This is a genomic window from Elusimicrobiota bacterium (assembly GCA_041660925.1).
GTDB lineage: Bacteria > Elusimicrobiota > Elusimicrobia > UBA1565 > UBA1565 > JBAZUV01.
Map to the genome: position 1 here is coordinate 173,015 of JBAZVI010000006.1, position 56,054 is coordinate 229,068.

At 68.9% G+C, this 56,054-nt stretch carries 52 protein-coding genes and 1 tRNA gene (2 of these 53 running past the window's edge); 12 read left to right on the forward strand and 41 right to left on the reverse strand.

What is annotated here, in order from left to right:
- Positions 1–350, forward strand: partial view of a TetR/AcrR family transcriptional regulator gene (locus tag WC969_10005; protein ID MFA6030177.1) — the 3' end only. The gene continues 817 nt to the left of window position 1, outside the view; the window shows 350 of its 1,167 coding nt (coding positions 818–1,167); its start codon lies off the left edge, out of view; it ends in the stop codon at positions 348–350.
- A 16-nt stretch (positions 351–366) separates the two neighbouring features.
- Here WC969_10005 and WC969_10010 read toward each other — a convergent pair whose 3' ends face one another.
- Positions 367–1,173: an alpha/beta hydrolase gene (locus tag WC969_10010; protein ID MFA6030178.1), complete on the reverse strand. Its 807-nt coding sequence runs from the start codon at positions 1,171–1,173 to the stop codon at positions 367–369.
- A gap of 203 nt (positions 1,174–1,376) precedes the next feature.
- Between WC969_10010 and WC969_10015 the strand changes: the two genes are divergently transcribed.
- Positions 1,377–2,966, forward strand: coding sequence for a hypothetical protein (locus tag WC969_10015; GenBank protein MFA6030179.1), 1,590 nt, complete (start codon positions 1,377–1,379; stop codon positions 2,964–2,966).
- A gap of 170 nt (positions 2,967–3,136) precedes the next feature.
- Here the strand turns inward: WC969_10015 and WC969_10020 are convergent, their stop codons facing one another.
- The 5 genes from WC969_10020 to WC969_10040 all read right to left on the reverse strand — a co-directional run bounded on the left by WC969_10020 (position 3,137) and on the right by WC969_10040 (position 7,901).
- The gene (locus tag WC969_10020) at positions 3,137–3,469 is read right to left on the reverse strand and encodes a DUF4404 family protein (protein MFA6030180.1); all 333 of its coding nucleotides are present in this window, start codon (positions 3,467–3,469) and stop codon (positions 3,137–3,139) included.
- 13 nt (positions 3,470–3,482) lie between these two features.
- Positions 3,483–4,829 carry an AAA family ATPase gene (locus tag WC969_10025; GenBank protein MFA6030181.1) on the reverse strand — a complete coding sequence of 449 codons (1,347 nt, stop codon included), beginning with the start codon at positions 4,827–4,829 and terminating at the stop codon, positions 3,483–3,485.
- Between the two features lie 140 nt (positions 4,830–4,969).
- Complete coding sequence (gene rfbC / locus WC969_10030) at positions 4,970–5,521, reverse strand: dTDP-4-dehydrorhamnose 3,5-epimerase (protein MFA6030182.1); 552 nt, start codon at positions 5,519–5,521, stop codon at positions 4,970–4,972.
- Positions 5,518–6,384: a glucose-1-phosphate thymidylyltransferase RfbA gene (rfbA, locus tag WC969_10035; protein MFA6030183.1), complete on the reverse strand. Its 867-nt coding sequence runs from the start codon at positions 6,382–6,384 to the stop codon at positions 5,518–5,520. Before rfbA ends, rfbC begins: the two co-directional genes overlap by 4 nt.
- Complete coding sequence (locus WC969_10040; protein ID MFA6030184.1) at positions 6,381–7,901, reverse strand: DUF4301 family protein; 1,521 nt, start codon at positions 7,899–7,901, stop codon at positions 6,381–6,383. Before WC969_10040 ends, rfbA begins: the two co-directional genes overlap by 4 nt.
- A gap of 86 nt (positions 7,902–7,987) precedes the next feature.
- Between WC969_10040 and WC969_10045 the strand changes: the two genes are divergently transcribed.
- The 3 genes from WC969_10045 (at position 7,988) to WC969_10055 (ending at position 9,349) form a co-directional block, all read left to right on the forward strand.
- Positions 7,988–8,062: transfer RNA gene (locus WC969_10045), tRNA-Phe, on the forward strand.
- Between the two features lie 86 nt (positions 8,063–8,148).
- On the forward strand, positions 8,149–8,667 hold the full coding sequence (locus tag WC969_10050; protein ID MFA6030185.1) for an OmpA family protein: 519 nt from the start codon (positions 8,149–8,151) through the stop codon (positions 8,665–8,667).
- A gap of 70 nt (positions 8,668–8,737) precedes the next feature.
- Positions 8,738–9,349 carry a hypothetical protein gene (locus WC969_10055; GenBank protein ID MFA6030186.1) on the forward strand — a complete coding sequence of 204 codons (612 nt, stop codon included), beginning with the start codon at positions 8,738–8,740 and terminating at the stop codon, positions 9,347–9,349.
- Positions 9,350–9,634: 285 nt separating this feature from the next.
- Here WC969_10055 and WC969_10060 read toward each other — a convergent pair whose 3' ends face one another.
- From WC969_10060 to WC969_10105, 10 genes are all read right to left on the reverse strand, one after another.
- Positions 9,635–10,492, reverse strand: a complete 858-nt coding sequence (locus tag WC969_10060; GenBank protein MFA6030187.1) for a lytic transglycosylase domain-containing protein — start codon at positions 10,490–10,492, stop codon at positions 9,635–9,637.
- A 125-nt stretch (positions 10,493–10,617) separates the two neighbouring features.
- On the reverse strand, positions 10,618–11,310 hold the full coding sequence (locus WC969_10065) for a hypothetical protein (GenBank protein MFA6030188.1): 693 nt from the start codon (positions 11,308–11,310) through the stop codon (positions 10,618–10,620).
- On the reverse strand, positions 11,279–12,178 hold the full coding sequence (locus tag WC969_10070; protein MFA6030189.1) for a U32 family peptidase: 900 nt from the start codon (positions 12,176–12,178) through the stop codon (positions 11,279–11,281). The genes WC969_10065 and WC969_10070 overlap by 32 nt, the downstream gene beginning before the upstream one ends.
- Before the next feature lie 40 nt (positions 12,179–12,218).
- Positions 12,219–15,125, reverse strand: coding sequence for a hypothetical protein (locus WC969_10075; GenBank protein MFA6030190.1), 2,907 nt, complete (start codon positions 15,123–15,125; stop codon positions 12,219–12,221).
- A complete protein-coding gene (locus WC969_10080; GenBank protein MFA6030191.1) occupies positions 15,125–15,559 on the reverse strand; it encodes a thioredoxin family protein in 435 nt (144 codons plus the stop codon). The genes WC969_10075 and WC969_10080 overlap by 1 nt, the downstream gene beginning before the upstream one ends.
- A complete protein-coding gene (locus WC969_10085) occupies positions 15,556–18,021 on the reverse strand; it encodes an AAA family ATPase (GenBank protein ID MFA6030192.1) in 2,466 nt (821 codons plus the stop codon). The genes WC969_10080 and WC969_10085 overlap by 4 nt, the downstream gene beginning before the upstream one ends.
- Positions 18,021–18,680, reverse strand: a complete 660-nt coding sequence (locus WC969_10090; protein ID MFA6030193.1) for a TIGR00153 family protein — start codon at positions 18,678–18,680, stop codon at positions 18,021–18,023. The genes WC969_10085 and WC969_10090 overlap by 1 nt, the downstream gene beginning before the upstream one ends.
- A gap of 78 nt (positions 18,681–18,758) precedes the next feature.
- Positions 18,759–20,567: a phosphatidylserine/phosphatidylglycerophosphate/cardiolipin synthase family protein gene (locus WC969_10095; GenBank protein ID MFA6030194.1), complete on the reverse strand. Its 1,809-nt coding sequence runs from the start codon at positions 20,565–20,567 to the stop codon at positions 18,759–18,761.
- Between the two features lie 90 nt (positions 20,568–20,657).
- Positions 20,658–21,857: a S8 family peptidase gene (locus WC969_10100; GenBank protein ID MFA6030195.1), complete on the reverse strand. Its 1,200-nt coding sequence runs from the start codon at positions 21,855–21,857 to the stop codon at positions 20,658–20,660.
- Between the two features lie 256 nt (positions 21,858–22,113).
- Positions 22,114–22,947, reverse strand: coding sequence for a hypothetical protein (locus WC969_10105; GenBank protein ID MFA6030196.1), 834 nt, complete (start codon positions 22,945–22,947; stop codon positions 22,114–22,116).
- Positions 22,948–23,109: 162 nt separating this feature from the next.
- Between WC969_10105 and WC969_10110 the strand changes: the two genes are divergently transcribed.
- The 3 genes from WC969_10110 to WC969_10120 all read left to right on the forward strand — a co-directional run bounded on the left by WC969_10110 (position 23,110) and on the right by WC969_10120 (position 27,401).
- Entirely contained in the window at positions 23,110–25,770 is a 2,661-nt protein-coding gene (locus tag WC969_10110) for a hypothetical protein (GenBank protein ID MFA6030197.1), read from the forward strand.
- Positions 25,771–25,875: 105 nt separating this feature from the next.
- The gene (locus WC969_10115) at positions 25,876–26,100 is read left to right on the forward strand and encodes a hypothetical protein (protein MFA6030198.1); all 225 of its coding nucleotides are present in this window, start codon (positions 25,876–25,878) and stop codon (positions 26,098–26,100) included.
- Positions 26,101–26,285: 185 nt separating this feature from the next.
- Positions 26,286–27,401, forward strand: coding sequence for a hypothetical protein (locus WC969_10120; protein ID MFA6030199.1), 1,116 nt, complete (start codon positions 26,286–26,288; stop codon positions 27,399–27,401).
- Positions 27,402–27,519: 118 nt separating this feature from the next.
- On the opposite strand, the gene mtgA is transcribed toward WC969_10120, so the two are convergent.
- The 17 genes from mtgA to gcvT form a co-directional block, all read right to left on the reverse strand.
- A complete protein-coding gene (gene mtgA, locus WC969_10125; GenBank protein ID MFA6030200.1) occupies positions 27,520–28,248 on the reverse strand; it encodes a monofunctional biosynthetic peptidoglycan transglycosylase in 729 nt (242 codons plus the stop codon).
- Positions 28,242–28,634 (reverse strand): hypothetical protein, encoded by a 393-nt coding sequence (locus tag WC969_10130; GenBank protein MFA6030201.1) that lies wholly within the window; start codon positions 28,632–28,634, stop codon positions 28,242–28,244. Before WC969_10130 ends, mtgA begins: the two co-directional genes overlap by 7 nt.
- Complete coding sequence (locus WC969_10135; GenBank protein MFA6030202.1) at positions 28,631–30,679, reverse strand: AAA domain-containing protein; 2,049 nt, start codon at positions 30,677–30,679, stop codon at positions 28,631–28,633. Before WC969_10135 ends, WC969_10130 begins: the two co-directional genes overlap by 4 nt.
- On the reverse strand, positions 30,676–31,872 hold the full coding sequence (locus tag WC969_10140; protein ID MFA6030203.1) for a class I SAM-dependent rRNA methyltransferase: 1,197 nt from the start codon (positions 31,870–31,872) through the stop codon (positions 30,676–30,678). Before WC969_10140 ends, WC969_10135 begins: the two co-directional genes overlap by 4 nt.
- 52 nt (positions 31,873–31,924) lie before the next feature.
- Positions 31,925–33,235: an adenylosuccinate lyase gene (gene purB, locus WC969_10145; protein MFA6030204.1), complete on the reverse strand. Its 1,311-nt coding sequence runs from the start codon at positions 33,233–33,235 to the stop codon at positions 31,925–31,927.
- 278 nt (positions 33,236–33,513) lie between these two features.
- Positions 33,514–34,746: an MFS transporter gene (locus tag WC969_10150; GenBank protein MFA6030205.1), complete on the reverse strand. Its 1,233-nt coding sequence runs from the start codon at positions 34,744–34,746 to the stop codon at positions 33,514–33,516.
- Complete coding sequence (pyrE, locus tag WC969_10155; protein ID MFA6030206.1) at positions 34,743–35,336, reverse strand: orotate phosphoribosyltransferase; 594 nt, start codon at positions 35,334–35,336, stop codon at positions 34,743–34,745. The genes WC969_10150 and pyrE overlap by 4 nt, the downstream gene beginning before the upstream one ends.
- The gene (locus tag WC969_10160; GenBank protein MFA6030207.1) at positions 35,333–37,570 is read right to left on the reverse strand and encodes a hypothetical protein; all 2,238 of its coding nucleotides are present in this window, start codon (positions 37,568–37,570) and stop codon (positions 35,333–35,335) included. The genes pyrE and WC969_10160 overlap by 4 nt, the downstream gene beginning before the upstream one ends.
- A 21-nt stretch (positions 37,571–37,591) precedes the next feature.
- Positions 37,592–38,191 carry a hypothetical protein gene (locus WC969_10165; GenBank protein MFA6030208.1) on the reverse strand — a complete coding sequence of 200 codons (600 nt, stop codon included), beginning with the start codon at positions 38,189–38,191 and terminating at the stop codon, positions 37,592–37,594.
- Positions 38,188–38,913: a hypothetical protein gene (locus tag WC969_10170; protein ID MFA6030209.1), complete on the reverse strand. Its 726-nt coding sequence runs from the start codon at positions 38,911–38,913 to the stop codon at positions 38,188–38,190. The genes WC969_10165 and WC969_10170 overlap by 4 nt, the downstream gene beginning before the upstream one ends.
- Positions 38,910–39,374, reverse strand: a complete 465-nt coding sequence (locus WC969_10175; protein ID MFA6030210.1) for a hypothetical protein — start codon at positions 39,372–39,374, stop codon at positions 38,910–38,912. The genes WC969_10170 and WC969_10175 overlap by 4 nt, the downstream gene beginning before the upstream one ends.
- Positions 39,375–39,848 (reverse strand): response regulator, encoded by a 474-nt coding sequence (locus WC969_10180; protein MFA6030211.1) that lies wholly within the window; start codon positions 39,846–39,848, stop codon positions 39,375–39,377.
- Between the two features lie 438 nt (positions 39,849–40,286).
- The gene (locus WC969_10185) at positions 40,287–40,517 is read right to left on the reverse strand and encodes an Lrp/AsnC ligand binding domain-containing protein (GenBank protein MFA6030212.1); all 231 of its coding nucleotides are present in this window, start codon (positions 40,515–40,517) and stop codon (positions 40,287–40,289) included.
- Between the two features lie 16 nt (positions 40,518–40,533).
- A complete protein-coding gene (locus WC969_10190; protein ID MFA6030213.1) occupies positions 40,534–41,241 on the reverse strand; it encodes a hypothetical protein in 708 nt (235 codons plus the stop codon).
- Positions 41,242–41,249: 8 nt separating this feature from the next.
- Positions 41,250–41,675, reverse strand: a complete 426-nt coding sequence (locus WC969_10195) for a PH domain-containing protein (protein MFA6030214.1) — start codon at positions 41,673–41,675, stop codon at positions 41,250–41,252.
- A gap of 114 nt (positions 41,676–41,789) precedes the next feature.
- A complete protein-coding gene (gene gcvH / locus WC969_10200; GenBank protein ID MFA6030215.1) occupies positions 41,790–42,179 on the reverse strand; it encodes a glycine cleavage system protein GcvH in 390 nt (129 codons plus the stop codon).
- A gap of 8 nt (positions 42,180–42,187) precedes the next feature.
- Positions 42,188–43,291, reverse strand: coding sequence for a glycine cleavage system aminomethyltransferase GcvT (gene gcvT / locus WC969_10205; GenBank protein MFA6030216.1), 1,104 nt, complete (start codon positions 43,289–43,291; stop codon positions 42,188–42,190).
- A gap of 174 nt (positions 43,292–43,465) precedes the next feature.
- Between gcvT and WC969_10210 the strand changes: the two genes are divergently transcribed.
- Positions 43,466–44,470 carry a ComEC/Rec2 family competence protein gene (locus tag WC969_10210; GenBank protein ID MFA6030217.1) on the forward strand — a complete coding sequence of 335 codons (1,005 nt, stop codon included), beginning with the start codon at positions 43,466–43,468 and terminating at the stop codon, positions 44,468–44,470.
- A 254-nt stretch (positions 44,471–44,724) separates the two neighbouring features.
- Here WC969_10210 and WC969_10215 read toward each other — a convergent pair whose 3' ends face one another.
- From WC969_10215 to WC969_10240, 6 genes are all read right to left on the reverse strand, one after another.
- Positions 44,725–45,813: a DNA topoisomerase IV subunit A gene (locus tag WC969_10215; GenBank protein MFA6030218.1), complete on the reverse strand. Its 1,089-nt coding sequence runs from the start codon at positions 45,811–45,813 to the stop codon at positions 44,725–44,727.
- Positions 45,814–46,129: 316 nt separating this feature from the next.
- Entirely contained in the window at positions 46,130–48,343 is a 2,214-nt protein-coding gene (locus WC969_10220; protein ID MFA6030219.1) for a DNA topoisomerase VI subunit B, read from the reverse strand.
- 117 nt (positions 48,344–48,460) lie between these two features.
- A complete protein-coding gene (locus WC969_10225; protein MFA6030220.1) occupies positions 48,461–49,969 on the reverse strand; it encodes a hypothetical protein in 1,509 nt (502 codons plus the stop codon).
- 54 nt (positions 49,970–50,023) lie between these two features.
- On the reverse strand, positions 50,024–50,188 hold the full coding sequence (locus tag WC969_10230; GenBank protein ID MFA6030221.1) for a hypothetical protein: 165 nt from the start codon (positions 50,186–50,188) through the stop codon (positions 50,024–50,026).
- Between the two features lie 161 nt (positions 50,189–50,349).
- Positions 50,350–51,027 carry a hypothetical protein gene (locus WC969_10235; GenBank protein ID MFA6030222.1) on the reverse strand — a complete coding sequence of 226 codons (678 nt, stop codon included), beginning with the start codon at positions 51,025–51,027 and terminating at the stop codon, positions 50,350–50,352.
- On the reverse strand, positions 51,024–51,746 hold the full coding sequence (locus tag WC969_10240) for a hypothetical protein (protein ID MFA6030223.1): 723 nt from the start codon (positions 51,744–51,746) through the stop codon (positions 51,024–51,026). The genes WC969_10235 and WC969_10240 overlap by 4 nt, the downstream gene beginning before the upstream one ends.
- Positions 51,747–51,889: 143 nt before the next feature.
- Between WC969_10240 and asnS the strand changes: the two genes are divergently transcribed.
- From asnS to WC969_10255, 3 genes are all read left to right on the forward strand, one after another.
- Positions 51,890–53,299: an asparagine--tRNA ligase gene (gene asnS, locus WC969_10245; protein MFA6030224.1), complete on the forward strand. Its 1,410-nt coding sequence runs from the start codon at positions 51,890–51,892 to the stop codon at positions 53,297–53,299.
- 1,163 nt (positions 53,300–54,462) lie between these two features.
- Positions 54,463–54,690: an AbrB/MazE/SpoVT family DNA-binding domain-containing protein gene (locus tag WC969_10250; GenBank protein ID MFA6030225.1), complete on the forward strand. Its 228-nt coding sequence runs from the start codon at positions 54,463–54,465 to the stop codon at positions 54,688–54,690.
- Positions 54,691–55,092: a type II toxin-antitoxin system death-on-curing family toxin gene (locus tag WC969_10255; GenBank protein MFA6030226.1), complete on the forward strand. Its 402-nt coding sequence runs from the start codon at positions 54,691–54,693 to the stop codon at positions 55,090–55,092.
- Between the two features lie 141 nt (positions 55,093–55,233).
- On the opposite strand, the gene WC969_10260 is transcribed toward WC969_10255, so the two are convergent.
- Both WC969_10260 and WC969_10265 read right to left on the reverse strand, forming a co-directional pair.
- Entirely contained in the window at positions 55,234–55,524 is a 291-nt protein-coding gene (locus WC969_10260; GenBank protein MFA6030227.1) for an STAS-like domain-containing protein, read from the reverse strand.
- On the reverse strand, positions 55,521–56,054 hold the 3' portion of the coding sequence (locus tag WC969_10265; GenBank protein MFA6030228.1) for a hypothetical protein. 429 nt of this gene lie beyond the right edge of the window; the window shows 534 of its 963 coding nt (coding positions 430–963); its start codon lies off the right edge, out of view; the stop codon is at positions 55,521–55,523. Before WC969_10265 ends, WC969_10260 begins: the two co-directional genes overlap by 4 nt.

The window sequence follows — 56,054 nt, forward strand, 5'->3', positions numbered from 1 at the left end:
CCGGGGTCACGGACCGGCTCGAGCGCGAGCGCTGCGCCGCGATCTACTTCCTGGACTTCGCGAGGAGCGTCCACGGCCTCTACCGCATCGTGCGCGAGGCGGAGTTCGCGGAGCCCGAGATCGGGCGCGGGCACTACCTCTGGATCGCCAAGGCCAACAGCGTGCGTCTGCGGGAAGCCATGGACAAGGGACAGCTCCGGCGCACCGAGCCCGAGGTGATGGCCTGCTTCCTGATGGGGATCCTCGTCTACGCCGGCATGCGCTGGGCGCTCTGGGGAGAGAACAAGATCCCCGCCGAAACGATCCGCCGGACCCTGCGCTTCGAGATGAACGGGCTCCTGGGCCGCTGAGCCCCGGGCCCCTCGCTCAACCAAGGAAGCCCTTGAGCACCCGCACGAGTTCCGCGGGGTCCTCGACGTTCCCGCAGTGCCCGCAGCCCGCGAGTTCCAGGAAGCGTCCTCCAGGCAGCAGCGACGCCAGCTTGCGGGAGTCGTCCTTCGGAAGCAGGCCGTCGTGCTCGCCGTGCAGGACCAGGACCTGCTGTCGAAGAGAGCGCAGGGGCTCCGTGAGGTCCAGCCCCTCGAGCGACTCGAGCACCCAGGTCCCCAGCGAACGGACGGCCCTGCAGGCGTCCTCGGCCACGACCTCCCGGAAGAACGCGCTCTGCGGGTCGACTCCCCGGATGGTCGAGCCGATGACCGTCGCCGTCAGCGCCCGGTCCGACGCCATGGCGCGGAAAGCGGCCTTCATGTCCTCCCCGAAGCGGATGCCCGCCGCTCCCACGGAATCGAGCAGTGCGGCCTTTCGGACGCGCTCGGGCGCGAGGCACATGAGCGAGAGCGCGATCGCCCCGCCCGTGGAATGGCCCACGACGTCGGCCTGCGCGACCCCGAGGTGATCGAGGAGCCGCAGCTGGTCCCCCGCGAGCGTCTTCATGAGCATCTCTTGGGGCGCACGCGGGTCCGACGACTTCCCGCAGCCGCGCCAATCGGAGAAGATCAGCGAGCCGACCGGCTTCCCTGCCGGGAGGCTCTTGCGCCACTCGCCGAGCAGGGGATGCCACCAGCGGCTCGACGCAAGGTTCCCGTGGAGGAACAGCACGTCGACCGGCGCGAGGCCTTCGTGCACTTCGTAGTGCATCCTGGAGCCGTCGGGAAGGAGGAGTTCGCTCATGATGCCGTGAATCTACCAGATGCCCCGCGCCCGCGCAACCTCCGGGCCCCCGAGAAGCCGGGTCCCCGGGCCCAATCGGAGATAGGCCGTAAAACGACGGCCCGGGCGCCCGGGGACCCATCACCTTCCCGGGCATCCTCATCTATCATCCCCCTTAGATGTGAGAACCGAGTCAGTTTTCACATACTGAGCATGGAGGCGCGATGTTCCTGACGCAGACGATGAGGTCGCTGCTGGTGCTCCTGACGATGCAGACGGCGGCGTGGGCCCAGGGCCGGGCGGTCTCGGCTCCCGTGAGCGCGCCCGCGGCCGCCGCCCCGGTCGCCCCGCCGGTCGTGCCGGACCTCACGCTCTTCTTCGGCCTCTCAGGCCTGCGGCTCTCCCCCGGGCCCTTCGGCATCCCCCTGACGCCCGCGCCTCAGAGCGTCCCGCCGGCTCCGCTCGCGGCGCCGAAGCCCGCCGCCGCCGCCGCGAAGGCCGCCCCCGCGGTCCGAGCCGCCCGTACGAAGGCCGCCAAGACCGCGCCGGCGGCCGCTAAAGAGGAAGGGGCCGGGACGCTCTCCTCGCTGGGCGCTCTCGAAGAGACCGGGCGCAAGCAGGGGGAGGACGACTCCCGGGACCGTTCGGGCGAGAGTCTCAGCGCCGAGGCTTCCCGGCGCTTCGACGGTACCGCTGCGCGCGAAGAAGCCGCGCCCGCGGTCGCCGCGGACGCTCCCCGGGAAGCCGGCTCCTGGAGGAACGCCCTCTTCGCGAGCCCCGCGGGCGGAGACATCCGCTACCGCTTCCGCATGCCCGAGCGGTCCCAGGGACGCGTCCCCACGGTCTTCGTCGGCGGTCTGGCTCTGGCCGAGAGCTTCGAGCCTTATTTCCAGACCGAGCCCGCCCGGGCCGGACAGTTCGTCCTCTGGCTCCGCGGACTCGCCCCCACGGAGCTGGGACCCCGGACGCAGATGCTGGACGCGGATACCCGGGACCTCGCCCGCCTCATCGTGACGGCGGCGCGGGAGAGCGGGAGCGAACGCGTCGACCTGGCGCTGCACTCCTACTCCACCCTGCTCTTTCAGAGGATGCTGGCCCTCCATGAGGACCCGGAAGTCGCCGCGGCGCTGAAGCTGCTGCGCGGCGCGCACGTGAGCGCCATCACCGGCTCCACGCACTACGACCACACGGAGTACGACGTCGGACTCGAGTTCGTCTTCCGCAAGAAGCTCGCGGAGGCCATCGTCTCCATGCAGGACATGCGCGACGGGATGTCGAAGCTGCTCTGGTCGATGAGCCGATGGAACCCCTTCCTCCTGCCCATGGCCTACTCCTTCGAGTTCTACAACCGGCTCAAGGAGCTCATGATCCTGCGGGCGAGCGGGAAGAGCATCGCCGACCAGCTCAAGACCCACCTGAAGGACCCGTGGGCTCCCGACATCGACCCGATCCGGCTCAAGCTCCTGGCTCAGCTCGAAGAGGCCTGGCGGCAGAAGGAGTGGCAGAAGGCCTCCCTGCTGAGGACCGTCGACATGCACGCGCTCGAGTTCACGCCGCAAGACGTGCAGCGGCTGCGCGCGCTCGGGATCCGCCTCGATGTGATCATCGCCAAGGACGACCAGGTCCTGCCGTGGGCCCTCCAGAGGGACCTCCTGGCCCGCTTCGGGATCGAGACGCCCAAGGAGACTCCGCCGCCCGGCACCGTCTACGCCGACCGCGAAGGGACCGTCCGCGCGCAGGTCGTGGATTCCGACCATTACTTCCCGCTGAGGGAGCCGGGACAGCTGAAGGAAATCCTCGAAGGGCAGCGGTAGACTTCCCGCCTCCCCTTCGGGAGGAGGGCGGGAGAGGTTGAAAAGCAGAAGGCCCGCGAGAGCGGGCCTTCTGCTTTCGAGAATCAACCGAATCGAATAACGAGCGAATCCCCCCCCACCCCGCCCTCCCCCGCAGGGGAGGCAGTAGGGAAATGGAAGCTCGCGTTTCCCTAGATACCCATCCGTGCCAGGATCACGCAGATACCGTCGATGGTCTGCACCAGCGTGAGGTGGGTGGCCTCGAACTTCTTGGCGGAGGCGGTCAGGCCCTTGAGCGCGTGCTCGAGGCCCTCGGGGGTCTTCTCCTTGCGCGCCGCCTCGTGGGCCGCGAGCTCGGCGAAGCCGGCGATGCTGCGGGCGTGCTCCCCGTGGGTCGAGGAGAGGGCCTGGACCTCTCCGCGCAGGGTCTGCAGCAGCGCGAGGAGCTCCTTCTTCTTCCCGCCCTCGGTGGTCTCGATGCTCCGGACGGCGTTCTCGATGCGCTTGAGCGTCTCTTCGGTCATGATTTTGCTCTCCTCACCGAAACTCCTTCACTGTGGACTCCTTTTCGCCATTTCCCGATTGTTCTCGAAGAGTTTTAAGTTTTGTGCCGATATCCTGCATCGTTTTCGTAAGTCGCTCCTTCCAAAGTTCGCCCAATTTGGACCCCGCCAATTGCGGGAATACCACCGACAAAATTGCCGTCCTAAACAATTCTGAATGGAGCTCAACGACCTTATCACCGAGGACTCTTATGCTGCCTTCTTTTTCAAGAGCCGAAAGGTATTGATATGCGTTGGCGAGACCGTAGGCTTCTTTGCAGTCCCTAACCAATTCACTTTTGCTCAGCCTTGGACCGAACAATGCCAGCACATTGAGGATCTTCTCGTGTCCGGTTTGTTTCCCCGTGAAGGAATACATCCTGGAGAAGTCCTTCTCTTGAAGTTCTGTCGCAGTCTTATCAATTGCCTTCACCCAATCGTCATTCTCAATGTTGCCATTGGAGTCCAAATCTACAAGATGGTGCCCCACAACTTGAATCGAATGAGGATATCCCCCTGTCACCGCTATGTTGCGCTCGAGAGCATCTTTGTTCCAAACAAGTTCGGCATCCCCAAACCCTTTGATAAGCACTTCTGCGGCTTCATCAAGAGGCATTACCTCGAGCTTTACGGGATCAAACGCTCGACGCGCAGACTCGTCCCCGGCCATGAAATCATCAAAAGCTTTCTCAAGCCCAATCAGCATGAACGAGACGTTCCCGAGCCGCTTAAAATCCAGCGTGCTCAATATACCGCGCAAAGTCGGTGCCGCGATGTCGATATCTCCCACGTTTTGGAGCTCATCTATAACGATGAGGATTCCATCTCGTTTATCATCGGCCTCAGCCTCGCGCAAGGTCGCGACCAAATTTGACAGAATTGAAATCGCCTGATCCCGCAGGATAACACGCTTTTCCGCAGGCTGTGCGTCGACGCTGGCAGAGACCCCAAAAGCTCCCAAGGAAAACTTTCCGTTTTTGAACAATGTCCCCAACCGATCTCCAATTTTCCCAAGCCACGAGAATGGAACCTCATCCGTCAAACTGTTGAGCGCCGATTCAAGTACGCTCTCGAATGATTGGTTGCGAACGACCGGATAATATGCGACCACAAAGTTCAGATTGAAAAGTTTTGGGTTTTTGCTTTTCGCTACATCACCAATAAGACTCGCCAGCGCCGATTTCCCAATCCCCTTTTCACCAAAAACAAAGAAGCTGCTTGCGCGACCCAACTTCGTTTCGGACAGTTTCCTCAAAACCGTCAAGGCCTGTGTTTTCCTTCCAGCGAACAACGCTGGCGGGACAATTCCGTTCGGATTAAACGGATTTGATTTTGCATTCATTATATATCACCAGTAGTTCGCCATATAATCGCATGTTTTTAAATATAACGCCATAGTTTTTATCGATTTCTCATAGTTTCCAATATTGTAGCACCAACAACAAATAATCAAACAGAATGAGAAGAAAGTAAAAAACTTACCTAATAATAGGAGGGCAGACGATTAGACAAGGCTTCGAGCGTCTTCCCTTCGGCGTCCTTCTTCGAGAGGACGGGGTCCTGGATGGGCCAGCGGACGGCGAGCTGGGGGTCGTTCCAGCGGATGCTGACGTCGCTGGCGGGATGGTAGAGGTCGCTGGCCTTGTACTCGACCTGGGCGCGCTCGCTCAGGACGCAGTAGCCGTGGGCGAAGCCCGGCGGGATGTAGAGCTGGCGGAAGTTCTCGGCGGAGAGCTCGAAGGCCTCCCATTGCCCGAACCAGGGCGAGCCGCGGCGCACGTCGACCGCGACGTCCCAGACCTTCCCCTCGACGACGCGCACGAGCTTGCCCTGCATGTGCTCGAGCTGGAGGTGCAGGCCGCGCAGGACGCCCTTCGTCGAGGCCGCGTGGTTGTCCTGGACGAAGTCGACGGCGATGCCGCCGGCGCGGTACTTCTCGCGCTGGTAGCTCTCCATGAAGAAGCCGCGGGGATCCTTGAAGACGTCGAGTTCGACGAGGACGACGCCGGGGATGGAGGTCGTCTGGAACTTCATTTCCCGATAAGACGCAGAAGGTACTGCCCGTACTCGTTCTTGCGCATCGGCTCGGCGAGCTTCTCGAGCTGGGCGGCGGAGATGTAGCCCAGGCCGTAGGCGATCTCCTCGAGGCAGGCGACCTTGAGCGCCTGGCGCTCCTCGATGACCTGGATGTAGGTCGAGGCCTGGAGCAGGGCCTCATGGGTCCCGGTGTCGAGCCAGGCGAAGCCGCGCCCGAGCTTCTCGACGTGGAGGTCGCCGCGCTGGAGGTAGACGCGGTTGAGGTCGGTGATCTCGAGCTCGCCGCGCGGGGAGGGCTTGAGCTCCCGGGCGATGCGCACGACGTCGTTGTCGTAGAAATAGAGTCCGGTGACCGCGTAGGAGGAGCGGGGCTTCGCCGGCTTCTCCTCGAGCGAGACGGCCCGGCCGTCGGGACCGAACTCGACGACGCCGTAGCGCTGGGGGTCGCGCACCTGATAGGCGAAGACGGTGGCGCCCTTCTCGCGGGCGGCGGCGCCGAGCAGGGCTTCGGGGAGGCCGTGTCCGTAGAAGATGTTGTCGCCGAGGACGAGGGCGGCGCGCTCCTTGCCGATGAAGTCCGCCCCGATGTGGAAGGCCTGGGCGAGCCCCTCGGGCTTCGGCTGGGCGGCGTAAGCGAAGCGGACGCCGAGCCACGCGCCGTCGCCGAGGAGGCGCTTGAAGGAGTCCTGGTCCTCGGGGGTCGTGATGATGAGGATGTCCCGGATGCCCGCGAGCATCAGCGTCGAGACCGGGTAGTAGACCATCGGCTTGTCGTAGACCGGGACGAGCTGCTTGCTCAGCGCGCGCGTCAGCGGATAGAGCCGCGTGCCGGAGCCGCCCGCGAGGACGATGCCCTTCACGCCTGGTGCCCCTCGCGCAGGAGGTCGGAGAGCGTCTTGACGGGCTGGAAGGTCCAGAGCGGGACCTCCACGAAGAGGGTGATCCAGCGGGCCATGCCGCCGTTCCAGAGCCCGGGATGCTCGAGCACGCGGATGGGCTGTCCTTCCCAGGTCTTCTCGCTGATGAAAACGGCGGCGGGGTCCTGGAAGCGCTTGAGATTGAAGGGCTCGCCGAGGTAGTCGCGCAGAGCGCAGACGACGTCGACGGGGTTGAAGTGGGTGGCCGAGGCGTGGACGGCCTTCTGGTCGTCCTTGGGCGCGACCTGGGCCCGCTCGACGATCTGAGGCGCCACGCCGTCCTGCCCCTTGACCCAGAAGGGCCCGCCGCCCGGCTCCCCGGTGTTGGGGACGACGCCGCAGACGCGCAGGGGGCGGTCGAGCCGGTCGATGAGGAAGGCCCGGCGCACCTCGCGGGTGAAGCCGTCCCAGCCCTCGGGACGCGGGATGAAGAGCCGCCGCTCGGCGAAGCGCAGGGCTTCGTCGAGCGCCGTCTCGTCGGCGGCCTTCGAGTAGATGCGCGCGAGATAGTCGTGGAGCTTCTCCTCGATCTCGACGAGGAGCCCGGACAGCGCGAGCTTGTAGCGGTTCGACTGCTCCTTCAGGCGGTCGGGGGAGACGTTGTCGATGTTCTTGATGAACACGATGTCGCCCTTGAGCGCGTTGAGGTTGTCGAGCAGCGCGCCGTGGCCGCCCGGCCAGAAAAGGGGCTTGCCCGAGGGGGTCCGGAAGACCGAGCCGTCGGGAGCGGCGGCCACCGTGTCGGTCGAGAGCTTCTGCACCGAGAAGGTGACCTCGAAGCGCACGCCCAGGCGCTGCTCGTGCCGGGGAGCCGCCTCGGCGAGGAAGGCTTCGAAGCGCCGGCGGCTGTCGGGCGGGAGCGTGAAGTGGACGCGGCAGACGTCGGAGCGGTCGCGCACGTAGGCGGCGGCCTCGATGAGGTGCTCCTCGAAGGCCGTGCGCGAGCCCTCGCCCGCGCGGTGGAAGGAGAGCAGGGCCTTGGGCAGGTCGGCGTAGCCGAGGCCCTTGGGTCCGAGCAGGAGCTCGGCGATCTCGCCGTAGCGCTTCTCGGCGGCCAGCTTGTCGATGGACTGCCCGGCGCGCTTGGCCTCGTCGCGCAGGGTCCCGTAGAAGGCGAAGCGTGAGACGTCGCGCAGGCAGGCCTCGGCTTCCTTGAGCTCGGAATCGCTCGGCGCGAGCTCGCCGCGCAGGACCTGAAGGGCGTGGAACATCCGGCTCGCCCGGCCCGAGGCCGGGACGAACTTCGTCATGCGCCCGGCCAGGCGCGAGCGCTCGGCGCGCTCGACGCAGCGCTCCATCGCCTCGTCGTCGAGCTTGAGGACGCCGTCGCCGGGCGTGCAGGGGCGGTCGAGCTCGGCATAGCTGGGGCCCCGCGAGAAGAGCTCGAGCTGGCGCGCGAGCTCCGCCTCGGGGATGCCGTGCTCCTGGACCGCTTCCACGTCGCGTTCGGTCGTCATCATCGCCTCAAGGGCGCTATCTTAGCTTTTTTTCCCCCGTCCTTGCGGGTCCCGCCGGAAATCGGCTACAATGCCCCGTCGCACATCGTGGCGAGGTAGCTCAGTGGTAGAGCACCGGTCTGAAAAACCGGGTGTCGCTGGTTCGATCCCAGCCCTCGCCACCACTTTTTCCCCCTCCGATGCCCCTCCGCCTGAGGCCCTTCGCGGGCGGGAGTTGAAAGGTCCCCGCCGTTGGTGCTACGCTGAAGACATGAAGAGAACCCTCCTCCCCGCTTTCGCGCTCATCCTCGCACTCCCGCTCGCCGCGCTCGCCAAGCCCATCGTGCAGTTCACGGACCGCGAGGAGAAGGTCTCCGACAAGGAGGTCCTCGCGGCGCAGGAGGAGCTCGACGAGATCCAGCGCAAGATCTCCAAGAAGGAGATCCCTCCCATCGCCTTCGAGCTCGACTCGGCGACGCTCAAGGAGAGCTCCAAGCGCACCCTCGACATGGTCGCCGACCTGATGCTCAAGCATCCCTACCTCAAGCTCATGGTCTTCGGGCACACCTGCGACCTCGGCGGCCCCGAGTACAACAAGAAGCTCTCCAAGAAGCGCGCCGACGCGGTCAAGGAGTACCTCATCGAGGTCGGGGTCATGGGCGAGTACATCAAGGCCAAGGGCTACGGCCTGGAGAAGCCGGTCGTCCCCAACGATTCCGAAGAGAACCGCTCCCAGAACCGCCGCGTCGAGCTCTACGTGACGAACCGCTGGTGGCAGAGCGTATACTAGCGCGGGAATTCTGTACGAGAATTCCCGCGGCAGTCTCGGGGAAGCTGTTCCCGGCGACTGGGATGACTTAATGAAGCCTCCCCCGAAAAACGCGGGACGACGGGATTCCCCCGCTCCTTTCAGACGATGGGGAGTCCCCGCGTTTTTCGGACTGTCCCTGGCGGCCGCCTGCGCGACCCCGCCGCCGGCGCCGCCGAGACCGCCCGCGCGCGCCGTCGACGCCGCCTGCTCCAACGCGCTCTACGCGTTCACCTGCCGCCCTCCCGCCGGCTTCATCGTCACCCAGCAGGGACCGGGGCCGGGCACCGTGCTGACCCTCGCGCGGCGCGCGCTCGCCGCCGCCGACGAGGGCCCGGGCCTGCGCCTGCGCGTCGTCCCGATGAAGGGGCAGCCCTTCGCCGGCTTCGTGGAATCGAAGGTCGTCGACGCCCTGCGCCGCGCTCCCGGGGCCTCGGACCTCGAGGTGCGCCCCGCGCGCATCGGAGGCTTCGACGGGCGGGAAGTGCGCGTGCTCCGGAGCTACGAGAGCGGCAAGGTCGCGTGGAGGATCTTCTGCTTCCGCCGGGGAGGCGACGCCTTCCTCCTCGAGTTCACCCTCCCCGAGACCGCCCGCGTCGAACCCGGGACCGACCCATTAGGGGACTTCCTAGGTTCCCTACGCTTCCATCAGGGGTCCCACTAGGCTTTCCCTATTGAGAGAGAAAACAGAAGGCCCGCCGAAGCGGGCCTCCTAGATTGTAGTGTCCCCCCCCTCTGTCGCACCCCGCGCAAAAGCGCGGGGCTGAAGCCCTCGCGAGAGAGGGAGTTTGCTCGCTCGGGTGCTCCCCAAGGGGGCTCCGCCCCCTATGGCGCCGTCGGGACGCTTGCGCGTCCCGGGACGGCTGTTACCCCCGCGTAAGGTGCGGCGGACCATGCCGCCGCGTACGAATACCTCCCCCGCAGGGGAGGCAATAAGGAATAACGTCTCCTAAACGGTCCGCTCCTCGCTCGCGCGCGATATCCAGTCGCCCATCTCGGTGGCGAACTCCGAGACCTTGGACCGATAATAGAGAAGGACCTTCCGGATGTAGTCGCGGATCTGCCGGGGACAGCGCTCGCGGTACAGGAAGCGCGGCCCCGCGTTGTACGCGGCCAGCACGCGCTGGACCACCCACATCGGCGCCCGCAGGGCCGCCGTGCAGCGGACCCGCTCGGCGCGCAGGACCCGGGAGAACAGCTGCGCAAGGTAGGCGGCGCCGGCCCGGATGTTGCTCTCGGGGTCGAAGAGCATCCCCCGGGAGACCCCCATCTCCCGGGCCGTGCGGGGCATGAGCTGCATCAGGCCCAGCGCTCCGGCCGGTGAGACCGCTTTCCGATAGAACTCGGACTCGGCGGCGATGACCGCTTTGACCAGGCGAGGGTCGAGCCCGTAGCGGTCCGCGTAGCGGAGGATCAGCTCGTTGTAGCGGTCGGTCTTCTTTGGACGCGCCTCCAGTCGGCGGAAGGTCCGCTGGTACTCGGGAGGAGGCGGGAGGGTCGGCAGGTCGACGAGGAGCGGCCGCTCCGTCTCCTCGAAGCGCCGCAGACGCTCGGCGCCCCCGATCGGACGGGGGCCGATGACCCCGAGCCGGATGTCGACGCCCGCCGCCCCGTTCAGGTCCGCGCGCGCTTCGGCGCGGTCGAACATGCGAGGGAGCTGGGACGCGCGGACGGCGCCCCCCCCGTCGTAGAACGCGGCGGCGGCGCCCAGGAGCGGCGGCGCGGACGCGGCGCCGCTCTCCGCCCGCGCGAGGAGCGCGGGGGCGAGGAACGCCGGCAGGCAGAGGACGAACGCGGTTCGACGCATGTCTCCATCCATGATGAATCCAGAGGGGCTCGACTCGGCGGGATCCCGTTCCACGCGGAACGGAAAGGTCGGGGATTATATCGCAGCGGACGCCGCGATTACAAATCCTCGTCGGAAGGCGGGGGTCAGCGTTCCCGGACGAACGCTTCCACGGTGCGGCGGACGAGGCGGTTCTTCACCGGCCGGTTCGGGGTGAAATACGCGTTCCCGATCATGTAGAGGTCCTCGCCGAGGACCTTCGGGTTCTTCAGCCGGACCGGGGCGGCGCAGGCGCGCGTGCAGGGAGCGGAGTTGAACGCCTTCATGTGCGGGCAGTAGCGCGAGGTCGAACGGAAGCGCCAGGGCGCGTGGTAATGGACCGCTCCCTTGAAGCCGGAGAGCTTCTTGAGCACGTCCTCACAGTCGGCCTCCGCCCCTGCGATGCCGTACTCCCGGCAGAAGGCGTTGAGGAAGGCCTTGTCCATGCGGGCGATCTCCCAGACGATGAGCCGGCCCAGCACGGGGCGGGCCCGTCCGCGGTACTTCCGCTGCAGCATGCGCAGGAGCCCCCAGTCGTTGACCACGATCTCGAAGTCCTTCTGCCGGCCCAGGTGCCGCTCGAGGAGGTCCGAGGCCCTCTCAAGACCCCGTTCGCTCAGGATGGAGGTGACGGTGACGACGCGGCCCGGGAAGAGGGCGGCGAGCCGCTTGTAGTCGGCGGGGGAGGGCAGCTTGTTCTCGCAGAACTCCCCGCCGAGGTAGACGGCGTCGTAGCCCTTCAGCCGCTCGGCCGTGACGAGGCGGAGCTCAGAGGGAGCTAAAGATATAGTTCTTTCCATAGTTCTGGGCCTGCATCGCCGCGCGCGCGCCTTCGTAGAGGAACAGGTCCTTCGTGATCCCCTTCTCCAGCAGCTTCACGATGTAGACCGTCTTGTTGAAGACTTCGATGACTTCCTGGATGTTGGGCCCTCGCGCGACCTTCATCATGTCGGCGCCGAGATGATAGAGGTCGTAGAGCGTGGACAGCAGCCAGCGCGTGTCCGGCATCGGCATCCGGTAGGTCTCCCCCCCCGGGCGCATCAGGTCGGACTGGCAGGTGAAGGGACGCGGCGCCTTGCCCGGCACGATCTCCTGGCCGCAGGGACACCACATGGAGCAGAGCGGGTTGAGGTTCACCTCGTAGAAGAGCGGCAGGCAGAAGATCTCGATCTCGACGCCCCCGCGGTCCTTGAAGAGCGGCGCGGCCTCCTCGGGGGTGAGCTGCTGGGGCAGGACGATCCGCGAGATGCCCCGCTCCCGGAAGAAGGCGAGCGAGCCGCTGTTGAAGCAGAGGGCGAGGGTGCTGAGGGTGAAATGGGTCCGCAGCCCCTTCCTGCGGAAGTAGTCCAGGATGGCCATGTCCCGGACGATGACCCCGTCGATGCCGCGCTCCACGAGGGCGGCGGCGGTCCGCGCGGCCTTCGGGAAGTCCTTATGCGGGAAGATGTCGTTGGCCACGAGGAAGGCCTTCTTCCCCAGGGAGTGGGCGACGTCGATGGTGCGGTGGATGTCCGAGAGCGAGCCGTAGTTCTCGGCCTTCACGCCGTGGTTGGGCACCTGGGGGATGCCGCAGTAGACCTCGTCGGCCCCGCGCGTGAGGAAGTACTCGGCTTCCCGGTGGTTGCGGACGCCGACGGTGAGGCCCATGCGCTTTCGGACTTTCTTCATGCTCCCTCGCCCCTAAATAATAGCATGGGCGCAGCCCCTCTCAGAACCGCTCGTATTGGGGCTTCCAAAGGCGGGAGAAGCCGATGGAGACGCCGGTCATCGCGCTGTAGCCCTTGAGAGGGAGCGTCTTGAGGCCGAAGAAGTAGAAATCGATGAAAGGCGCGACCCAGGTCTGCCGGAAGACCGGGATGCGGAGCTTCACGTTGAGGTCGCCTTCGAAGAGCAGGTCCTGGTCGCTGTCCTCGCGCGTGCGCACGAAGTAGTTCGACCAGAGCTCGCCGGTCAGCGTGCCCGCGCCGAGGGGATGCGACAGCAGCGCGCGTCCGCGCAGACCGTACTGGTTGTTGGCCGAGTCCCGGGAGAGGTCCCGCTTGAGGTTCGCGCCCAGGGAGACCGACTTCATCCAGCTCCCGCCGAACATCTCGACGCCGGGGAAGAGCGAGTAGACCTGCTTGCGGCGCAGGCCGGGGGTCTTCTCGAGCTCTCCGTCGTACTGGAGGCCGACCGAGGGGCCCAGCGACTCCGCGAGCCAGTGCCAGGGGAACGAGAGCAGGCTGCGCGTGCCGACGGTGCGCATGAGGAGGCGGTTGGTCGTGACGTTGACGACGGGGGGCTGGTTCGGCGGGCGCAGGCGCGAGCGCGCGTACTCCGCCTCGAGGGTGTTCCCCCAGCGGTAGCTCTCGTCGCGGCGTTCGGCGTCCACCTTGAGCGCCGCTCCCAGCAGGAACTCGTCGTAGCCCTGGATGCGCGAGTTCGAGACGCGGTTGAACGCCTCGTCGCGGACGACCTTGGTGTTGGAGAGGTTCGCGCTCACGTCGCGGAAGTTCACCCTCCAGAGAGCGTCCTCGCGGGGAGGCCTCCCCGCGAGCAGGGCGCGGTAGCGCTCGGGGCCCCAGCTCCCGGCGGCGGCGCGGCGCAGGGCCGCGAGGACCGTCTCGCGCAGGGGTCCCAGCGGCTCGGGTCGGCGGGCCTTCTTGAGCGCGGGGTACTGCTCCTGGCGGGAGAGCAGGAGCTCGGTGACGACGACGCGGTAGGAGGAGCCGGCGTCGACGGGCTCCCCGTGGATGCGCCCCCCCTCGACCCCGCCGAGGGCCGCGCGCAGCAGCTCCGGGGGCGCGGCGTCATGGGACTTCTCCCGGGCTTCCTGCGCGCGGACCTGGGCGACGAGTTCGCTGAGCGCGTCCCCCGGCAGCTCGAGGGCGACGAGCCGGTCGGGACGCTCGAGCCAAGACGCCACCATCGCCTCGGTGAAGTCGCCCGCCGTCACCGTCATGACCGGGAAGACGGGGAGGAGCGCGGCCTCGGCGCCGGCGTCGGCGGCGGCGAGGGTCGCGGCGAGGGTCCAGAAGTCGCGCTTTCGCAGCTCGGGCAGGCCCAGCGCCTCCGGGTAGAGCGAGCGCACGGAGGGCAGCAGGGCCGCTCCCGTGTCCGTCGTGATGCCGAAGGCCCCGAGGTCGAACTCCGGGTAGCCGGGCGCGTCGGTGAGGGTCTCGTCGAGAGGGCGGTAGTCTTCCCGCACGCGCAGCGCGCGGCGGCGGTCTCCGAGCCGGCGGTAGGCGAGCGCGAGGTGCGAGAGCGTGGCCGCCCCGGCGCGGGCGGCGTAGAGAGGAGGGTCCCAGGGAGAGCGCTCGGAGTCGATCGCCTCGGCGACGTCCGGGACTCCGAGCGAGCTCTCGTAGCGCGGGTCGGCGAGCACGAGGTCCACCCCGGGCAGCGCGGTGAGCCCCGCGTTCTCGGCGAGCGTCAGGTTCGTGAGCGCGACGACGAGGTCGCAGCCCTCGCGCACGCGAGCGACCTCGCGCCGGGCGGCCGCGAGGGGGTCGATGATGCGCAGGGCCTTCGCGGCCCGCGCCGGAAGCGCGTCGGCCCATTGCGCCCGGGTGAGGCCGATGACGCAGATCCTCGCCCCCTCGCGCTCATAGGCCGCCGAGGCCGGCAGAGGACCGCGCTCCGGGGCGGTCGAATAGACGAGGTTCGCGGCGAGGAAGCGCAAGCCCTTCGGCCGGGCCGAATGGAAGGCCTCGATCTCGTCGATGCGGCGCAGGTCCGGCTCGGCCGGCACGACCGCGCTCACGCCCATGCGCTCGAGGCGCTCCGGGGTGCCGGCGGCGTCCGGCCCGTCGGAAGGCGGATAAGCGCCGTAGCGGCTGAAGACCAGGACTCCGTCCCCGTGGCGGCGCCGCAGCTCCGCGACCGCGGCCGCGACGCGGCCCTCTCCCCGTATGCTCTTGGCGATGAAGGCGACGGTCCGCTCGCGCCCTTCGTGCCGGAGGACGGCGAGGAGGACCGCGGAGCTCCTCCACTGTGAGGAACCGGCGCGGCCCTCCGGCTCGAGCTGGAGGGTGAGGAGCCGCTCGCCTCCCTCCATCGTCGCCATCTGGAGCTCCGCGCGCCGGCGCTCGAGGACGCGTTCGGAGGGAGGGTCGTAGGTGAGCGGGTCGCGGATGAAGGTCTCGAGCGTCCCCGCGAGCGCGGAGTCCTCGCCGAGCACGGCGACGAGGTCGTCGGACGTCTCATAGACCGCCACGGCGGCGGTGGAGAGCGTCGCGTCGGCGCCTGCGGCCGGGCCCATGGGCGCGGGGCCGGCGGGAAGACGGAAATGGTAGGTCCCGGAGTTGTGATGGCAGAGGAGCGTGTCGGAGCGCACGAGCGCATAGCCCGTCGTGCGCTCGCGCAGGAGGCGTTCGAGCGCGCCCAGCGACGGCAGGTGCATGCTCGGCTGGGGGCTCGTGAAGAAGGCCAGATGGATGCGGGGTTCCGGAGGAACGGCCGCGGCGCCCCGGTCGTCCGGGAGGACCGGCGCGAATGCGACGGCGGCGCTCGAGAGGACGGGGGCCCCCTCCCCCGCCGCGCCTTCGGGAGAGGAGAACGAAGGATGCTCCGCGGCCGCGAAAGCCGACAGGACCGCCGCGAGCGCGGCAGCCAGCAGGAGCGCTCGTCCGGGCATCAGCGGCGGGGAAGGAAGCGGCGTTCGGGCCGGGACTTCGGACGTCCGCGGTCCTGGCGCTGGGAGCGCAGGAAGAAGGAGCGCAGTTCCTCGTCGGTGTAGAGGCCGGCCGAGCGTCCGATGAGGCGCTTGCCGCGGAAGAAGAGCAGCGTGGAGAGGGCGTCCACCCCGTAGGTCCGGCGAAGTTCCTCCTCCTTCTCGTAGCGGGCCTGGAGGAAGAGGACGTTCTGCCAGGCCGGGTCGCGCGCGAGCCGGTCGAGCATGGTCTCCTGGCGCGGGCAGACGCTGCAGTCCTCGGAGTGGAACTGGATGACCGTGTACCCGTCCTTCCCCTGCTGGGAGGAGAAGAGGGCGGAGCTGTAGGTGCCGAGCACGCCGGTCGCCCCGGCGGCCGCCGGGGCGAGCAGGAGCGCGGCGAGCAGGGTCCGCCTCATCGGCGCGGCTTCTTCCCGGGGACTTTGCGTACGGCGGGCTTGGGTGCCTTGGCGGCGGGCGTCGCGGCCGCGTTGGGGACCTCGCGCAGGGCCTCCGCATGGGACTTGAGCCGCTCCTCGACGAGGGCGTAGACGCTCCCCTTGGGGAAGCTCCCGTCCTTCCCGCGGACGCCCGCGGGCTTCCCGGTGAGGACCTCGATGCCCTGCTCGACGGTGGAGACCGTCCAGACGTGGAACTTCCCGGCGCGTGACGCCGACACGATGTCCTCGCGGAGCATGAGGCTGCGCAGGTTGCTCTCCGGGACCATGACCCCCTGGGAGCCGTCGAGGCCGAGGACCTTGCAGACGTCGAAGAAGCCCTCGATCTTCTCGTTGACCCCGCCGATGGCCTGGACCTGGCCGAGCTGGTTGACCGAGCCGGTCACGGCGATGCCCTGGCGCAGGGGGATGCCCGAGAGCGCGGAGAGCAGCGCGTAGAACTCGGTCGAGGACGCGCTGTCCCCGTCGATGCCGTCGTAGCTCTGCTCGAAGGCGAGGCGGGCGGTCAGGGAGACGGGGTGCGTCTGTCCGAAGCGGTTCTGTAGGCAGCCGGCGAGGATGAGCACGCCCTTCGAATGGATGGGGCCGCTCAGCTCGACCTCGCGCTCGATGTTCAGGATCCCCTCGCGGCCGGGGCCGACCGTCGCGGTGATGCGGCTGGGGCGCCCGAAGGAGCGGTCGCCGTAGCCGATGACGGCGAGGCCGTTGACCTGTCCGACGGCCTCCCCCCGCACGCTCATGAGCAGGGTGCCCCGCGCGATCATCTCGCGCAGGTGGGTCTCGATGAGGTTCGAGCGGTAGACCTGCTCTTCGACGGCCCGCTGCACGTGGGCGGCGCCGATGAGCTCCTTCTTGTCGCGCGCCGCCCAGTGATTGGCCTCGCGCACGACGTCGGCGAGCGAGCCGAAGTAGATGGAGAGCTTGCTCTGGTCCTCGGCGAGACGCGCCGCCTGCTCGAGGAGCTTGGCGACGGCGCCGGGCTCGAGGTGGCGGAGCTTGTCGCGGCGGCAGAGCGTCCCGAGGTAGGAGGCGAACTTGCCGACGTTGGCGTCGGTGGCGTCCATCCAGACGTCGAAGTCGGCCTTCACCTTGAAGAGCTCGGAGAACTCCTCGTCATAGGAGTGCAGGAGCGAGAAGAAGGAGCTCTGGCCGACGAGGACGACCTTCACGTCGAGCGGGATGGGCTGCGGGCGCAGGGACTTCGTCGAGACGTAGCCGAGCCGGTCGGAGAGGTCCTCGATCTCGACCTCGCCGGTGCGCAGGGCCCGCTTCAGCGCGTCCCAGCTCATCGTGTTCTTGAGGACGTCCTCGACCGGCAAAACGAGGTAGCCGCCGTTGGCCTGATGCAGCGCCCCCCCCTTGATGAGGGTGGCGTCGGTGTGCAGCGTGCCGATGTGCGTCTCCTTCTCGATGCGCCCGACGAGGTTCCCGAAGGTGGGGTTGCGCTCGACGACGACCGGGGCCCCGCGGGTCGCCGAGTTGTCGTCGACGACGTTGACCATGTAGCGCCGGAAAGGAAGCTCGCGCGCCCACGGAGTGGTCGCGGGTTCGGAGGGACCCTCCGCGGACTCGCCGCCCTCGCTCCCCTTGAAGATCTCGATGTTGTCGAGGATGTCCTTGCGCGCGGCCTGCAGGTACTCGACGACCGGGGGCAGGTCCTTGTTCTTGTCGAGCAGATCGTCGAAGAGCCCGCCCACGACGTGCAGTACGACCCGGGTGTCGAAGTCGCGCAGGCTCGTCTGGGAGGAGCGCTCGATCTCGCGCAGCTCCTTGAAGGCGCGCTTGAGGTACTCCTGGAGCCCGTCGCGGCGCTTGAGCAGCGCGTCGCGCTCGGCGGCGGGCAGCGCGGCGATCTCGGCATCCGAGAGGCGCTTGCCGTCCTTCAGGGGCACCAGCGCCACGCCCATGGGCGTCGGCTGGAGCTCGAAGCCCTGGGTCTCGGCGCGCTCCCCGACCCGCTCCTGCACCTTCTGCTTCTGGCGGTTGTAGGACTTGAGGATCTCGTCGCGCCGGGAGTTGTACTCGTCGTTGTCGAAGATGCGCGGGACGGCCTGCCGTACATGGGCGACGAGGGCCCGCATGTCCTTCTGGAGCCCCTTGCCGCGCCCCGCCGGCAGGGAGAGCCGCTTGGGCTGATAGGAGTCCTCGAAATCGTGCACGTAGCACCAGTCCGGCGGCGTGGGCTGACGCCCGGCGATCTCCTCGAGGAAGGCGCGCACGACGGTCATCTTGCCGACGCCGGGAGGGCCCGCCACGAAGATGTTGAAGCCGGGCTCGCGGATGGCCAGACCGAACTGCATCGCCGAGACGGCGCGCTCCTGCCCGATGATCTCCTCGAGCGGAGTGTGCTTGTCGGTGCTCTTCAGTCCGAACTTGGAGGGGTCGAAGACGCGGCGCAGCTGCGCGGGCTTGAGGGGCTTCATCAGCGCACCACGATGCGGCGGATGGAGTCGCCGACGTTCTCCGCGTGGTTGGCGATCTTGCCGACCATGTGGATGAGGTCGCGCAGGAGGAAGAGCGAGACGACGTCGAGCTGCTTCTCCTGCTCGAAGAGGATCTTGGTGAAGCGCAGCTGGAGCTGGTCGGCCTCCCACTCCTTGACGTGGATGACCTTGAGCATCTCCTCGACCTTCTCAGGGTCGGCGCCCGTCGAGCGCTCGATGTAGTCCTCGACGTCGCGCAGGGACTTCACGGCCTCGTAGACCTTCTCCGTGAGCTCGAGGAGCACGACCTTGAGCTCCTCGGTGAGGGCGGTCTCGCGCACCGACATGAGCTTCGCGATGTCCTCGCACTCGTCGCTGATCCCGTCCTGGGCCTTGATGAGGACGAGCATCTCCGAGCGGTTGACGACGGCGAAGAGGCTCTTGGAGAAGCTGTCGCGGAACTCCTCCTTGATGACGTCCGCGTCGTGCTCGAGCTTCGCGATGCGCTGGGAGATGGTCTTGAGCGCGTCATAATCGCGCTCGACGAAGCGCCGCATGAGTTCTTTGAGGGACTCCATGCAGTCCATCGCCTTGTCCACGTGCTCGAGGACCGGGGCGAACATGGAACGGCCGAACATCCCGCCGATGGATCGGGTCATAGAGGTTCTCCTTATGGGCGCAATGTAAAAATATCCGTTCTTGGAGGGCTTTTCAAGACGCCGGAGGCGCCGGAGGCCTCAGCGGCCGTGACGCCGGTCTTTTCCGGGGCGCTCGGCGCCCCGCCGCTCGTGCCCGGTGCGGCCCGCAGGGAGCTTCGGCTGCTCCCCCGGACCGGTCAGCGACGGCCGCCCCTGCGGCGCGGGGAGCGCCGGACGCTGCGCGGCATCGGCCTCGGTGACCTGGCGACCGCGAGCGCGCACGCGGTCGAAGTAGGCGGCGTAGGCGGCGGCCATCCCGGGATCCGCGAAGAACTGGGCGTTCTCGAAGTTGTTGAACTTCGCGTTCTCGGTCCAGTTGTAGGAGCCGGTCTGGACCATGACCCCGTCGAAGACGACGAACTTGTTGTGCATCGCGCCCTTTTCGGGCACGAGGCCGACCGCGATGCGCACGTCGAAGCCGTTCTTGTAGAACCAGGCCATGTCGAAAAGATGGGAGTACTGGACCGCGTCGAAGACGATGCGCACGCGCACCCCGCGCTGGCGCGCCGCGAGGAGGGCCTCGCGCAGTCGCGCGGAGGTGCAGCTGAACATCGCCACGTCGATGGAGACGCGGGAGGCGGAGATGGCCTCGAGGAGGCGCTCCTCGGTCTCGACGCCGGGGGCGAAGACGTACGCGGGGAGCTTCGCCCCGTTGAAGCTCACGGGGCGCGTCGGGTCGCTCGGCGGCGTCCCTCGCGCGGCGCCGGGCTCCTCGCCGACCGGGCGGCCCAGGCCCCACATCCAGTCGAAGGAGCCCTGGAAGCCGCCGATGCGGTGCGCGTCGGAGGTGTAGGTGACGTTCTCCTGGTGGAGCTTGTCGGCGGCCCGCGACCAGTTCGCGGAGCCGGACCAGACGAGCTTCCCGTCGAGGAGGGCGAACTTGTTGTGCATGAGTCCGTGCTCCTTGCCGCCGCGCAGGACGCGGATGTCGAAGCCCGCGTCGATGAGGCGCTGGAGCTCTTCGGCGCGCGTCTGCCCGGGTTTGGACGGGTACATATGGGTCGCGTCGACGACGATGCGGACCTTCACGCCGCGCTCCTTGGCGCGCAGCACGGCCTCGAGGAGCTCGCGGTGCATCAGCTCGAGCAGCGCGAGCTCCATCGTCTCCTTGGCCGCGTCGAGGGCCTCGATGAGCTTGGCGCTCATGCGGCCGGCGCCTTCGTCGGTGAACTGGGCGGGCGCGAAGCGGTGCCCGTTGAAGACGACGGTCTCGGGCAGGCCCGGGACCGGCGGGGCGTGCTCTCCGGTGCGCGGGCCGTTCTCCTCTCGCACCGTCCCTGCGGCGCTCTGGCCCGCCGCAGGGACCGCGCCGGAGAACGCCGCCGCGGCCTTGTCCGCGGCCCCGTCGAACCGTGCGCTGAGTGCCGCGTGCGCGGCGCCCTCGCGGCCCTCGGAGGCGACGGCCTCCCGGACGGAGGAGACCACCTTGTCCGTGCCCGCCGCGAGGGAGGACTCCTCCGCGAAGGAGGCCGCCGCGCGGACGGGAACGCCCGCGACTCCGGAAACCGACGCGGCCGTCGGGGCGGCGCGCCGGGCGTCGGTGCGCGGGTCGTTCTCCTCTCGCACCGCCCCGTATGCGCTCCCGTGCGCAGACGAAGACTCCGCTCTCACCGTCCCTTCGGCGCTATGGCCCGCCGAAGGGACGGGCGCGGAGCCCAGCGTGGGCAGCCCTCCGACGGCGAGGGCCGACGGCTGCAGCACGGTGCCGGCGCCGCCTGCGCCGGGAACGACGGCGACGGGGGCCACGGCGGGCGCGGAGGCGGAGAGAGGGACCTGGCCCACGACCGTCTGGGCGAAGGCCGGAGCGGACTGCAGGAAAAGGAGCGCGGAGAGGAGGGAGCGCATCATTATAATGAGAGTGTATGCATAGAGTTCAGGCCGCGCAGGGGTCCGTGGACCCACGCGCGGCCTGAAACCTATTACCTATATGCGTTCGTTCTATTTCACGAGCTTCGCGGCATTGATGACGCCGAAGCCCTGCTCGGTCGGCTGAAGACCGGCGACGGGCTCGGCGGCCTTCTTCAGCGCCGCGAGCACGCCGTCATAGCCCTTCGCGCCCCGGGCGACCGCCAGGGCCGCCAGGCCCGCCATGTGCGGCGTGGCCATCGAGGTGCCGGAGTACTTGTCGTAGCCGCCGCCGGGCACCGAGGAGAGCACGTCCACGCCCGGGGCGATGAACTTGACCTCGGGCCCGCGGCTGGAGAAGTACGCGATCTTGTCCTTGGAGTCGAGCGCCGCGATGGCGATCGCGCCGTTGTAGGCCGCCGGATAGTTCACCGAACCGCTGTCGTTGCCGGCCGCGCACATGAGGGCGACCCCGCGCATCTTCGCGTAGGTCACCGCGAGGCGCATGAAGGTGCTGCCCATCGGCGCGCCGAGCGAGAGGTTCGCGACCTGCATGCCGTTGTTGGCCGCCCAGACGAGGCCCTTGATGATGCCGGTCAGCGAGCCGCTGCCCTCGGCGTCGAGCACCTTCACGGCGTAGAGGCGGACCTTCGGCGCGACGCCGACGACGCCCTTGCCGTCGCGCACCGCGCCGATGGTGCCGGAGACGTGGGTGCCGTGGCTGTTGTCGTCCATCGGGGGCTTCTTCGAGTCGACGTAGTTCACGCCGCCGGCGCAGTTGGCCGCGACGTCCGGATGCGTGCAGTCGATGCCCGTGTCGATGACCGCGACCTTCACGCCCGCGCCCTCGGTCGTCGCCCAGGCCTCGGGGGCCTTCACGCGGGCGATGCCCCACGGGATCTCCCCGTCGGTCCCGTCCGTCTTCACGAACGTGGGCAGGGAGGCCATGACCTCGTGGAGCGCAGGCATCGGCGTCGCCTGGAAGCTGGGCATCGTCCCCTTGATCCAGTTCGTCGTGAAGTCCTCTTCCACCAGCAGGACCTTGGGATTCGCCATGAGGCGCATCGCGGAGGGGTGGTACTTCCCGCCGGGAGCCTCGGCGACGACGGCGTTGAAGGCGCCGAGCTCGTCGACCGCCTTCATGCCGTAGCCGCTGAGGATGCCCTCGCGCGCGGCCTTCTCGACGTCTTCCTGGAACGCGACGATGAGCCGCGCCGGAGCCTTGGCTGGATTCGTTTGGGCCTGGGCCGCCGCACCGCAGAGCGCGAGGACGAGAGTGATGAGGATCCGCATGACCGCCTCCTTTTGCTTCTCCGGAAGTTCCCGGTTGCCCGGAAGTCCTCCATACATTGCCCCGAAGACCTACCTCCGTCAGGTGCTAGGAGTCCCGCACGGATTCAGGTCCGAGGGCCTAGGATGTTGCGGTCCCCGCCGGCGATGAAGGCGGGGCCCGCAACGGGCTCGCGGCAAGCGGCGATCGTTCCTTTATTCCTTTATGTAGCAGGCGGGAGGACCACACGCGCTCCTTTCTGAAGCGCCCTCGGGCGCTTCAGAAAGGAGCGCGAAGGGAGAAGAGCCAGCAGGAGTCGTAGCCGGGGCCGTCGAGGACGCGCCGCTCCTCGCGCGTCGCCCAGAGCTCGAGCCCCTGGAGGGAGGTCCCCGCGCCCAGGGAAAGCGCTGCGGACGCGGGAGAGTAGCGGCGCCGGTGGTCGTCGGTGAGGAACTGGGCGCCCGCGGAGAACAGGAGGCGCCCGCCGGAGAGGGCCGCTTCCGCCTCCGCCGCGTAGCGCAGGAACGCCTTCCCCGTGCCGTCCGGCCGCGAGGGGTAGCCCGCGTTCTTGAAGTACCAGCCGAGCGTCAGCGCGGCGCGCAGAGGATAGGCGCCGCTCTTCGCGGCGGCGGCCTCCCCCCCCTTCCCGGGCGCCTGCGCCATGCGCAGGGAGGCGCGCAGGTCCCAGACCCGGAAGCCCGAGCCGCCGCGGTCGAGCGGCAGGGCCTCCTCGCGGTCGACCTGGAGGCGGAACGCCTCGTCCTGCACGGCGGCGCCGAGCAGATAGTCGAGCGAGCTCAGACGCCAGAGCCCGTGGCCGGCGTCCGTGAGGAACAGGGCGTCGCCGAGCCAGGCGGCGCGTCCTTCCGCGAGGGCGTCCTGCAGGGCGAGCTGATAGAGGTTGGCCGCGACGCCGCTGCCGTCGGGGCGCGCGGCGGGTCCCGAGCGGTTCTCGGAGAAGCGTCCCACCCGCAGGAAGCCCGACTGCGGGTGTCCGCTCTTGAAGCTCCCCGGGACGAGCGACTGTCCGAGCAGGGGCTGGAACGGTCCGGCGGCGCGCACGGGCGCCGCGAGGACGAGGGAGAGCGCGAGCGCGCAGAGAAGCCTCTTCACGGCTTGATTCTAGCTGTTAAGTCGACGCTTAGCATCGTGGGCCCCCGGTCCCAGGACGAAGTGGGCGCAATAACTTCCCGCAGAGGACCCAAGGGCCCACAGGGGATTCGGGACTCCGGGTTAGTATAGCGATAAGGATTCCGCACCGACACACGGAGAGATATGAAGAGAACGCTGTCCTCGAAGGTCCTCGCGCTCGCGACGACCCTCGCGCTGCTTGCCGGCACCACGCCGCAGGCTTTCGCGCAGGTCGTCGTCGCCGCGGGCCGGACCGCCGCCGTCCCGGTCGTCACCGGAGCCGCGGGCGTCGTCCGGCCGGTCGCCCTGCCGACGGGCCTCAGCATCGTCGGCGGATCGAACGCCGCGCTCCCCCTCGCCCTCCCGACCCTCGTCGGCCAGAGCGTCCGCGCGCTGCCGACCGCGGCTCCGTCCGCCGTCCCGGTCGCCGCGCAGAGCGCCGCCATCCAGGTTCTGCCCGCCGAGGCCGCGAAGACCGCGCCCGTGCAGGCCGCCGCCGTGAAGGCCGCTCCCGTCGTCGTCGCCCCCGCGGCCCCGGCGGCCGCGGAAGAGCAGGCCGTCGCGCAGGAGAAGGCCGGCCGCGGCATCATCGCCCGCGTCATCCGCGCCCTCCGGGGAGAGAAGACCTCCGAGCTGTTCGTCGGCGGCCGCGTCCGCGGCCAGGGCATCCTCCCCTCCGAGGAGCCCACCGAGGTCAACGGGATCCCGCTGGACCAGCGCCCGAGCATGCCGTCGAAGGGCGTGCGCATCGACCGTTCCTCGCTCCCCGGCCAGCAGCGCTCGCTCCTCGCGCGCATCTTCACGACGAACGCCGCCGACACGCTCGCGCTGCCCGGCAGCCCGAAGGACGCCGCCGGCGTCGAAGCGGCCCTGCGGAAGCTCATCGCCGCGGACCCGGCCCGCTTCGGCGGGGTCACGGCCGACGACCTCTACACGATCCTCGCCCAGAAGGTCGCGGGGCAGGCCGGCCTCACCGACACCGTCTACGTCAGCTTCCGCCAGCAGCTCAACAACGTCCCGATGGAAGGCTCGTTCCTCACCTTCACCGTGAAGTTCATCGGCGGGAAGGCCGTCATCATCCACACCGCCGCCCAGCTGTTCCCGAAAGTGGCCGTCGACACCGAAGGCAAGCTCGACGAGCAGGCCATCCTCGAGAAGGCCTCCAAGCGCCTCGGCAACCTGCCCAACGCCGCCGAAGACCTCCTCGACCTGGGCGTGAAGGTCATGCAGGTCCAGGGCGTCTGGCGCACCGTGTCGCTCAAGCAGTCGAAGAGCCTCTCGCTGCTCGTCGCCGTCGACATCAACACCGGAGAGTCCTTCGCCTGGGACCCGCGCGTGCACGTCGAAGCCGACGGGACGCAGCCCTCCGGGACGAAGGTCCCGGTCCCCGGAGAAGTCGTCGGCCGGGGAGTCAAGGACGGTCCCATGAAGACGGGCGTCGAGCCCGACGTCCTTCCCCTGGGCCACATCGAGATCAAGACCGCCGACGGCAAGACCTTCTACGCCGACGAGAACGGCTACTTCACCGTCGAAGGCGTCGGCGACCAGCCCGTGCAGCTGACGGTCCGCCTCAGCGGCCGCTTCACGACCGTCTCCAACCGCTCGGGCCAGAACCTCACGGTCACCGTCGTGGCCAAGCCGGGGGAGAAGCTCCGCGCGGTCTTCAACCCGACCGGCGCCGCGGAGGAGGACCTCGCGCAGGTCAACGCCTACTCCCACATCACGATGGTGCACGACTGGCTGATCAAGCAGGGCGTGGACCTCGAGGCGATGAAGCGCGCGCTTCCCGTCTACACGAACATCGACGACGAGTGCAACGCGTACTACACGCCGTATAACCCGAGCCTGAACTTCTTCAAGTCCAGCGTCAACTGCTCGAACTCCTCGTACAACGACGTCTCCATGCACGAGTACGGGCACTACATCGACGACATGGCCCACGGCGGGATCCCGAACGGGGGTCTGAGCGAGGGCTGGGGCGACGCGTTCGCGATGTACATCACGAACCAGCCCGTCATCGGCCGCGGCTTCCTGAGGCAGCAGCAGCCCGACTACATCCGCCACGGCGAGAACAAGTACCAGTACCGCAGCCGCGACGAGGTGCACGCGCAGGGCCAGGCCTTCATGGGCTTCGCGTGGAAGCTCCGCGCGGGCATGGTCGCGGCCATGGGCGAGGCGCAGGGCGCCGCGCTCGCGACCGCGCTCGTCATCCCGGCCATCCTGGCCAGCGCCCGCGACATCCCGCAGGCGATCCAGAACATCCTCATGCGCGACGTGAATGCCGACGGCGTCGCGCCGCACTTCGACCTCATCGCGGCCGCCGCGAAGGCGCACGGCCTCACGCTGAAGAAGCCCGGCTCGGCCGGCCCGCTCGTCGTCATCGACAACGACGGACCGGACCCGATCGAGTCGAACGACCCGTGGGGCGACCCGTGGGGCGACATGCTCAAGGGCGTGAAGCGCACCGCGAAGGCGCTGACGAACCTGCGGGTCGCGAACCTGCGGGCGAGCCAGACCGTCCCCGCCGCGAAGGCGCCGGCGGGACTCCTGGCCGCCGGGGTCGAGACCGACCCCTCGCAGGTCCGGGCGAAGCTGACCTTCACGGTCGGCGCCCTGCTGCGCGGGCGCGTCAAGCGCGAGCTGTCGAAGTTCCTCGACCAGCAGGACGGCATCACCTACAGCCTGAAGGAGTACAAGGGCCTGCTGGAGTCGGACTTCCTGCTCGTCATCGACGGTCCGCAGGCCAAGGTCGCTCCGGTGACCAAGGCCATCGAGAACTGGTTCCGCGAGCTCGAGAGGAACTGAGTCCCGCGTCATCGCACGGCCGCCCGGGAGGCGAAAGCCTCCCGGGCGGTTCTTTTTCCGACGGAGGATTTGAAGAGGCGCTCCCGAAAAAGATATCCTCGACGCATGGCCGCAACCGGCCAAATCCAGAAGGGAGAGAACAATAAAATGACGAAGGTCTACTTCGCACTGCCGCTGATCGCGCTCATGCTGGCCGCCGCCTGCAAGAAGCAGGAAGCCGCCGTGACCGAGCAGCCCGCTGTCGAGCAGGTCGCGACGACGCCCGCTCCGGCCGCCCCCACCGCCGCCCCGGCCGCCGCTCCGGCCCCTGCCGCTCCGGTCAAGAAGTAAGTCCTTTCCTCGAAGGAAGCCCCGGGGACGCGAGCCCCCGGGGCTTCTCTTTTTCCTCTCCCCGTGAGAACCGGGAGTCGACGCAAGCCCTTCGATCCGTCACCGTCCGGGATAGGCCCCTTGCCGCGGGCGGGAGACCCGGGATGCCCCTGCCCCCGCGTCCGCTCCGCCGTATACTCACGAGGATGAAGACCTTGTGCGCCCTCCTCCTGGCCGCCGCGGCCTCCCCGGCCTCCGCGCTCTGGATCGACTACCCCGTGAAGGAATCCGGACGCGCCCATTGCTCCGCGGACGAGCTGCGCCGACCGCCCCCCCTCTACCTGATCGGGGAGTGCCACAAGGCGCAGAGTTCGAAGAAGGTCCGCCAGGCGCTGGCGCAGGAGAGCGCCGCGGGGAGGCTCTACGCGGGGCTCGAGTCCGGCGGGACGAAGGCCGTCATGCCGTGGGACCTCCGGGAGACCCACGCCGCCTACGGCGTCCCCTACGGGGAGTCCTCGCGCCTCTACGGCGTCGATTCCCCCTTCGCGTACGCGCTCGTGCGCAGCTACACCCTCATCGGCTTCTTCCAGGACGACCGGCCTCAGGAGCGTGACCGCTCGCAATGGGGCTCGGAGTTCTCGGCCTACTGCCGGGGACTGAAGGGAAACCCGTACGCGAAGCGCGCCTGGGAGGACGCGCGCGCGGCTCTGGGCGCGGGAGCCCCGCCGTTCCTCTCCTCCGGGCTGGAGCGCTGCGAGGACTGGCCGAAGGAGGCGGAGAACATCCCCGCCTCGACCCTGCTGGCCTTCGCGAGCGCGAACAACGCGGCGTTCGTCGCGCTGGCCAACGAGAAGTTCCTTCCCGCCATGGGGCTCTCCTCCCCCCTTGCGCCGTATGAGGAGAACCTCGTGTTCTCTTTCCTCTACCGCAAGAGCATGAGCCGCTCGGCGGCGACGGTCCTCTCCTCCCTGCGCGACCGGGACATGGGAGACAACGCCATCGACCTGTACTGCCGGGCCGCGGCCGAGGGGAAGCCCCTGGCCGTCAGCGTCGGAGCCGAGCACCTCTCCGGCATCGAGGACCGGCTGCGGGCGTGGGCGGGGGAGCGAATACCCCTGCGCGTCTCCCACTCCTACGACACGGAAGCCCTCGGCGGCTGCGCCTCCGATTCGGTCGCCGCGGCCGCTCTCCTGAAGGAGATCCGCGGCCTGACGGGAAAGAAGGAGCGTCTCCCGGGACCGGATGCGTCCGTGCTGGTCCCGCCGGAGCTGAGGGAGCGTCTGGATGGACTCATGAGGGAAGACCCGTTCACAGGAAGATGAGCCCTTCCGCATTGTCCTCCCCCGCGGGGAGGGCAGGGTGGGGGCCAGCCTTGGCCAAAGCCCCCCACCCAACCCTCCCCCTCGGGGGGAGGCAGTAGGGAAGGGTATGCGCCGAACGTCAGTGCGGGGCTTTAGGGATCCGGTACTCGCGCATGCGGCGCAGGTAGACGTCGATCTTCCGGAGAGTGACGGGGTCGGGTTCGCGGCTCGGGTTGAGCCGGTAAGGACTCGGCAGGGCCACGACGAGGGCCACGGCCTCCTCCGCGGTGAGCTCGGAGGCGTGCTTCTCGAAGTAGGCCTGGCTCGCCGCTTCGGCGCCGAAGATCCCCTCCCCCCACTCCACGATGTTGAGGTAGATCTCGAGGATGCGCTCCTTCTCGATGGAGCGGTCCAGGTGCCGGGCGATGAGGAGCTCCTTGAACTTGCGGGCCGGACTTCGCCGGGGAGAGAGGAAGAGGTTGCGCGCGACCTGCTGGGTGATGGTGCTCGCCCCGCGGGCCAGGCGCCGGCGCTTGAGGTTGTAGCTCGCCGCCTGCTTGAGCGCGTCCCAGTCCACGCCGCGATGCGTGTAGAAGCGGTCGTCCTCCGCGACGAGCACGGCGCTGCGCAGGTACGGGGAGATGTCCTCGAGCGGGACCCACCGCATCGAATACTCCGGGCGCCCCCCCTGGCGCAGCATGCGCCGGACGTAGAGCTCCGTGTACTTCGTCGTGCGGGGATTTTCGACGCGCAGGGCGGAGACGTCGGGCAGCCAGGCCCAGTAGCCGACGCAAGCGGCGGCGCAGGCGAGCAGGGAGAGCGCGGCGGCGGCGAGCGTCCGTGCGGTCATCGAGGAGCCCCTCAGCATCGCCCCGTCCTCAGGCGCGCCTCGAAATCCGCGAAGCCGAGGGTCCGCGCTCCCTCGCGCCGCACGTCGTCGGCGAGGCCCCCGTCCTCCGTGACGACGACGGCTCCCCGGCCCTCGCGGGCGAGGACCCGGACCGAGCCGAGGATCATGTCGTCGGCCGAGCCGCTCATGGGGAAGCGCACCTGGACCGCGTCGACCCGCACGCCGAGCGGGCGGCGCGGCCCGTCGAAGAAGACCTCGACGCGGATGCGTCCCGCGGAGGCCCCGGCGAGACGGTCGATGCGGGACACCCACTCCTCGGTCCGCGCGTCCTCCATCTCGGGGAAGCGGGGGTCGTAGCCGCCCCGGCGGACCGCGTTGGAGCCGTCGACGAGATAGACCCTCACGTCGTCTTCCTCAACGGCGGGTCGCAGAGGCGCGGGAGGATGCTGCGCGTCCCGCCGTCCCCGAAGCGGACCTCGAGGACCCACTCCTCCTCTCCGTCGACGAGCTGGAGCGAGCGGCGCAGGACGATGCCCCGGCCGTGACGGCCGTGCTCGACCCCTTCCCCGGGCTCGAAGGCGGCCGGGCTCCCGGCGGGAGGCGCGGCCTCCGGCGCGGGCGCCTCCTTCGGCGCGGCCGGGAGGCGGGAGCCGTCCACCGCTTTCGCGCGCTCGAGGAGGCGTTGGAAGACGCGCAGGCCCGCGGCGTAGGGCGCGTCGGCCTCGGCGCCCTCGACCGCGAGGGAGAGGGCCTTGCGCGCGCCGAGCACGACGACCTTCGTGCGCGCGCGGCTGAGGGCGACGTTGAGGCGGTTGGGATCGAAGAGGAAGCCGGCGAGACGCGCGAGGTAGGCCGGCTTCGAGCTCGTCAGGGAGAGCACGACCATCTCGCGCTCCTGTCCCTGGAAGCGTTCGACCGTCGCGCAGAGCGTGCGCGTCCCCTCGAGCAGGAAGCGCACGCGGTTGCACTGCGCGCGGTAGGGCGCGATGATCCCGATCCCCTCGGGCGGCAGCCCGCAGCGCGCGGCCTCGCGCGCGAGCGCGGCGGCCCACAGCGCCTCCTTCTCGGAGACGGAGCGGCACTCCTCGTGCGGGACGTCCACGAAGACGAGCGCGTTCTCCGGCCGCAGGACCTCGTCGAAGCCCGGCGCCGGACGCCGCCCGAGCGTCAGGACGCGGGGGGCGGCCTCGGCGGTCGGCTCGAGGCGTCCGCCGTAGAAGAGGTCGCTGACGACCGAACAGAGCTCCCGGTTCAGGCGCCGGGTGCGCGCGAGCATGGGCGGGTCGCCGTAGCGGCGGCGCAGATGAGACATCACGGAGACCCGCGGCGGCGGCTCGTCCCCGTCGTACGACGAGGATTCCACCACCGGCGGAAGCTGGGCGTCGTCGCCGATGAAGACCGTCCGCCGGCCGAGCAGGCGCGCGCCGAGGGCGAGCCCGAGCGGGGCCTGCCCCGCCTCGTCGAAGAGGACGACGTCGTAGGGCGGACGCCCCGCGGAAAGGTCGGAGGCCTGCTGGGCGGCGGCGTAGACCGTCGCGCCCGCGATGAGCCCTCCCGGGCGCTTGGGCAGCCGCAGGGCGGGGCGCACGCCTTCCGGCAGGCCCTCGTTGTGGCCGCGCGAGGCGCCGAGCTTGAAGAGGGACTCCCCGATGAACTCCTCGAGGCCGGGGTGCTCCGCGCGCAGACGGCGCGCGGTCCAGAAGACCTCCCCGAGCGCGTTGTGGATGGCCTGGTGAGAGACGGCGGTCACGAGGACCCGCGCGCCCTCCTCCCGCGCGAGGTGGAGCGCGAGGCGCGCGAGCAGGTGCGTCTTGCCGGTCCCGGGCGGCCCCTGCACCGCGGCCCACGCGCGGCAGCCGAGGGCGCAGGAGAAGGCCGCGCGGGCGCTCTCCTCGAGCCCCTCGGCGTACGGGGAGGAGGGCCCACCCGCGGGAGGCTCCTCCTCGGACTCCCCTCCGGAGAGCCAGGCGTCGAGGCCGACGCGCTCGGCGCAGCGCAGGATCTCGCGCTGGAGGTCGAGGAGGTCGAAGACGTCCTCGTCGAGCACCCAGGGCTCGGAGGACTCGAGGACGGCGGGGTCCTCCACGCTTCCCGAGAGGACGAAGCGGTAGCCCGACGCGTCGCGGCGGTCGTGGACCAGCTCGAAGCGGGCGACGGGACGGCGGGGGTCTCCGTGGCTCAGGCGCAGGCGCGCGCCGGGACGGAACCGGGACTCGTTGCTCGGGGCGCTGAACACGCGCATCGGCTCGCCCCGCTCGCGCGACTCCCCCTCGTAGCGGAGGCCGTCGACGGCGAGCCCGGCGGCGACGCGGTCCTCGAGCGGACGGTCGTAGACCGCCTCGTGGGTCTCCCGGCGCGCCATCCCCTCGCGCTCGGCGACCTCGAGGAGCTCCGCGATCTCGGGAGTCTCGGGGACCCAGTCGCCCGGGTCCCGGGCGTCTTCGCTCAAAGAACCTCGAGCAGCGCGAAGTTCAGGTATTCGGTCTCCGGCATGGAGAGGAGCACCGGGTGATCCCCCCCCTGTCCGCGCAGGGCGATGAGCCGGCAGGGCCGCGCGGCCTTGGCGGCGGCTCCGCGCAGCATCTCCAGGAAGAACTCGCGCGTGACGTGGTGCGAGCAGGTGCTCGTCGCGAGCAGCCCGCCCGACGAGAGGCACTTGAGCGCCGCGGCGTTGAGCCGGGTGTAGGCGCGCAGGGCGGAGGACAGATGCTTGCGCGAGCGCACGAAGCTCGGAGGGTCGACGAGGACGACGTCGGGCTTCAGCGCCTGTCCTCCGATGGCGAAGTTCGCGAGCACCCCCTCCGCGTCCCCCTCGTCGAACGAGCAGGTCCCTTCGAGGCCGTTGAGCGCCGCGTTCTCGCGGGCGAGCTCGATGGCCGGACCCGAGCTGTCGAGGCCGAGGACCTTCTTCGCCCCCGCGCGGGCCGCGCTCAGCGCGAACGCCCCGGTGAAGCAGTGCAGGTCGAGCACGACCCGGTCCTTGAGGTACGGGGAGAGGAAGAGCCGGTTCTCCCGCTGGTCGAAGTAGAAGCCGGTCTTCTGAGAGGACCCGCTGAGGGTCACCGCGTACTTGAGCCCGTCCGCTTCGATGACGGTCTTCTCGGGGACCTCTCCGGCGACGACGCGGACCTCGGCCTTGAGGCCTTCGAGAGCGCGGGACGGATGGTCGTTCTTGAGCAGGATCCCTTTCGGGTGCAGCAGCCCCTCGAGGGCCTCGAGGACCTGCGGCAGGCAGCGGTCCATCCCGGCCGAGAGCACCTGCAGCACGAGATACTCGCCGAACTTGTCGGCCACGAGGCCCGGCAGCCCGTCCGACTCCCCGAAGCAGAGCCGGAAGGACTCCCCGCCGGGCATGAGCCGGCGGCGCAGGGCCAGGGCGCGCTCGAGCCGCCCGCGGAAGAAGTCGGCGTCGAAGGCCTCCTCGCGCCGGGTCAGGAAGCGGAAGGCGATGAGGCTGTGCGGGTTGTAGAAGCCGCGACCGAGCCGGCGGCCTCCCGCGGTGACGAGCTCGGCTTCGACGCCGGGTTCGGTCTTCGGCACCGCCTGGAGCTCGTTGGAGAACACCCAGAGGTGTCCGCCGAAGATCCGGTCCTCCTCGCGCGGCTTGAGCTTGAGCGTGAGCGGCTGGGCTTCGGCGTTCATGGACGTCCTCCCCGATGGGTGCTGGCGCGGCTGCGACCGACGAGTTCCCTTCTCAAATCAGGCCGCCGCGGCGCAGAACGGCGTCGGAGGCGCGCTCGCGCGCCCGCAGGTCGAAGCAGGCCGCCAGCGCGCGCTCTGAGAGACGGCTCCGGAGCTCCGGGTCCCGGGCGAGGCTCTCCTGGAGGGGCGCGCCGGAGCGCCAGGTCTCGAAGGAGCAGCGCTGGACGATCGCGTAGGCCTCGGTACGGGCCAGTCCCTTCTCCACGAGGGCGAGGAGGACCTTCTGGCTGAAGGCGAGACCGCGCGAGGACTCGAGGTTCGCGCGCATGCGCTCGGGATGGACCACGAGGCCCTCGAGGACGCGCGCGAAGCGGTGGAGCATGAAGTCGAGCAGGAGCAGCGCGTCGACGAGGGCGACGCGCTCGACCGAGGAATGGCTGATGTCGCGCTCATGCCAGAGCGCGCAGTCCTCGAGGATGGACGCGTGGTAGCCGCGCAGCAGGCGCGCGCAGCCGCAGATGTTCTCGCTCAGGACGGGGTTGCGCTTGTGCGGCATGGCCGAGGAGCCCTTCTGTCCGCGGCCGAACGGCTCCTCCGCCTCGAGGACCTCCGTGCGCTGGAGGTGGCGGACCTCGACGGCGAAGCGCTCGAGCGCGCAGCCGGCGAGCACGAGGGCGTGGGAGAACTCCGCGTGGCGGTCGCGGGGGACGACCTGGGTCGCGGCCGTCTCGGGGAGCAGCCCGAGGCGGCGGCAGACGCGCGCCTCGAGGGACGGCGGCAGCTGGGTGTACATCCCGACCGCTCCGGAGAGCTTCCCGTAGGAGACCGCGCGGCGCGCGGCGCGCAGACGCTCGACGCAGCGGCGCAGCTCGGCGTGCCAGCCGGCGAGCTTGAAGCCGAAGGTGATGGGCTCGGCGTGCACCCCGTGCGTGCGCCCCGCCATCCAGGTGCGGCGATGACGGCGGGCCAGCTTCGCGACCGCCCGGCGGCAGCGCTCGAGGCCCTCGAGGAGGAGGTCCGCCGAGTCCTGGAGCTGAAGGGCCAGGGCGGTGTCGAGGACGTCGGAAGAGGTGAGGCCGTAGTGGAGATAGCGCGCGACGGCCGGCGCCCGCCCGCGAAGGCGCGCGCTCACGGTCTCGATCATGGCGACGACGTCGTGCGCGCTGCGGCGCTCGCGGCGCAGGACCTCGGCCTCGAGCGGGCGCTCGAGCGCGCGGCGCAGGACGCGCAGCTGCGCGGCGGGGATGCGCTTCTCCGGCGCGAGGGCTTCCAGGAGGGCCGTCTCGACGTCCATCATGCGGCGCAGGCGCGCTTCGGGCGTCCACAGCGCCGACATCTCCGGCCGGGTGTAGCGGTCGATCATGGCGTTCCTCCTAAGAGTGCCTAAAATAATTCCCGCAGACCTGGGCGGGATGGATTTCGGCTTGCCGGCAAGGCGCGACGGAGCGAGGATAGCGTGCGCTATCTGAGCGACGAGCAACGCCGCCGGCGACCGAAAGCCGCCCGCCCTTCGGGAGGCCCGATTCCGGCCGATCTCTTCGTTGCTCCTCGCTTACATAGCTCACGCTATGCGCGCTCGTCGCGCCTCGACCTCGTCTCAGACTCGGGCCTCCCAGGCCTGCGGGAATTATTGTAGGCACTCTAGGCTTCCTGCGGGGCGGGCTCGGCGGCCAAGGCCGCCGGGGCGCCCTCCTCCTCGGGGGTCAGGCGCCGGCGCACCGCGAGGAAGCCCGCCCCCGCGACGAGCCCGAGCGCGGCGACGCAGAGCCAGGGGGCGGCGGGCCAGCGCGGGCTCAGCGCCTGCTGCAGCGCGCCGCCCAGGAGCGGGCCGACGGCCCAGCCCAGGCACTCCATCAGGCCGCTGAAGCCGAGATAGCGTCCCCGCTCGCGCGCGGGGGCGAGGTTGGCCGAGAGGGCCTGCAGCGCCGGGGAGGTCGTGACCTCCGCGACGGAGACGAGGAGGATGGAGGCGGCGAAAGCGGCGAACCCGCCGGCGAAGCCCGCCGAGGCGTAGCCCAGGGCGTAGAGGACGCAGCCGGAGGCGAGCGCGATGCTCAGGCGCCCGCGTCCGATGAGCCGCGCGGCCGGCCACTGTGCGAGCACGACGATCAGCCCGTTGAGCGAGTAGAGGAGTCCGACGCGCCGTTCGTCGAGGCCGCCGTAGCGGGCCGCGTGCATCGAGAGCGGGGCGATGAGCTGGGCCATGACCACGGCGATGAGGAAGGCGCAGACGGTGAAGAAGAGGTAGCGGCGGTCCCGCGCCGGGGCGAGGAGTCCGGCAGGGGAGAAGGTCGCGCCCGGCTTCGGCTCCTCGGAGGCCCCCAGCGAGAGTCTCACCGCGACGGCGCAGAAGGCGAAGACGAAAGAGGTCGCCAGGAACATGGCCTGATACGAGACCGCGGCCAGCGCGCCGCCGAGCGCGGGGCCGAGCGCCCAGCCGAGGTTCCCGGCCATGCGGAGCCAGCCGTAGGCCTCGACCCGCTCGCGCGAAGGACGGTTGTCCGCGACCCAGCTGCGCACCGCGGAGGGAAAGGTGTTCCCGACGAGGCCGGAGAGCGCGTGGAGGGCGAGGAGGGCCGTCACGGGCAGCGCGAGGGCGAGCGCGGCGGCCAGCGCCGCGGAGAGGACCGCGCGCAGGGAGAGCGACCAGAGCATGACCCGGACCCGTCCGTAGCCGTCGGAGATCGAGCCGCCCCAGGCGAAGCCCGCCGCCGCGGCGAGCATGCTCAGGGCCATGATGACTCCGACCTCGCCGGGGCGCAGGCCCCGCACGCGGGTCAGGTAGAGGGCGAAGAACGGGAACGAGAGGGCGTGGCCGGCGACGAGCGCGGCCTGGCAGAGGCAGAGGAGGCGGAGCGGTCTCTGGTCCCTCAAGGAGTCCCGAGGTCGTCGAGGATGTCCAGCGCCCCGCGCCGGGAGAACGGCACCCGCCGCGCGCAGAGCTCGCAGGTGTCGGGCGGCATCACCTGCACCGGATAGGTCACGAGCGCCCGCACCGGGACGCCGAGCGGCAGGGCCGCGGTGGAGCGGTCGAGGATGGCGGCGATGCCCACCACCTTCCCGCCGTAGGCGCGCACGAGCTCGACGACCGCCCCGGCCAGGTGCCCGGTCGCGAGGACGTCCTCGACGACCAGCACGCGCTCTCCCGGAGTGATCTTGAACTCGCGGCGCAGGAGCATCTCCCCGTTCACGCGCTCGGCGAAGATGGAGCGGCAGCGGCGCAGGCGCGCGATCTCCTGTCCCGCGACGACCCCGCCCACGGCGGGGGCGAGCACGACGTCGACGGGAGAGGGGAAGCGCGCGCTCATGGCCCGCGCGATGCGCTGGGCGATGTAGGGATACTGCATCACCGACGCGGTCTGGATGAAGATGGGGCTGTGCAGGCCGGAGGGCAGACGGAAGTGCCCCTCCTCGATGGCGCCGTGCTCCTGCAGGAGTCCGAGGACGTCGAGCTTGTTCATCATCGTTCCTTCCCCTCCCCGCAGAGCCCACCGGCAAGGGGGTCCAGGGGAGCGATGCGCTTCATCCCGAGCGCGAGGGCGTCCTCGATGTCCGAGCTGCCCATCTTGCGCAGGGTGATGTTCGCGGACGGCTTGTTGAGGTCGTCGGAGAGCTGGAGTTCGATGGAGGGGCGTCCCGTGGTGTCGACGAGCCGGTCGGGGAGCTGGCCGCGCGACTTGGTCAGGCGCATGAGCACCTTGGCGGCGATGCGCTCCTTCGAGAAGTCGACGTCCCCGTCCGAGTAGCCGACGAACTGCGGGCCGTCGACGTTGAGGAGGTGGACGTCCACCGCCCCGTCGCGCGCGGAGAAGTCGCCGAAGACGCGGTTGAAGTCCAGGGTCTTCGGCGTGGCCGTGTCGAGGCTCATGACGGCTTTGGCGTTCATCTCGTGCATGTAGGTGAAGGGCAGGAGGAGGACGTTGAGCACCCGATGGGCTTCGCGCACCGACTGCACGTTGGTGACGCGTCCGGGCCCGAAGGCGGCGCGGAAGCGGCCGTTGACGTGCCGGAGGCCGCGCTGGATGTCCTTGAGATCGAGGAGGAGCTCGAGGTTCTGGGTGTCGAAGTTCGGGCTGACGGCGTTGGCGACGCGGATGCGGCCGCGGAGGTCCGGGAAACGCCGGGGGATGGCGTGCTTGAAGACCCGCGCCCAGGGACCCGAGGACGGCGCGCTGCCGGAGACGGCGTGCTGGAGTGCGATGCTCTTCTCGATGCCCGCGTAGAGCTCGTCGGTGCGCAGGCGGTCGATCGTCGCGTCGAAGACCACCTCCCGCGGGCTCGTCAGGCGCCGGACGCAGCCGACGGCCTTCGCGCGCGCGTTCCTCCAGGTGGCCTGAAGCTCGCGGATGTCCAGGTCCCCGTCGCGGATGCGCGCGGCCACGCGGACGTCGGAGAACTCGTTGCCCAGCCCGACGTAGCTCCCCCCCCGCACGACGAGTTCGAGGTCGCGCATCTCGCGCGCGCCCTTCAGCGAGAGGTCCACGCGCGCGATGGCCTGGCCGCTCGAGATGCGAAGGCCGAACTCGCGGAGATCGAGCGCGAGGGCGCTCACGGAGGGAGAGGAGACGGCTCCGGAGAAGCTCACGCTCCCGCTCAGCGTCCCGCGCGGGGCTTTCGCGGCCCACGGCCTCCAGCAGGCCGCCGCGCGCGAGAGCTCGAGCCCGCGCATGGAGACGGTCGCCTTGCCCGAGCCGAGCCCCTCGAAGCGTCCGCGCACGAAGAGGCGGCCGAAGCCCAGGTCGCCCTCGAGCTGCTCGAGGACGTAGGGGCGCTCGAAGACGGGCAGCGGGGAAGCCGGGGCCGAGAGCTTCAGACGCAGCGCCCCGCCCGGCAGGGAGAGTCCGGGGGGCACGGGAAGCATCGCGGAGAGCCAGGCGCTGTCGATGGGCGGGAGCTTGGCGCGCAGCTCGAGGCGCGGCGCGTCGAGGTCCCGCAGGGAGCCGGAGAGCTCGAGCGTCCTCCCCCCCGCCTTCACGAGGATCCGCTTGGCCGCGACGTAGGCCTCCGGACGACTCAGGCCGGCCAGGGAGACCACGCCGGAGAAGGAGACGTCGGCGTCGATGCGGCGTCCCCCCGCGACGCTGGCGCTGCGGAAGTCGGCCTCGACGGGGAACGGTTTCTGGGAGCTCACGTCGTCGAGCGCGGCGCGCAGGGCCTCGATGCGGTAGCTTCGCCCGCGCGCGAGGTCGCGGACGCGGAGCTCCCCGTCCTCGATGCGGAGCTCGTCGGCGGACTGCAGCGGCGGCAGCGCGAGCAGGCCCCTCGGCGGGGCCGGCCGATGCAGAAGACCCTCGATGTTCCAGGTCCCGTCCGCGCGGCGGACGAGCTCGATGCGGGGGCTCACGAGCTGCACGGAGGAGAGCTCCAGGCGCCCGTGCAGGAGGGCCCCGACCTTGTAGCCGATGAGGAGCGCCTCGCTGGACAGGAGGGTCTCTCCCGGGAAGGCGGGGTCCTCGGAGACGACGAGGCCGTCGACGCGGATGCCGCGCTGCAGGACCACCGAGACCCGTCGGATGTGCACGGGCCGCTGGAAGGTCTGCTGGAGCTGGGCGGTGATGACCGACTGCAGCCACTCCGGAGTGACGTAGCGCTGGAGCAGATAGAAGCCCGTGCCGGCGGCGAGGAGCGCCAGGAAGATGCCGGAACCGATGACGCGCAGAAGGATGCGCGCGGCGCGCGAGCGCGGGGGGTGCAGCATACGCGCGTATTGTATCTTTTCCTAAAAGCCCGGAGCGCCCCGGGACAGGAGCAGGAAGACGGTCCCGGCGGGGAGGAAGGAGAGCCAGAGGTTGTCGTCGACGGGGACGGGAAGGAGCTCCACGAGGGCCGCGACCGCCGCCGCCGCGGGGAGCGCCGGTCCGCGCAGCCCCGCCGCGGCGCAGGAGAGCAGGCAGGCGGCGAAGCAGGCGAGGGTGCCCTCGAGCGTCTTGCCGCTGCGCAGGCGCGTGCGTCCGAAGCGGCGCCCGACGAGCGCCGCGGCGGCGTCGCCGAAGGCGAGGCAGCAGAGACCCGCCGTCACGGCCTCCGGACGAGCCCCCCAGCACAGCACGCTGAGCCAGCAGCCCAGAGAGGTCCAGAAGACGCCGCTGACCTGCGCGGACTCCTTCTCGCGGTGGATGCCCCCGAAGACGCGCATGAGCGCCTCGTTGAGGCCGGGCCGCGCGAGACGGGCGAGCTCGAGTCCGCCCTCGACGAGGATCCAGAGCCCGAGCAGGACGAGCGTCGTCCCCCGGCCCAGAAGGAGGAAGGCCGCGAGGTAGACGAGACTGAGGAAGTGGAAGATCTTGCGCAGCAGCTCGCGGCGCAGCTCGGGCGTCATCGCGCGGCGCTCCTCAGGACGCGGACGAGCGCTTCCCCTCCCGACGCGAGCAGGCGCCAGAACGAGGCCGCCCACCCGGCGGCCCGCGCGAGCTCGCCGCCGAAGGACACCGTGCGCGGGAAGAGGCAGGTCAGGGCCGCCAGCAGCAGCAGGCCGTTGAGCAGGAGGATCAGCGAGAGCGAGAGCGTCGTTCCGGCCTCCTCGAGGTCGCCCTGGCGCGTGACCCACAGGGACTCCGCCGTATGCATGAGGTGGAAGGAGAGCGCCGCGCCCATGAGCGCCAGGAAGGCCTCGCGCGCGTGCGGGGGCGGCCCGGACCACAGCAGCAGGCGGTAGACCAGGACCGAGAGGAGCGCGTAGAGCGGCACCCAGTAGGGCGCCAGGGCGACGAAGGGACTCGAGTGGGAGAGGTCGACGTGCCCGCTCTCGCCCTTCACGGAGATGGCGAACACCTTCCCGCCCCCCATCCAGGCCGCGAGGGCGTGCGTGGTCTCGTGCGCCAGGACGTAGAGGGGCCTCAGCCGCGCGACGTTCGCCGCGTAGAGGACCGCGTAGCCGACGAAGCCGGCGAGGAACCACGCGGAGGCGCCGGGCCGGGCGGCGAGCCGCGCGAAGGCGGCGCAGGCGGCGAAGAGGACGGCGAGGGAGAAGGGAGCGAGGAGGAGTCCGAGGGACGCTCGGGCGAGGGAGGCGGCGGAGGAGAGCCGCTTCCCGCGCTTCACTCGAGCATGTAGTCTTCGAAGGGGATCTTGCGGGCGCGGAGCTCGGCGACCCAGAGCGCCTTCGCTTCGGCCATGCGCGCGCGCGAGCGCGTCACCCAGCGGCTCTCGGGCGGGGAGAAGAGCTCGACGGCGGTCTTGTACCAGTGGTAGGCGAGCTTGCTCGAGCTCTCGAGGACGGCCTCGTCGGCGCGGAAGCGCTCGAGCTCGAGGCGCTGCCGGTACTCGGGCTCGCCCATGCGCCCGGCCGCCTTCTCGGCGTCGAGCCCGGCCTTCGCGCGCGCGAACTCCGACTCGCAGAAGGCCTTCTTCAGCTCGGGGCGGGCGTTCCACTCCATGTACTTCTCGCCCTCGAGCCAGGCGGAGCGGGCGCGCAGAGCGAGGTCCGCGCAGACCATCGCGTAGACGGCGGCGGCGGCCGCCGCGGCGAGCAGGAGGCGTCGGAGGAGGGGCGAGTTCGGCACTTACCAGTCGCTGGAGAGCGGCCCGCGATCGGTCTTGCGGGAGATCTCGGGCGGCCGGGTCTGGAGCATGCGGTGCAGGACGGAGGAGAGCACGGCCGGCTTGATGGGCTTCTCGATGAACTCGCGGACGTTCGATTCCTGGCGGACCATCTCGACGGTCTGCCGGTCGATGCGGCGGCCCGTGATGATGATCACCGGGATGGAGCGCGCGTCGCACATCTGGAGGCTCTTGAGGACCTCGAAGCCGCCCAGGCCGGGCAGCATGAAGTCGAGGATCATGGCGTTGGGCATGAGGGCCTCGGCCTTGCGGATGGCCTCCTGCCCGTCGGCCGCGCGCTCGACGCGGAACCCCTCCTTCTTGACGACGTGCTCGAGGAGGTCGAGGATGCTCTCGTCGTCGTCGACGATGAGGATGAGCTTGTCCTTGGGGTCCGTCAACTCCGGGATGACGCTGGGCTCCTCTTCTTCGTACATGATGTCTCGTTCCTCTCGTCCTCAGTTTACCACAAAAACCGCGCCGTCTGCACGACGCGTCGGGGTCCTCGACGGGGACCCCGACGGGGGCTTCGGAGACGCACGGCCTCCCAAGCACCCGGGGATCCCCGTCGGGGAGCCCCGCCCAGGAGTCCGTCCGAGTAATATCGCCCGTGCCGGAGGCCCGAGATTGAGGAAAGCGCAAGGCGCGACAAGCGAGGATAGCCGAAGCTATCTGAGCGCGAAGCAACGCGGCGATTTCCCGATATCGGGCCTCCCGCCTTCCCAGATAGCTGCGATGGAGAGGCGGGTCGCGCGCTATCGGGCTGCGCCTTCGCCGCTCGGAGCTTACAGGCCTTCAGGCCTGCGCGCTCCGATGCGCCTCGGCTCGCTCCGACAGCGCGCGACCGGCATGGACGCTATTACTCGGACGGACTCCTAAAGGTTGGTGGTGACGAGGGTCTCGGTGGCCTGGACCCCGTGGATCCCGCGGACCTCGCGGACGATGAGTCCGCTGATCTTGTCGAGGGTGTCGCACTCGGCCGTCAGGATGGCGTCCCAGGACCCGAAGGTCAGGAAGACCTCGTTGACGCCCTTGATGGTGCGGATCTGCGCGATGGCCTTCTGCTCGAGGCCGGCGGAAAGCCGGCACAGCACGAACGCTTTCATGCTTCCTCCATGCGAGTCATCTCCGTCTGTTCCAATCGTCCCGCCCGTAGCGCTCGCGCGCGAGCCGTTCGACGGCGGCGGCCGCCGCCGGGGCCAGCGGGCACGGCTCGAAGAGGGTGCGCCACTGCAGCGACAGTCCCTCCTCGACGCCGCGCTCCAGCGCCTCCCGCGGCAGGCCGAGGCGCTCGGGCCGCAGCGAGCCCTGGTAGAGCCCGATCCCGCGGCGCCGGCGCAGCGCGCCGCCGAGGATCTTCTCCCCGTCGGACAGCGTCAGGTCCATCGGCACCGGACTCGGGAAGCATCGCTCCTGCAGGCCGGCGGCGGGCTTCGCCGCGGGCTCCCAGAGCCCGGACTGGACCCCGACCCCGCGCAGCCCCGCCATCACGCCCCGGTGGATGCTCTTGTAGAGCGCCAGCGGCCCGATGAGCCGCTCCCACGGGAAGACGAAGGAGAAGGTGAGGTCCCCGTCATGGAAGACCACGCCGCCGCCGGTCATGCGCCGGACCACGGGGAAGGTCACGGCCGGATAGCGCTGGCGGACCGCCGAGAGAGCGTCCTCCCAGCGCTGGGAGAAGCCGAAGGTGACTCCGTGGGGCGCAGGGCCCTCCCAGCGGTAGAGCCGAAGAAAGCAGGCATCGGGACCCGCGGACTCCAGGATCGTCTCGTCGGCCGCCATCTGCGCCGCGGCGTCGAGGGGCGGCGTCTCGAGGCGGTAGGCGCGCACGCGGAGGCCTACTTGAGGGCGCGGACCCGCTCGCGCAGGTGCTCGGGGTCTTCGACGCCCTCGAAGAGGATCGCCCCCGCGGTCGTCTCGAGCTCGAGGTCCCCGACGCCGAGCTGGCGCTGGAGCGCGGTCTGCCGGACCCGGACCTCGCGCAGGGCGAGGAGCGGGGCCTCGGAGTCGACGCGCGGCCAGGGCCGCACGCGCACGAGGATGCGGGTGTTCGTGACGACGTAGGTGCTGTTGGCCGCGCGCATGGCCGGATAGGCGACGGCGCCGAAGCCGAGCACGGCCAGGACCCCGCCCGTCGACGGAGCGACGGCCTCGAGCAGGACGAGGCTGATCCCCGTGACGAGGAGCAGCGCCCCCCCCGCCAGCGGCAGCGGCCAGTTCTTCAGCGACGGAGCGGCCTCGAAGAGCTTGATCTCGTTGGCCATCAGGCGAAAATCTCCCGATGGAGATTTTCGCCTGCGGGAATACTCGTCATCCTTCCTCGCATGTTCCGGGAACGATTTTTATTACCCCAGCGGGAATCCCGCAGGGATTCTCGACTAATGAGCGGCGGTCTTCAGGAACTCCTGATAGGCCTTGTGGTCCATCATGGATTCGAGTTCCTTCGGGTCCGCCGGCTTGATCGCCGCGAACCAGCCCTTCTCGTGCGGGGACTGGTTGACGAGCGCCGGGTTGCCCGCGAGGTCGGCGTTGACGGCGACGACCTCTCCGGAGACGGGCGCGTAGAAGTCGAAGGCGGCCTTCACCGACTCGACGGCGGCGAGGACCTCGCCCTTCTTGACCGTGCGGCCGACCTTCGGGAGGTCGACGAAGACCACGTCCGTGATCTCCTTCTGCGCGTGGTCCGAGAGGCCGACGCGGACCTGGTCGCCCTCACGGGCGGCCCACTCGTGGGACGGCATGTAGCGGCAGGATTCGGGGTTGGCCATGTTCTCTCCTATTTCGGGCGCTTGTAGAACGGCACCGCGGCGATCTCGGCCGCGAAGCGGCGGCCGTGCAGCTCGATCTGGACCTTCGTCCCGGCCGCGAGGTCGGGACGGTTCATGTAGCCGACGCCGATGCCGGCCTGGAGCGTCGGGGAGAAGGTCGCGCTCGTGAGCGTCCCGAGCTTCTCCTCTCCGAGCAGGACGGGGGCGCCGGGGCGGGGCACGCCGCGCTCGGTGAGCTTCACTCCGAGCAGCTTGCGCTTGAGCCCCTCGCGCTGCTGCTTCTCGAGCGCGGGCTTGCCGATGAAGTCGCCCTTCGCGAGCTTCACCACCCAGCCGTAGTTCGCCTCGAAGGAGGTATGCTCGTCGTCGACGTCGCTGCCGTAGAGCAGGTAGCCGGCCTCGAGCCGGAGCGTGTCGCGGCAGCCGAGCCCGCAGGGAAGCAGGCCGTAGGAGGCGCCGTTGACCATGAGCGTCTCCCAGACGCGCGAGGCGATCTCGTTGGGCACGATGGCCTCGAAGCCGTCCTCGCCGGTGTAGCCGGTGCGGGTGATGAGGCACTTCTGGCCGTAGAGGTCGAGCTCGTGGGCGCCGAAGCGCTTGAGCTTCGCCGCCGCGGGCGAGACCGACGCCATGATGCGCTCCGCCATCGGCCCCTGCAGCGCCATCATGCCGTAGTAGTCGCTGCGGTTCTCGAGCTGGACCGACATCCCGGCGGCCTGCGCGCTCAGCCAGGCGAAGTCCTTGTCGGCGGTCGCCGCGTTGACGACCATGAACCAGCGCTCGTCGCCGAGCTTGGAGAAGATGACGTCGTCGACGAGCCCGCCGCGGGGGTTGAGCAGATGGGAGTACATCGCGTCGCCGATCTTGAGCCGCCCGGCGTCGTTGGCGCTCACCTTCTGCAGGAAGGCGAGGGACTGGGGGCCCTCGATGGTGACCTGGCCCATGTGGGAGACGTCGAACATGCCGGCGGCCTTGCGCACGGCATGGTGCTCCTGCAGGATGCTCGAGAACTGCACGGCGAGCTCCCAGCCGTGGAAGTCCACCATGCGGCCGCCGGCCGCCCGCTGGATCGCGTTGAGCGAGGTGCGTCGAAGCGTGGTTGTAGTGCTCATATGCGCATACTCATAACATAATTGGCGCGCGCGTGACAAAGGGGCGCGCGGGCGCCCGCGGGGACGCGTAGGACTTTGGGCCTATCCGGCATGGGCCCTTCGCTTCAAGATGAACCTAGGCCCACGGACCCTTAGAACCGCGCGCCGGACCGTTAAACTATCGCAGGAGGGGACATGACGGCAGCCGACATCCGCCGCATCGCGCGCGCCGCTCTCGGAGCGCTTTTCTGCGCTCTCCTCGCGCTCCCCCTCCCCGCCCAGACGCTCGAGGAGGTCGCCGCCCGCGACCCCCTCTCCTCGGCGACCCTCTTCGACCCCTCGGCCGTCCCCGAGCCCGAGGCCCCCGCCGCGGTCGTCCTCCCCTCCGGAGACGTCCAGGTCAGCTTCGGAGGCCTGCGCGTCTTCTTCATCAACGTCGGACAGGGCGACGCGACCTACTTCGAGCTCCCGGACGGGAGCAACGCCCTCATCGACGGCGGCCCCACGATCTCGGCCCTGCGCCGCTTCCTGACGGAGCGCGGCGTCCAGCGGCTCTCGCACGTGGTGCTCACCCACCCCCATTCCGACCACTACAACGGGCTCAAGTACGCGTTCGATTCCCTGCAGGTCGACCACTTCTACGACACCCGCATGGACAACAGCAGCGCCAGCGGCGACGAGACCGTGCGCGCCAAGGCCGCGGCCGAGCTCGGCTGCACGACCGCGTACCCGGCGCCCGGCGACGCCCTCTCCTGGTCGGCGGGCGTGCAGGTCCGCGTGCTCAGCTCCTGCCCGAGCCCCGTCCGCAGCGGCGGAGACGGCTCCTCGGTCAACAACTGCTCCATCGTCCTCAAGATCGCCTACGGAGGGAACTCCCTGCTGTTGACGGGCGACGCGGAGACGGAGGTGGAGGCCCGCCTCGTCTCCCAGTACGGGACCGCCCTGCACGCCCAGGTCCTCAAGGTGGGACATCACGGCAGCGCGCGCTCCTCGACGAAGGAGTTCCTCGCCTTCGTGCGCCCCCAGCGCGCCTACATCTCGGTCGGGAAGAACAGCTACGGACATCCCACGACGGACGCGCTGACCCGCCTCGCGGCCGTCGGCGCCCAGGTGCTGCGCACCGACCAGAACGGCACCCTGGTCTGGGACCCGTCTACGGGGTCCAATTTCCTCAGTGCGGCGTTCCCTTCTAAAAATTAATCAGGGTGCAGCCCCTTCCCCACTGTCCTCCCCGGCGGGGAGGGCAGGGTGGGGGCGAACCATTGTTCCCCCTCCCCCTCGAGGGAGGGTTTGGGAGATTAGGACCAATAAAATGGAAGGCCCGCTCGCGCGGGCCTTCTGCTTTACTTCGCCCCCACCCTGCCCTGGTCCTGGGCAATCGCGGGGACTTCGCGATTAAGATTCGCCCCCACCCTGCCCTCCCCGTGGGGGAGGACAGTAAGGAACACTGTTCCTCAGTCCAACCAGTCTTTCTCCTTTAATTTCTTCGGCAGGTATGTCTTGGTTAAATACTGGAAGTCCTTGTTGGCGAGGGCGTCGAGCTCGTACTTGAGGCCGCTGGAGAGCATGCGCTTGATCTCGACCTGCCACTCCTTCTTCTGGAACCACTGATAGTTGAGCAGCTCCTTGGCGCGGGAGACGTCCTTCTCGTTGAGCTTGATGCCCACGTTGCGCGGCAGGCTGTAGCGCTCGGGGTCCGCGCTCGAGAGGCCGATGAACTTGGCGTGCGGGATGGCCATGCGCTGGCTCTCGAAGGCGAGGTTGATGGACCCTTGTTTCACCACCGAGTAGATGTAGTAGCCCCAGGGGTCGTTGTCGACGAGGACGTAGACGGGCAGGCGCTTCTCCTCGTGCAGACGCCGGGCGAGGCGGCGCACGCCCCGCGGAGGCTGGCCGTTGCCGGTGAGCAGGATGCAGTTGTACTTCTTCCAGAACTTGTCCTCGGCGAGGCGGTTCCACTGCGTGCCCTTCTCGACGAGGAGCACGAAGTCGGCGGTGCACTTGCGGATGCGCACGTACTCCTCCTCCACGATGGAGGGCACCGAGTAGCCGCCCTTGCCCAGGCGCGCGCAGTCCACCTTGTCCCCGTCGTCCTCGAGGACGAGCGGGCCGATGACCGTGCCGCCGTTCTCGGCGCGCACGTGCAGCTCCTCGCGCAGCGCCTCGAGCCCGACCTCCAGGTCCTCGATGATGGGGTCGCTCTCGTCCTGCGCGTCGAAGGTGTTCTCGTGCGAGTCGGCGATGGTGTGCTTCGCGCGATAGTAGATCTCGCGCAGGGAGGTCGTCAGCTCGCCGCGCTGGAGCTCGCTGAGCGCGTCGGCGACCAGGATCGTCTGCATGAACTTCTTGGCCATGCCGACGTTGAAGAAGGTCCTCATCTGGGTGTTCGAGCCCATCTCGATGAGCCCCTTGCGCTCGTTGAACTTGACGTTCGAGAGCGCGCGCACCGGGATGCGGATGGCGGGGTCCTTCTTGCGGGCCGCGGCGGTGATGACGAGGTCCGCCAGGCCGATGAGCTTCTTCTCGACGCTGAGCTTGGCCATGGCTAGTGCTCCGACCGGATAATTATGGACGTTTTGACCGGGCGATTTCGGCCGTCCGGCAAGGCGCGAGAAGCGAGGATACCTTTAGGTATCTGAGCGACGAGCAACGCCGCTGGCGGCCGAAAGCGCCCGGCCCCTATCTGGGAAGTTTCGCTGCCTCCGGCAGCGAAACTATTGTGGAAGGGGAGGCCCGCCCCTGGACGGCTTCCGCGTCGCTCCTCCCTCAGATAGCTCGGCCCGCTATCCTCGGTCGTCGCTCCTTGAATCCGTCTCATGCTCGGGCCTCCAAAACGTTCATGATTATCCGGTCGGAGCACTAACTCTTCCCGCCGCGCTTGGCGGGCTTCTTCGGCGCTTTCTTGCCGGCCTTCTTCGCCGGTTTCGCGGCCTTCTTCGGCGCCGCCTTCTTCGACGCCTTCGCATGCGTCTTCTTCGCCGCCTTAGACGCAGCGGCGCGCAGGTCCTTCTCCTCTCGCGCCGTCCCTGACGCGCTCGAGGGCGCGGCGTGTCCGGCGCGCGATCCGTGTTCCTTCCGCGACGGACCTTCGGCGCTATGGCCCGCCGAAGGGAGCGCGGGGATCTCGACTACCGCCGCAGCCTCCGTCGGAGCCGACGGAGGCGGCTCCGACACGGGCACGCAGCCCTCGACGCCGTCGGCGGTGACGATGATGGAGTCCGGCAGGCCCTCGGGGCCGCCCTTCATGCCGAGCAGCTCGTCGGTCTTCTCGCCGCCGGTGAGCTTCTTGGCGATCTCGTTGAGGTCCTTCTTGAGCTTCTCGGCCGCGAGCTTGCCGCCCTTGAGGCGCTTGCAGGCCTCGGCGACCTCTTCGATGTAGAGCTCGAAGATGTTGCGCCGGCGGTGCTCGCTCTTGGCGTGCTCGCGGCGCTTGAGGAACATGCCCAGGCGCCGGCCGCACTCGCGCAGGGCGAGCGTGATCTCCTTGCGGATCTCGTCGTAGTCGGCGATGGCCTCCTTCGACTCGCTCGTGAAGGGCACCCAGACCGAGGCCATGTGGACGAAGACGACCATGGGGCCGGCCGGGGGCGCGCCGCGCGACTGCGAGACGCCGTAGTTGCGCCAGGTCGTCTCCAGCACGGACTTGAAGGTGGCGCAGGCCGACTGCTGGTAGAGCAGCGGCACCCGGTTGGCGAAGCGGATGACGCGGGCGAGCTCGTTGTCGTCGTCGCCGCGGTCCTCGCCCTCGGCGAGCGGGACCTTCTTCACGGCGGTCTGCGCCGCGAGCGCCTCCGGCGGGCGGCCATAGGCGAGCCCGGCCTCGATGACGAAGGGGTTGCCGCGATAGACGGCCGGCGGGCGGGTGACGGCGGTGTAGAACTCGCCCTTGATCTGGCGGTAGAGGCCCGCGAGCACGGCCCGCTCCCCGATGGGCGAGAGGCAGTTGGTCGGCGGCGCCATGATCTTCGTGGCCTGGATGGCCTTATAGAGCCGCTCGGCGTCGACGCCCATGACGTCGCGGGGGCGCTTGTGCGCGTTGAGCTCGGCGAGCTTGCAGATCTCCTCGGCGACCTTCGTCGAGACGCGGCTGAAGTCGGAGCAGAGGAAGCCCGAGAGCCAGTGGCTCTTCGTGTCGTGGAGCATCTTGAGGAGCATGCCCAGCTCGATGCCGTAGGGGTGCGGCTTGATCTCGCGCGGCGGCTCGGGCAGCACGTGGATGCTGCGGTCATAGACCTTCGTCTCCCCGTCGGGCCCGATGTAGGTGAACTTCGCGTGGGGGTTCGCGATGGAGGAGAGCTCCATGTACTCGTCGACCGAGGCGCGTCCCTTCTGGTAGCGGCCCTCGAGCTCGAGGGTCACCTGGGTGCCGCGGTGGTTCTCCCACTCGATCTCCTTCTTCTCGAGGATGCGCGGCTCGTTCTTCTTGGTGTCGATCTGCACCTCGAAGTAGTGCGCGGGCGCGTCCTTGCCGGTGCGGGAGATGATGCAGACCGGCTTGCCGGTGGTGAGCTGGCCGTACATGCCTGCCGCGGAGATGCCGATGCCCTGCTGGCCGCGGCTCATGCGCAGGCGGTGGAACTTCGAGCCGTAGAGGAGCTTCGCGAAGATGCGCGGGATCTGCTGGCGCACGATGCCCGGTCCGTAGTCGATGATGGTGACCCGGAAGCGCGTCGCCTGGGAGATCGGCGGCGGGGTCGGCCCCTCGCCGACCGCCTCGAGCTTCACGACGATCTCGGGAAGGATGCCGGCCTCCTCGCTCGCGTCGAGGGCGTTGTCGACCGCCTCCTTGACGGCGGTGAGCAGGGCCTTGCGCGGGTTGTCGAAGCCGAGGAGGTGCCGGTTCTTCGTGAAGAACTCGGAGACGGAGATCTCGCGCTGCTGCTTGCCCATCTCGTCGGCCGAGAGCCCCCGCTTGCGCGATCCGCTCGCCGTGCTCCCCTCGGGTCGTCCCTGCGGCGTTTGCGCCGCCGGAGGCGGAGCCGAAGGCCGCTGCAGAGACGACGCGGCAACGGCGATGGGATCCGCCTTGGGCTTCGCGGGAGATTTGGGCGCGGCCTTGGGTTTGGTCTTCATAAGATTTCTCTGACGAGGATTCTAAGATTTTCCTCGGAGGAACGCCAATCGCCCGCGGCGTTCCCCGACGGGGAGCGCCGGCCGGTCCTCAACAGGGCGGCGTAAGGCGGGGCGCGCTCAGGCGCCGTCCAGGGAGGAGCGCAGGCTCTTCTGCGCTTCCTGGAGACTCCCGGACGCGGGGACGAGCGTCCCCGTGCGGATCGACTCGGCGCCCGTGAGGAACGCGCCGAGCTTCTCGACGATGGCGCCGAAGGCCCGGGTGCGGGCGATCTGGTTCGGGTCGGAGGACGGCTTGAAGCGCGCGACGAAGTCCTGCTTGAGCGCGTTCAACTGCGAGCGCGCGGACTGGCCCTCCTGCGCGAGAGAAGAGAGAGCGCTCTCCGCCTGGGTCTGCGCGGTCTGAGCGGCGGCGAGCGACTGCCGGGCCTCCTTCGTCGAGTTCCGGGCGCTCTCGGCCGAGCGCACCGCGGAGTCGGGGAGGTAGGACGCCTTCGCGGAGGAGGCCTGCGCGGCGACCGCCGAGCGGCACGCCTGCTGGGTGTAGGGGTCGACGCAGGCGTCGTACTGCCCGCGCAGGGTCTGGAAGGTCCCGTACGTCTGGTCGGCGGACTGGACGGACCGTCCGGTCGTCTGGAAGGACTCCTGGACCGCGGAGAGGGCCCGACCCCCGGCCTCCGAGGCCGCGGAGGTCTTCTGGGCGCAGGTGCGGACCGACTCCGCGGTGCGGCTCCCGGAGGCCTTGAGCGCGGTCAGGGCCCCTTCGAGGGCCGCGACCTTGGTCAGCACGTCCTGCATGCCGGACTCGACCGAGACCCCGACCTTGATGCCCCCGTAGGCCTGGACGAAGGCGGCACGCTCGCTCTGCACGTTCGACTGGAGCGAGGAGAACTCCCGGCCGGCTTTCTGCGCCTCGCCCGAGGCCGACTCGGCGCGCTGGCGCGGCGAGCTGAAATCATAGCTCCCGACCTTCCCGAGCTCGCCGGAATAGCCGGACGGGTTCTCGCGCGCCTCCGGCGGCATGGAGGAACTGCCCGGCTGGAGACCGGTCTTGAAAGGAGTGGAGAGCTTCTTCGCGGTCTTCTCCCCGCGGGAAGAATCGCCGCATAGGCCCCCGGAGCCGGAGCAGGACGCCGTCCCGCCGGAGTTCTGCATCCCCGCGGCGTTCGGCTTCCCGTCGGCGCCCGGCTTCTCGGGAGGGCCGTTCTTGTCGTCCGCCTTCTTGTCGTCGCCGCCGGCGCCGCCCGCCGGCATGGAAGGCTGCTGAGAGTCGCTCTTGGTACAGGTCCCCTTGGCGTTGCGGGTCTCGCCCGACGCGCACTTGGCGCGGCAGACGCCGTTGACGCGCTCGCCGCCCGAAGCGCACTGCCCGACCGTCGTCTTCTTCGAGGAGACCGCGGGGGTCGGCGCGGACGCGGCGGCGGGAGCCTCGAGCGCGGGCGCGTGCATGGGCATGAAATTGCTGATGCCGGTCTGGTTGGTGACGGGCTGCTGGGAGCCGACCGCGTTCTGGACCGGCGGCTGGTTCTGCGGCCCCGTCTCCGTCTGCGGGGAGGGAGCGGCGCCGTAGCTCTGCGCGAGCGCGGGCGCGGCGGAGCAAAGCAGGAGGACGGCTAGGAGGGCGTTCATGGCTTGATGCGGCGGCGGGCGCCGGCGGAGCCGGCGCCCGGCCGCCGAAACGACTCAGGCCTTCTGGTTCTCGTCGACGAACTTGCGGATGTCCTCGACGTGCTCGAGCACGAGCTTCGCCTTGTTGACCCCGAATTGGAAGGGGTACTTGTCGTCAGGCGTGCGCTTGAGCACGATCATCTTGTTGCCCTTGAACTCGCCGAATTCCACGATCGCCATGTCGTTTCTCCTCGCTTTCGGTCCCGTCGAACGGCTCGACGGTCTCTATATGTACTTTATTCGCGAGGGGGTTGGAAAGTTCCCTTTTCGGGCCGGGAATCCCCAACGAAGATTCCCGGGGGGCTAAGATTTGCTGTTCCCAGCTCCGGAATTCCACTGAATCAGTTCCGCAGGAGGCCCTGGTCGTCGAAATCCTCGAGCCGGGGGGCCGGGAACTCGCCGCGGGCGCAGCGGAGGGCGTTGAGCAGGCGCACGCGCGGGGTCGGATGCGGCGAGGAGGACGGGCGCTCGTCCGCGAAGGCCTCGGCGGGGAAGAGCTCGCGCAGGCCCCGCTCATGGAGGTCCGCCGGGTAGCCCGCGCGCTTGAGCAGCCCGCAGGCGAGCGCGTCGGCGTGCGCCTCCAGACGCCGGGAGGCGAGGTTCTGCTCGGCCTCGGGCTGAGAGGCGTCCCACGGGGTCGGGGCCTCGCGGCGCTGGACGGCGTGTCCAAGCTCGTGGGCGAGGGTGAAGAGCGCGGCCGGGGAGGCGGCGGGGTAGCGTGCGAGGAAGGGCGCGGTCACGACGACGAGCCGCGCGCCTTCCGCGAGGTAGACGTTCTCGAGGGTCGCGTAGCGCTGGATCCCGAGCCCCCAGGCCGAGGGCGGGAAGCCGGCCGCCGCCTCGAGCGCGCGCAGAGGGAGAAGATAGGAGACGGCCGCCGCGCAGACCGGGTCCTCGACCGAGGGCGCCCCGCCGTTGAAGCGGCCGCGGGGGCCGTCGATGTCGGGGACCGGACAGGCTCCGAGGACGCGGGCGGAGAGCGCGAGGACGAGCGCGAGCGCCGCGCCCCCCCGCCTCACGGGGTCCCCCCGCTCACAAGCGGGCTCGAGCGCACGGCCGAACAGTGGCGCGGAAGGATGAGGTTGCTGCGGATGTCCCAGTTGTTGAGCAGGTTGCGCTCCGGCAGGTAGAGGTGTCCCCCCAGCCGGGTGAAGACATGGAGGAGCTCGTGCGCGCTGACGCTGTAGGAGCCGGCGGTGTAGGGCGAGAGGTCGAACTGGGCGCGCGAGTACGCGCTTAAGACCTCGTCGGTGATGTAGACCGTGTCGTAGAGCTCGGGCTGCAGGTCGCGGCCGTCGCGCCAGCGCGCCCGGGAGAAGGCGGCCTCCTCGTCGTCGGGGAAGCGCCCGACGAGGAAGGCGACGGGGCCCTCGAGGAAGGGCACGGCCCGGTGCAGGGCGAGGACGGAGTCCGGCCCGTCCCCCCGGCGCTTCCAGCCGGCGCGCCCTTCGGGCGCGCGCACGGCGGCGAGGCGCACGCGCATGCGCACCCCGCACTGGGCGAAGACCTCCGCGACCTCCCGGAGGTTCTTCTCCGCCGCGTCGGGCGTCCAGCCGCTGTCCTTGAGAAGCACGACGCTGAGCGTGAAGCCCGGGCCGGCCTGCGCGGACGCGGGGGAGGCGTCGTACTCGCGCAGGTCGGGCTCGCTGAAGCCCGCGCGGACCCAGTCGTCCACGCTCGGGGCAGGAGCGGCGAATGCCGGGGACAGCAAAAGCGCGGCGAGGATCGTGAGCACCATTCTATCCTCTGAGTGTACGCGGGAAGGGGTCTCCCGCCGAGGGTCGGGAGGCCCGGGAGGGCTGGGTCTTCCGCCGGAAAACCCTGGGTCCCCCGTCGAGGAGCGGGCAAGGGAGCCGCGAAATATTGTATTTTCACTCTCCCATGGAAAGGACCCTGGTTCGAGACGCCCTCAAGACCGCCCCCGGAGCGACGCTGACGCTCGCCGGCTGGGTGCGCACCCTGCGCTGCAGCAAGGGCGGCTTCAGCTTCATCACCCTCAACGACGGCTCCTGCCAGGCCTCCATCCAGGTCGTGGCCGAAGGGAAGCTCCCCAACTACGAGAGCGAGGTCGTGCGCCTGACGGCCGGCTGCTCGGTGCGCATCACGGGCGCGGTGGTCCAGAGCCCCGGCAAGGAGCAGGCCGTCGAGCTCAAGGCCTCCGAGGTCCACGTCATCGGCACGGCCGACGCCGAGAGCTACCCCATCCAGCCCAAGCGCCACACCCTCGAGTTCCTGCGCACCGTCGCCCACCTGCGCGCGCGCACGAACACCTTCGGCGCGGTCGCCCGCGTGCGCAACGCGGTGTGCTGGGCCGTCCACGAATTCTTCCAGAAGCGCGGCTTCCTCTACGTCCACACGCCCATCGTCACGGCGAGCGACTGCGAGGGCGCCGGCCAGATGTTCCGGGTCACGACGCTCGACATGGAGAAGCCCCCCCGCACCCCGCAGGGGACGGTGGACTACGCGCAGGACTTCTTCAGCCGCCCGACCTACCTCACGGTCTCGGGCCAGCTCGAGGGCGAGACCTACGCCTGCGGCCTCGGCGACGTCTACACCTTCGGCCCGACCTTCCGCGCCGAGAACTCCAACACGCCGCGCCACTTAGCCGAGTTCTGGATGGTCGAGCCCGAGATGGCCTTCTGCGACCTGAAGGGCGACGCCGACCTCTCCGAGGCCTTCCTCAAGCACGTCTTCTCCGCCGTCCTCGAGCGCTGCCCCGAGGACATGGCGTTCTTCAGCGAGCGCCACGACAAGACCCTGCGCGAGACCTTGAAGCACATCGTCGACAGCGAGTTCGTGCGCCTGCCCTACACCGAGGCCGTCTCCATCCTGGAGAAGGCCGGCCGGAACTGGGAGTTCCCGGTGAAGTGGGGCGTGGACCTGCAGACCGAGCACGAGCGCTACCTGACCGAGGAGAAGTTCAAGAAGCCCGTCATCCTCGTCGACTACCCGGCGAAGATCAAGGCCTTCTACATGCGCCAGAACGACGACGCCGCCGAGCACGGCGGCGAGCCCACGGTGGCGGCGATGGACGTGCTCGTCCCCAAGATCGGCGAGATCATCGGCGGCAGCCAGCGCGAGGAGCGCCTCGACCGGCTGGAAGCCCGCATGCGCGCGATGAATATCCGGCCCGAGGACTACTGGTGGTACCTCGACCTGCGCCGCTACGGCTCCGTCCCCCACGCCGGCTTCGGCCTCGGGCTCGAGCGCACGGTGCAGTTCGTCACCGGCACCGCGAACATCCGCGACGTCATCCCCTACCCCCGCACGCCGCGCTCCGCCGACTTCTAGAGCCCAGCCAGAACCTCTTTCTACTGCAATCGCGGCTTTCGGGCTGCGACATTGTTGCTCGTCCCGAACAACCAGACGGCGTAGCTTCGGGACGTCCCGAACCTACGCATTCTGGATGTTCGGGACGGGGCTTACGTAGCCCCGCTACGCCGCGCCCCTGCGCGCCGCGTCTCGCTCCGAAATCCGCGATTTCGTCACGAAAGAGGCTCTGGCTGGGCTCTAGCCTGGCTTCCTCCCGTCGAACACTGGGGCTTCGTTCTCGCGCTGGATTTTCACGTCCTAAAATCAAACGATTGACGGCCCACCAGAAAGCGTGAGGCCGACCGGCCCGGTCGGCCTTTCGCGACCTAAATATCAGCGATGCCGCCAGAAATTGCGCAATATAATTCGACATTTTGAATGCTATGCTTGATTTTCAGACCGTGATATACAGGTAAGTCTACTCATAGTTAGGTGGACAAAACAATGAAATTTGATGGCCTTCGCAGTTTTTTCTGCAGTGTGTTCATGTGTTTGGTCTTCTTCGCCGCCCACCTCAGCCTGGATCAGTGGTTTCTCAACCGGTGTAACAATATTACGTCCTGCGCGCAGATGTGGACCATTTTCATGCGACCAGCATCAGTTTGGGAGGCTTGCCCTTTGCCGTTCGGAATCAGAGGGGCCATCTTAGGGGTCATCATCACTCTTTCGTTGTCGATATGCGTGTGGGCATTCCGTATGCACGTGCGGAAAAGTGCACTCCTCTGTGGACTATGCGGATGGTGCATGGCCGCAGTAGTCATAGGCGTTATGGCCGACTTCCCGCCATCTTTGAACGCGGCGGCGGGAAGCCTGGTCTTCAGTCTCAGATATGCCCCCATTTTCCTCTTGGGTGGGTGGCTTGGGAATTTTCTTCTGAAGGTCACTTCACCGATATCCCAAGCAAAGACAACGACATGACGCCAGACAATTGCCCCCTAACATTCGATGGAGCCGCCCGCGCACGCGGGCGGAATCCGTAGTGCGCGGCGGCTCACCGAGGCGTTGGCAGACCTGAATCAGAACGGAATAGAAGGGACCTTGACATCGACGTTATGCCTGTTATAATAACAGTGTACTAACCTTGGATCTTCAGTTGGACGCGGGATTCGACGACTGAAGATTCCAGGTTAACGGAGGCGGCCATGGTCAAATTCCTCACCCGCGTCGGGAACAGCGAAGCGCTCGTCATAGACAAGGCGATACTCTCCCTTCTTCATATCTCCGAGACCACGCCCCTGGAGATCACGACCGACGGCAAGAACCTGGTCATCTCTCCGATCTCAGAACCCGGCCAAGTCAAAGAGGCGGTGAAGGCCTATCGCGCCGTGAAGAAGCGGTTCTCCCGCGCGTTGAAGCGACTGGCGGACTGAATGTCGCCGCGATTCCTCTCGCTCGCGGAAGTCCTGGAGTTCCACGAGGACTTGCTCCGCTCCTTCGGAGGGGAATCCGGCATCCGAGACTTGGCTCTGTTGGAGTCCGCAGTGGCCATGTCGAAAAGCGGATCAGGGAAGAAGTACTTCCATGAGTTCCCTTTCGGGATGGCGGCGGCCTACGCCTATCACATCGCCCAGAACCATCCCTTCATCGACGGGAACAAGAGGACCGCTTTGGCAGCCGCACTGGTCTTCTTGGAGATCAATAGACATCCCATACTGGGCGGCGAAGATGCGTTGGAGGCGGCCACTCGAAAAATCGCCTCGGGGAAGATGGACAAGGACGGCTTCGCAGGCATTCTCGAAAAGACCTACAAACGCTTTAAAAGCAGAGCATGAAGAGCCGGCGGCGCAGACCGTTTCGTTGACAACGGGCCCCGCTTATCTGGACGGCCGGAAATCCTGACCGGGGATTTCCGGCGAGGTTGAAGCGCAGAACCCGGCGCTTGGGATAGCCCCGTGCCGGATGCTGCGTTGTTGTCAGGAACCTTCCTGCATATAGTCCACGACGATGGTGATGATCTTTCGAACCGTTTCGTTGCAGGACTTGAATTCGAGCCGGTCCAAGACATCGCTGCCGTGCTTTCGAATAAGATCGCTGATGAGCGCATGGATGAAGGACTGCGTCGTCGCATCCACTCCGGCGAAGTCCAGGATGACGTCTTCCCCCTTCTCCAGCGCCGGGACGATCTCCCCCACGCGCAGATCTCTGGCGATGTCCTTGTTCTCGGCGAAGGCGCCCGCGCGGACCTGGATGCCTATCGTCTTCATGAGAAGCGGGGTTTCTTGTAGCGTTCCTTCCGCCGTTCCCGCACCGCGGAGCTGTAGGTGTCGCGGATGGCGTCCAGAAGGAGGGAGAACTCCTCGGTCTGGTCCAGAGTGATGTCCACGCCGACGACCGTTCCCGGCCAGGCGGGCATGGTCGCGCTCTCCGTATGCCTGTCCGCGAAAGGATCCGCATTGAGACGGCGGCTGCGAGAGGCCTTCTTCTTCAACAGCTTGTAGAAGCCGGTCCCGCTGTAGATCACGAAAAAGTCCTTGTTGACGCTGGCGATGGACTTGATGAAGAAAAGACCGGCGCCGGCGTTCTGTTCCGTGCCCCCCTCCCGCGAAGTCGTGCCGGTGATGCCGGGCATGAGCGCAAGGCGGATCGCCTCGAGGTCGGTGCCGGCCGCGTGTGAACGGGTGATGGTCTCCTTGATGCCGCAACCCGTATCGGCGATGCCGACGCGGATGGAATTGCTTTTCTTATAGTACTGGGCGCAAAGGAGAGCCCCGTGCTCCGCCTCCGCGTGTTCGAT

Bases quoted from the DNA above. Each gene is read 5' to 3' on its own strand.
- WC969_10010 (MFA6030178.1), bottom strand. From the start codon at position 1,173: ATGAGCGAACTCCTCCTTCCCGACGGCTCCAGGATGCACTACGAAGTG.
- WC969_10015 (MFA6030179.1), top strand. From the start codon at position 1,377: ATGTTCCTGACGCAGACGATGAGGTCGCTGCTGGTGCTCCTGACGATG.
- WC969_10020 (MFA6030180.1), bottom strand. From the start codon at position 3,469: ATGACCGAAGAGACGCTCAAGCGCATCGAGAACGCCGTCCGGAGCATC.
- WC969_10025 (MFA6030181.1), bottom strand. From the start codon at position 4,829: ATGAATGCAAAATCAAATCCGTTTAATCCGAACGGAATTGTCCCGCCA.
- rfbC (MFA6030182.1), bottom strand. From the start codon at position 5,521: ATGAAGTTCCAGACGACCTCCATCCCCGGCGTCGTCCTCGTCGAACTC.
- WC969_10040 (MFA6030184.1), bottom strand. From the start codon at position 7,901: ATGATGACGACCGAACGCGACGTGGAAGCGGTCCAGGAGCACGGCATC.
- WC969_10050 (MFA6030185.1), top strand. From the start codon at position 8,149: ATGAAGAGAACCCTCCTCCCCGCTTTCGCGCTCATCCTCGCACTCCCG.
- WC969_10055 (MFA6030186.1), top strand. From the start codon at position 8,738: ATGAAGCCTCCCCCGAAAAACGCGGGACGACGGGATTCCCCCGCTCCT.
- WC969_10060 (MFA6030187.1), bottom strand. From the start codon at position 10,492: ATGCGTCGAACCGCGTTCGTCCTCTGCCTGCCGGCGTTCCTCGCCCCC.
- WC969_10065 (MFA6030188.1), bottom strand. From the start codon at position 11,310: ATGGAAAGAACTATATCTTTAGCTCCCTCTGAGCTCCGCCTCGTCACG.
- WC969_10070 (MFA6030189.1), bottom strand. From the start codon at position 12,178: ATGAAGAAAGTCCGAAAGCGCATGGGCCTCACCGTCGGCGTCCGCAAC.
- WC969_10075 (MFA6030190.1), bottom strand. From the start codon at position 15,125: ATGCCCGGACGAGCGCTCCTGCTGGCTGCCGCGCTCGCGGCGGTCCTG.
- WC969_10080 (MFA6030191.1), bottom strand. From the start codon at position 15,559: ATGAGGCGGACCCTGCTCGCCGCGCTCCTGCTCGCCCCGGCGGCCGCC.
- WC969_10085 (MFA6030192.1), bottom strand. From the start codon at position 18,021: ATGAAGCCCCTCAAGCCCGCGCAGCTGCGCCGCGTCTTCGACCCCTCC.
- WC969_10090 (MFA6030193.1), bottom strand. From the start codon at position 18,680: ATGACCCGATCCATCGGCGGGATGTTCGGCCGTTCCATGTTCGCCCCG.
- WC969_10095 (MFA6030194.1), bottom strand. From the start codon at position 20,567: ATGATGCGCTCCCTCCTCTCCGCGCTCCTTTTCCTGCAGTCCGCTCCG.
- WC969_10100 (MFA6030195.1), bottom strand. From the start codon at position 21,857: ATGCGGATCCTCATCACTCTCGTCCTCGCGCTCTGCGGTGCGGCGGCC.
- WC969_10110 (MFA6030197.1), top strand. From the start codon at position 23,110: ATGAAGAGAACGCTGTCCTCGAAGGTCCTCGCGCTCGCGACGACCCTC.
- WC969_10115 (MFA6030198.1), top strand. From the start codon at position 25,876: ATGGCCGCAACCGGCCAAATCCAGAAGGGAGAGAACAATAAAATGACG.
- WC969_10120 (MFA6030199.1), top strand. From the start codon at position 26,286: ATGAAGACCTTGTGCGCCCTCCTCCTGGCCGCCGCGGCCTCCCCGGCC.
- mtgA (MFA6030200.1), bottom strand. From the start codon at position 28,248: ATGCTGAGGGGCTCCTCGATGACCGCACGGACGCTCGCCGCCGCCGCG.
- WC969_10140 (MFA6030203.1), bottom strand. From the start codon at position 31,872: ATGAACGCCGAAGCCCAGCCGCTCACGCTCAAGCTCAAGCCGCGCGAG.
- purB (MFA6030204.1), bottom strand. From the start codon at position 33,235: ATGATCGACCGCTACACCCGGCCGGAGATGTCGGCGCTGTGGACGCCC.
- pyrE (MFA6030206.1), bottom strand. From the start codon at position 35,336: ATGATGAACAAGCTCGACGTCCTCGGACTCCTGCAGGAGCACGGCGCC.
- WC969_10160 (MFA6030207.1), bottom strand. From the start codon at position 37,570: ATGCTGCACCCCCCGCGCTCGCGCGCCGCGCGCATCCTTCTGCGCGTC.
- WC969_10165 (MFA6030208.1), bottom strand. From the start codon at position 38,191: ATGACGCCCGAGCTGCGCCGCGAGCTGCTGCGCAAGATCTTCCACTTC.
- WC969_10180 (MFA6030211.1), bottom strand. From the start codon at position 39,848: ATGTACGAAGAAGAGGAGCCCAGCGTCATCCCGGAGTTGACGGACCCC.
- WC969_10185 (MFA6030212.1), bottom strand. From the start codon at position 40,517: ATGAAAGCGTTCGTGCTGTGCCGGCTTTCCGCCGGCCTCGAGCAGAAG.
- WC969_10195 (MFA6030214.1), bottom strand. From the start codon at position 41,675: ATGGCCAACGAGATCAAGCTCTTCGAGGCCGCTCCGTCGCTGAAGAAC.
- gcvH (MFA6030215.1), bottom strand. From the start codon at position 42,179: ATGGCCAACCCCGAATCCTGCCGCTACATGCCGTCCCACGAGTGGGCC.
- gcvT (MFA6030216.1), bottom strand. From the start codon at position 43,291: ATGAGCACTACAACCACGCTTCGACGCACCTCGCTCAACGCGATCCAG.
- WC969_10210 (MFA6030217.1), top strand. From the start codon at position 43,466: ATGACGGCAGCCGACATCCGCCGCATCGCGCGCGCCGCTCTCGGAGCG.
- WC969_10215 (MFA6030218.1), bottom strand. From the start codon at position 45,813: ATGGCCAAGCTCAGCGTCGAGAAGAAGCTCATCGGCCTGGCGGACCTC.
- WC969_10220 (MFA6030219.1), bottom strand. From the start codon at position 48,343: ATGAAGACCAAACCCAAGGCCGCGCCCAAATCTCCCGCGAAGCCCAAG.
- WC969_10225 (MFA6030220.1), bottom strand. From the start codon at position 49,969: ATGAACGCCCTCCTAGCCGTCCTCCTGCTTTGCTCCGCCGCGCCCGCG.
- WC969_10230 (MFA6030221.1), bottom strand. From the start codon at position 50,188: ATGGCGATCGTGGAATTCGGCGAGTTCAAGGGCAACAAGATGATCGTG.
- WC969_10240 (MFA6030223.1), bottom strand. From the start codon at position 51,746: ATGGTGCTCACGATCCTCGCCGCGCTTTTGCTGTCCCCGGCATTCGCC.
- asnS (MFA6030224.1), top strand. From the start codon at position 51,890: ATGGAAAGGACCCTGGTTCGAGACGCCCTCAAGACCGCCCCCGGAGCG.
- WC969_10250 (MFA6030225.1), top strand. From the start codon at position 54,463: ATGGTCAAATTCCTCACCCGCGTCGGGAACAGCGAAGCGCTCGTCATA.
- WC969_10255 (MFA6030226.1), top strand. From the start codon at position 54,691: ATGTCGCCGCGATTCCTCTCGCTCGCGGAAGTCCTGGAGTTCCACGAG.
- WC969_10260 (MFA6030227.1), bottom strand. From the start codon at position 55,524: ATGAAGACGATAGGCATCCAGGTCCGCGCGGGCGCCTTCGCCGAGAAC.